The 40,400-nt window shown below is 69.4% G+C and carries 33 protein-coding genes, 3 tRNA genes and 3 pseudogenes; 20 read left to right on the top strand and 19 right to left on the bottom strand.

Going from position 1 to position 40,400, the window contains the following annotated elements:
• A pseudogene (locus CQZ88_RS30865) lies at positions 1 to 194 on the bottom strand (long-chain fatty acid--CoA ligase); the annotation flags it as partial.
• Positions 195 to 258: 64 nt separating this feature from the next.
• Positions 259 to 1,929, bottom strand: a complete 1,671-nt coding sequence (locus tag CQZ88_RS11290; protein ID WP_006947690.1) for an MFS transporter — start codon at positions 1,927 to 1,929, stop codon at positions 259 to 261.
• A 505-nt stretch (positions 1,930 to 2,434) separates the two neighbouring features.
• Here CQZ88_RS11290 and CQZ88_RS30860 point away from each other — a divergent pair.
• The 4 genes from CQZ88_RS30860 (at position 2,435) to CQZ88_RS29870 (ending at position 4,152) form a co-directional block, all read left to right on the top strand.
• Entirely contained in the window at positions 2,435 to 2,746 is a 312-nt protein-coding gene (locus CQZ88_RS30860; protein ID WP_006947688.1) for a hypothetical protein, read from the top strand.
• Positions 2,683 to 3,042 (top strand): hypothetical protein, encoded by a 360-nt coding sequence (locus CQZ88_RS30855; protein ID WP_232334195.1) that lies wholly within the window; start codon positions 2,683 to 2,685, stop codon positions 3,040 to 3,042. The genes CQZ88_RS30860 and CQZ88_RS30855 overlap by 64 nt, the downstream gene beginning before the upstream one ends.
• 61 nt (positions 3,043 to 3,103) lie before the next feature.
• Entirely contained in the window at positions 3,104 to 3,316 is a 213-nt protein-coding gene (locus tag CQZ88_RS11280) for a hypothetical protein (protein ID WP_029544285.1), read from the top strand.
• Between the two features lie 41 nt (positions 3,317 to 3,357).
• Positions 3,358 to 4,152 carry a hypothetical protein gene (locus CQZ88_RS29870; protein ID WP_006947685.1) on the top strand — a complete coding sequence of 265 codons (795 nt, stop codon included), beginning with the start codon at positions 3,358 to 3,360 and terminating at the stop codon, positions 4,150 to 4,152.
• 522 nt (positions 4,153 to 4,674) lie between these two features.
• Here the strand turns inward: CQZ88_RS29870 and CQZ88_RS11270 are convergent.
• Positions 4,675 to 5,484, bottom strand: a complete 810-nt coding sequence (locus CQZ88_RS11270; protein ID WP_006947676.1) for a hypothetical protein — start codon at positions 5,482 to 5,484, stop codon at positions 4,675 to 4,677.
• Between the two features lie 309 nt (positions 5,485 to 5,793).
• On the opposite strand from CQZ88_RS11270, the gene CQZ88_RS30850 reads away from it, so the two are divergent.
• Positions 5,794 to 5,919 carry a hypothetical protein gene (locus tag CQZ88_RS30850; RefSeq protein WP_258008553.1) on the top strand — a complete coding sequence of 42 codons (126 nt, stop codon included), beginning with the start codon at positions 5,794 to 5,796 and terminating at the stop codon, positions 5,917 to 5,919.
• Between the two features lie 542 nt (positions 5,920 to 6,461).
• Positions 6,462 to 7,892: a DUF1254 domain-containing protein gene (locus tag CQZ88_RS11265; RefSeq protein WP_006947674.1), complete on the top strand. Its 1,431-nt coding sequence runs from the start codon at positions 6,462 to 6,464 to the stop codon at positions 7,890 to 7,892.
• A gap of 56 nt (positions 7,893 to 7,948) precedes the next feature.
• Here CQZ88_RS11265 and CQZ88_RS11260 read toward each other — a convergent pair.
• From CQZ88_RS11260 to CQZ88_RS11245, 4 genes and pseudogenes are all read right to left on the bottom strand, one after another.
• A pseudogene (locus CQZ88_RS11260) lies at positions 7,949 to 9,608 on the bottom strand (SulP family inorganic anion transporter).
• 253 nt (positions 9,609 to 9,861) lie between these two features.
• Positions 9,862 to 9,936, bottom strand: a tRNA-Val gene (locus CQZ88_RS11255).
• A 34-nt stretch (positions 9,937 to 9,970) separates the two neighbouring features.
• Positions 9,971 to 10,435: a peroxiredoxin gene (locus CQZ88_RS11250; RefSeq protein ID WP_102799757.1), complete on the bottom strand. Its 465-nt coding sequence runs from the start codon at positions 10,433 to 10,435 to the stop codon at positions 9,971 to 9,973.
• Positions 10,436 to 10,481: 46 nt separating this feature from the next.
• Complete coding sequence (locus tag CQZ88_RS11245; protein ID WP_006947669.1) at positions 10,482 to 10,904, bottom strand: DUF3052 domain-containing protein; 423 nt, start codon at positions 10,902 to 10,904, stop codon at positions 10,482 to 10,484.
• 356 nt (positions 10,905 to 11,260) lie between these two features.
• Between CQZ88_RS11245 and aceE the strand changes: the two genes are divergently transcribed.
• From aceE to CQZ88_RS11215, 6 genes are all read left to right on the top strand, one after another.
• A complete protein-coding gene (gene aceE / locus CQZ88_RS11240) occupies positions 11,261 to 14,113 on the top strand; it encodes a pyruvate dehydrogenase (acetyl-transferring), homodimeric type (protein ID WP_006947668.1) in 2,853 nt (950 codons plus the stop codon).
• A 42-nt stretch (positions 14,114 to 14,155) separates the two neighbouring features.
• On the top strand, positions 14,156 to 15,469 hold the full coding sequence (locus tag CQZ88_RS11235; protein WP_006947663.1) for a CdaR family transcriptional regulator: 1,314 nt from the start codon (positions 14,156 to 14,158) through the stop codon (positions 15,467 to 15,469).
• A gap of 128 nt (positions 15,470 to 15,597) precedes the next feature.
• Entirely contained in the window at positions 15,598 to 16,515 is a 918-nt protein-coding gene (locus tag CQZ88_RS11230) for an ACP S-malonyltransferase (protein ID WP_081637088.1), read from the top strand.
• Between the two features lie 115 nt (positions 16,516 to 16,630).
• Positions 16,631 to 16,909, top strand: a complete 279-nt coding sequence (acpM, locus tag CQZ88_RS11225; RefSeq protein WP_006947659.1) for a meromycolate extension acyl carrier protein AcpM — start codon at positions 16,631 to 16,633, stop codon at positions 16,907 to 16,909.
• 8 nt (positions 16,910 to 16,917) lie between these two features.
• On the top strand, positions 16,918 to 18,165 hold the full coding sequence (locus tag CQZ88_RS11220; RefSeq protein ID WP_006947657.1) for a KasA/KasB family beta-ketoacyl-ACP synthase: 1,248 nt from the start codon (positions 16,918 to 16,920) through the stop codon (positions 18,163 to 18,165).
• Between the two features lie 99 nt (positions 18,166 to 18,264).
• Positions 18,265 to 19,698, top strand: a complete 1,434-nt coding sequence (locus CQZ88_RS11215) for an acyl-CoA carboxylase subunit beta (RefSeq protein ID WP_006947656.1) — start codon at positions 18,265 to 18,267, stop codon at positions 19,696 to 19,698.
• A 70-nt stretch (positions 19,699 to 19,768) separates the two neighbouring features.
• Here CQZ88_RS11215 and CQZ88_RS11210 read toward each other — a convergent pair whose 3' ends face one another.
• The 3 genes from CQZ88_RS11210 to CQZ88_RS11200 form a co-directional block, all read right to left on the bottom strand.
• Positions 19,769 to 20,275, bottom strand: coding sequence for a DUF3145 domain-containing protein (locus tag CQZ88_RS11210; RefSeq protein ID WP_006947655.1), 507 nt, complete (start codon positions 20,273 to 20,275; stop codon positions 19,769 to 19,771).
• Positions 20,276 to 20,378: 103 nt separating this feature from the next.
• Complete coding sequence (locus CQZ88_RS11205) at positions 20,379 to 21,209, bottom strand: serine hydrolase (RefSeq protein ID WP_006947654.1); 831 nt, start codon at positions 21,207 to 21,209, stop codon at positions 20,379 to 20,381.
• A gap of 37 nt (positions 21,210 to 21,246) precedes the next feature.
• On the bottom strand, positions 21,247 to 22,374 hold the full coding sequence (locus CQZ88_RS11200) for an NDMA-dependent alcohol dehydrogenase (RefSeq protein ID WP_029544303.1): 1,128 nt from the start codon (positions 22,372 to 22,374) through the stop codon (positions 21,247 to 21,249).
• Between the two features lie 818 nt (positions 22,375 to 23,192).
• On the opposite strand from CQZ88_RS11200, the gene CQZ88_RS11190 reads away from it, so the two are divergent.
• Positions 23,193 to 24,797: an MBL fold metallo-hydrolase RNA specificity domain-containing protein gene (locus CQZ88_RS11190; protein ID WP_102799756.1), complete on the top strand. Its 1,605-nt coding sequence runs from the start codon at positions 23,193 to 23,195 to the stop codon at positions 24,795 to 24,797.
• A 324-nt stretch (positions 24,798 to 25,121) separates the two neighbouring features.
• Here the strand turns inward: CQZ88_RS11190 and CQZ88_RS11185 are convergent, their stop codons facing one another.
• The gene (locus CQZ88_RS11185; protein WP_102799755.1) at positions 25,122 to 25,961 is read right to left on the bottom strand and encodes a class I SAM-dependent methyltransferase; all 840 of its coding nucleotides are present in this window, start codon (positions 25,959 to 25,961) and stop codon (positions 25,122 to 25,124) included.
• Between the two features lie 204 nt (positions 25,962 to 26,165).
• On the opposite strand from CQZ88_RS11185, the gene CQZ88_RS11180 reads away from it, so the two are divergent.
• Complete coding sequence (locus CQZ88_RS11180) at positions 26,166 to 26,816, top strand: sigma-70 family RNA polymerase sigma factor (RefSeq protein WP_006947643.1); 651 nt, start codon at positions 26,166 to 26,168, stop codon at positions 26,814 to 26,816.
• Between the two features lie 55 nt (positions 26,817 to 26,871).
• Here CQZ88_RS11180 and CQZ88_RS11175 read toward each other — a convergent pair whose 3' ends face one another.
• Positions 26,872 to 27,336 carry an ArsI/CadI family heavy metal resistance metalloenzyme gene (locus CQZ88_RS11175; protein WP_006947642.1) on the bottom strand — a complete coding sequence of 155 codons (465 nt, stop codon included), beginning with the start codon at positions 27,334 to 27,336 and terminating at the stop codon, positions 26,872 to 26,874.
• A 191-nt stretch (positions 27,337 to 27,527) separates the two neighbouring features.
• On the opposite strand from CQZ88_RS11175, the gene CQZ88_RS11170 reads away from it, so the two are divergent.
• Positions 27,528 to 28,268, top strand: a complete 741-nt coding sequence (locus tag CQZ88_RS11170) for a PIG-L deacetylase family protein (RefSeq protein WP_006947641.1) — start codon at positions 27,528 to 27,530, stop codon at positions 28,266 to 28,268.
• A gap of 418 nt (positions 28,269 to 28,686) precedes the next feature.
• On the opposite strand, the gene CQZ88_RS11165 is transcribed toward CQZ88_RS11170, so the two are convergent.
• Positions 28,687 to 30,087: an ATP-binding protein gene (locus CQZ88_RS11165; protein WP_006947640.1), complete on the bottom strand. Its 1,401-nt coding sequence runs from the start codon at positions 30,085 to 30,087 to the stop codon at positions 28,687 to 28,689.
• Positions 30,084 to 30,764, bottom strand: coding sequence for a response regulator transcription factor (locus CQZ88_RS11160; protein WP_006947639.1), 681 nt, complete (start codon positions 30,762 to 30,764; stop codon positions 30,084 to 30,086). The genes CQZ88_RS11165 and CQZ88_RS11160 overlap by 4 nt, the downstream gene beginning before the upstream one ends.
• A 411-nt stretch (positions 30,765 to 31,175) precedes the next feature.
• On the opposite strand from CQZ88_RS11160, the gene CQZ88_RS11150 reads away from it, so the two are divergent.
• The 4 genes from CQZ88_RS11150 to CQZ88_RS11135 all read left to right on the top strand — a co-directional run bounded on the left by CQZ88_RS11150 (position 31,176) and on the right by CQZ88_RS11135 (position 36,055).
• A complete protein-coding gene (locus CQZ88_RS11150; RefSeq protein ID WP_102799754.1) occupies positions 31,176 to 31,475 on the top strand; it encodes a hypothetical protein in 300 nt (99 codons plus the stop codon).
• A gap of 1 nt (position 31,476) precedes the next feature.
• Positions 31,477 to 32,439 (top strand): FAD:protein FMN transferase, encoded by a 963-nt coding sequence (locus tag CQZ88_RS11145; RefSeq protein ID WP_231385912.1) that lies wholly within the window; start codon positions 31,477 to 31,479, stop codon positions 32,437 to 32,439.
• Positions 32,436 to 33,935: a 2Fe-2S iron-sulfur cluster-binding protein gene (locus CQZ88_RS11140; RefSeq protein ID WP_102799753.1), complete on the top strand. Its 1,500-nt coding sequence runs from the start codon at positions 32,436 to 32,438 to the stop codon at positions 33,933 to 33,935. Before CQZ88_RS11145 ends, CQZ88_RS11140 begins: the two co-directional genes overlap by 4 nt.
• A 329-nt stretch (positions 33,936 to 34,264) precedes the next feature.
• Positions 34,265 to 36,055: a glycoside hydrolase family 15 protein gene (locus CQZ88_RS11135; RefSeq protein ID WP_029544323.1), complete on the top strand. Its 1,791-nt coding sequence runs from the start codon at positions 34,265 to 34,267 to the stop codon at positions 36,053 to 36,055.
• A 253-nt stretch (positions 36,056 to 36,308) separates the two neighbouring features.
• Here the strand turns inward: CQZ88_RS11135 and CQZ88_RS11130 are convergent.
• Positions 36,309 to 36,382, bottom strand: a tRNA-Ile gene (locus tag CQZ88_RS11130).
• A 225-nt stretch (positions 36,383 to 36,607) separates the two neighbouring features.
• Positions 36,608 to 36,680 (bottom strand) — tRNA-Asn (locus CQZ88_RS11125).
• A 147-nt stretch (positions 36,681 to 36,827) separates the two neighbouring features.
• On the opposite strand from CQZ88_RS11125, the gene CQZ88_RS11120 reads away from it, so the two are divergent.
• On the top strand, positions 36,828 to 37,073 hold the full coding sequence (locus tag CQZ88_RS11120) for a hypothetical protein (protein ID WP_010594277.1): 246 nt from the start codon (positions 36,828 to 36,830) through the stop codon (positions 37,071 to 37,073).
• A gap of 16 nt (positions 37,074 to 37,089) precedes the next feature.
• On the opposite strand, the gene dnaG is transcribed toward CQZ88_RS11120, so the two are convergent.
• The 3 genes and pseudogenes from dnaG to CQZ88_RS30845 all read right to left on the bottom strand — a co-directional run.
• A complete protein-coding gene (gene dnaG / locus CQZ88_RS11115) occupies positions 37,090 to 39,012 on the bottom strand; it encodes a DNA primase (protein WP_006947623.1) in 1,923 nt (640 codons plus the stop codon).
• Between the two features lie 17 nt (positions 39,013 to 39,029).
• On the bottom strand, positions 39,030 to 40,301 hold the full coding sequence (locus CQZ88_RS11110) for a deoxyguanosinetriphosphate triphosphohydrolase (RefSeq protein ID WP_006947621.1): 1,272 nt from the start codon (positions 40,299 to 40,301) through the stop codon (positions 39,030 to 39,032).
• Between the two features lie 11 nt (positions 40,302 to 40,312).
• Positions 40,313 to 40,400: pseudogene (locus tag CQZ88_RS30845) on the bottom strand (YdcF family protein); the annotation flags it as partial.

Raw genomic sequence — 40,400 nt, 5'->3', positions numbered from 1 at the left:
GCGGCGAGCGTGTCGACCCGCTCGCCCACCTGCCTCCAGGTCACGCTCTCCCAGCCGTCACCCTTCGGATACCGGAAGGCCTCGGCCTCGGGAGTCGCCGCAACCCGGTCGACGAACAGCCGGGCCACCGACGGCGCCCGGTTGTCGAGCTTCGAAGAGTCCACCGGTTCGTCCGCCACCCGCAGCGCAGCCATGCGCCGAGTGTAGGACTGTCCCGGTCTCCGACGTGGGCGGTTGCGCAAACGAGGGCGCCCCCGGTCACCGACGCCGGGCAGGTACCCGCGGGAGTCGTAGCGCGACAACGTAGCCGACGGTCGACATGACCGCCATGGCGCCGACGGCGAAGGTCAGGGCCCGGTTCCTGGCGTCGGCGTTGATCCGCACGAGCTCGTCGGCAGCGGGACCCCCGACGCCCCGTGCCGCGAGGTTGGCACCGACCTGGTCGTCGCTCAGCGCGGTGACCTGGACCTGCTGGTCTACCGTCTGCTGGACGAGCTGCTTCTCCGCGGCGTTCAGCACGGCGCTGTCGTCCACCCCCGACTGGAACGAGGAGACCAGCGCCGTCGTCAGGAACGCACCGGCCAGTGCCACTCCGAGTGAGCTCCCGAGGTAGTTGATGCTCCGCGACAGGCCCGTCACGTCGCTCACCTCCTCCGCCGGCGGCGTCGACTGGATCAGGTCGGTCAGCGTCATCGTCATGCCCTGGCCGACACCGAGGAGGAAGAGCCCCGGCGCGAGCGCCAGGCCCGTCGCGGTCTGCCCCGTCTCGCGCGGGTCGAACATGGCGGCGACCGCGACGCAGCCCGCGATCATGAACAGGAACGACCACAGCTGGGCGGTCCGATGAGTCATTCGGCGGCCGGCGACGAGCCGGGCCGCCGCCGAGGCGGCGACGATCAGCCCCAGCGTCACGGGCAGCATGGCAAGGCCGCTCCACAGCGCGTCGAAACCCAGCGTCGTCTGCAGGAAGACCGGCACCAGGAACAGGACACCCGCGGTCACCAGCGCCTGCATCGCCAGGGTCTCCGAGCCGGCCCGCGTCGTCCGATTTCGCAGCACCGCGATCCGCACCAGCGGATCTCGACCGTTCGTGACGAGGTGGCGCTCCCACGCGGCGAACGCGACCAGGACCACCAGCCCGGCGCCGCCCAGTACGAGCACGGGCGACACCCCGCCCCGTTCGAGCACCGTGTACCCGAGCACCTCGAAGTCCTGCCGGGCCCGGACCAGGCCGTACCTGCCGGCCAGCAGCGTCCCGACGACGAGGAGCCCGAATCCGGTCGCGGACAGCACCGCTCCCAGGACGTCGAACCGGCGATCCTCCGCCGGAACGCTGCGTCGCCCCGGTTCGGCGACCCGGCGCATGAGGAGCAGCACGACAACCGTCACCACGGTTCCCATGAGGAACGACACCCGCCAGCTCAGGAAACTGGTGATCACGCCACCGACGATGGGGCCTGCCGCCGCGGCGACCCCGCCGACCGTCCCGATCGTCGACAACGCCCTCGTCCGCGTGGCGCCGGTCAGGGCGTCGGTGAGCAGGGCAAGCATGGCCGGGATCATGAGTGCCACGCCGATCCCCTGGAGCAGGGACCAGCCGACCAACATGAAGACGATACTCGGGCCGACGGCAGTGATGAGCGTGCCGAGCCCGAAGATCTGCGCGCCCAGGACGAAGGTTCGTCGGTAGCCGAGACGGCCTCCGAGCTTGCTGCTCGTGATCAGGAACGCGGCGATGACGAGGGAGTACAGCGAGATCGCCGACTGTACGGCGGTCAGAGTGGTCTGCAGATCCGCGACTATGGCCGACATGGCCACGTTCATGGCGGTCGAGTTGTAGACCATCAGGAAGTTCTGGACCGCAAGGGGGAGGAACAGGGCTCCGGCGACGCCCGGTCCCGGTGTGCCGGTCCTTCCGCCGCCGTTCACGTCGGCATGGGCGACGACCCTGATGCCGCCGCGCCCGCGCGGACACCGACTGCTGCCGCGGCCGCGGCGGACACAACGGAAAGGGCGATGCCCGGAAAAGCGGGTGCCACCCCGGCGGACGACGTTGCGGTACCACGAAGTCGCACGACGAGCCTCGATTCTGCCCGTGGCCGGTGGCATCACGACCGGCCCGTGAGTTCGACGGTACGACCTCCGGACGGCCCGACGGCGAGAATCGGCGACGTGCCTGGTTCCGCCGTTCGACCACGATCTCGCGACTCCGTTCAGTCTGGGCCACAACAGGTCCGAAGGGTCGAGCCGGGAGTGGTCGGTCAGGCGGTGTGCTGATCGGAGACACCCGGCCGGCGCTGCCGGCTCCCCGAGCGGCCATCGGCGGTACGTATCCGCGAAGGTGGAGGATAGAAGTCCCACAGACGCGTCACATCTCATCGATGCCCACTCCCGTCTGCGAAAGCGCAGACCTGTCTCAGGCAGATGGAACGTGATGGACGAGGTAAGCGGTGCGATCCGATTCCCGGCCGCGTTCACCGCGATCGAGAACCATTTCACATGGAAGCTCCAGACCGACGACGGCCGGACCGGCTTCGTCCGGATGGCCGAGGACTACGCGCGGCGACACCACACCCGGCTCGATCTGCCGGCGTTGCGCGCGTTCGCCGATCTGCGTAACGCCCGCAACGCCCACTCGCGTCTTTCGGACTCGACGATCCGCTCCGCTCGGTCCTCGAGGAGATCCGCCGGCACCACTACTCGCAGTTTCCCATCTGCGACGACCGCACCTACCGCGGTCTGCTGACCACCAACTGCATCGCACGCTGGCTCGCACACCGCCTGGCCACCGACGAGATCGTCGAAGGCGAGACCGTGGGCGCGGCACCGGAGTTCGTCGAGCCCCACGATCGAGCCATCCATCTGTCCCCCAAGACGACCGTGCCGCAGGCCCTCAAGAAACTCTCCCCACCCGCCGACGGCGGACTCCCGCCGACCGCCTTGATCATCACGCACAGCGGCAAGCCCCACGAGAGCCCACTGTCCCTCGTCGTCGCGGACGACCTGCCGGTCCTGGTCGCCGCGATGAGCGCGGGAACATAACTGGGCACATTGCCGATACTCCTGTCGACGGCGGCAACTCGATTCCGACCGGGAGGTCCCCGTGAGACCCGGCGAAGTGCGGCTCGGCCAAGGAGTCTGGTGGGCCGAGGAATATTGGCGGGTGATGGGCGTCTACGACGACGGCAGACTGCTGCGCCTGGCGAGACCGACGCACTTCGAGGACGGCAGCTTCTCGTTCACCGAAAACGTGGTCAACGACGTACCCGTCGAGTTCGTCTCGCCCCCCGACTCGCGTGGACCCGGCTGGACATAGCAGGCGACGACAGCGCCACTCCGGGTCACGAAGAGGGAATCGTGAGAATCACTCTGCCCAACGGCATCGTCATCGAGGACGACGACCCATCCGCTGCCGCGGCCGCTGCCCTCGCGGGCCTCGCACCCGTCGTTGACGATGCCGGCCCCGCCCCGAATGACGTCCCGGACGAAGAATCCGCCGGTTGCTCGGAGGACGCGGCACTCGAAGCCCTGCACATCGTGCGTGCTCGACCGAAGCCGGTGACCGCCACGTACCTCGCCAGGAGATCGGGCATCACCCCGGAGGACGCCCTGGAACGACTCGCGATGCTTGTCGTGATGGGCCGGGTCGAGCAACTGTCCGACGGCATCTACCGCCCGATCGACAACGTCAACGACGTCGACGAGAGCGAGCCTCGGGACACCGCGGCGATGAATGCCGGCACCCCGGCCGAGGAGTCCGAGACGGTGCCCTCCGCGGAACCCGACCCCTTCGATACGATCATGACTTTCAGGCGTGAGGTGCAAGCCCTGCTACCGACCCGACGTGACCGCGAGACCTACGACCTGTTCGTCTCCCGACGCAAGCGTTTGTCGAGTGCACGTGCCGCTGCGCTGCTCGAGCCGTCCCATCGTCGGGCGATACAGGCTCGGCTCGACGACGACCGCGACCGGCAAACCTTCGAGTTGTTCGTCGAGAACGACGCCTTCCAGTCGGAGGGCACGGTCGCCGGTTCGCCCTTCATCACCCGCCGCGAGGCCGAGGACCGGCTGCAAAGACTGGTCGCGCGCGGAGTCATCGGACGCAAACCAACCGGCTACGGGACCTACCACCGCTACTACACCATCGACTGACTTTCTCCGAGTAGGCGAACAGTGCTGGACTGCACCCTTCGGGCGCTCATAGACGGTCGGAAACAACGCCACCAGCAGCTTCTGCGACATCCTCTGGTTGTCGAGGATCTGCGCCGACCGGTCCGCCGATGAGCCCATAGCTCCCGATCACCGCGGCGAGGAATTCACTGTGCAGGTCCTGGCTCGCCGAGAACGGCTGCATGGTGCCGCCTGCGCCTGCTGCAGGGTCTCGGACTCCTCGAGCCGGTCCCGAATGTAGGTGACGACGTTGCGCACGCTCGAGTCGGGGTGGTCACCGGAGCAGGCACTGCGGGACCGGCGCATACCCGAGGGGGCGACGAACGAGCGGCACTCGTTACCCGCCGGAACGATTCGAGGATCGGGTCGGGCGGTCGGCGCAGCGCCGGACGGCTGCCGGGCCGTGTAGTCCGTACGCTGTGCCGTCCATCCGGCCTCACTGCGGAGCGGCTGAGAGGGCGGGGAAGACCACGCGGTAGACCGACGGAACGGCACCTCCGGGCGTCAGTCGCCGGTCCCTCCGAACTCGGGAGGGGTGTCGCGGTAGGTAAAAGGTTCCAACGTCACCATTGCGCCGGTGCCTTCGTCACCGTCGACGAGTTGGGCCGCCGTGGCTCGAAATTCCACGCCGACGGTCCTCACGTACCCGTCCGCCTCCCACTGCCCGACCCTCCACCGCAAGTAGTCCCGCAGATCGTCCAAGCTCGCGAAGAACGTCACCGACTTGGGTGCGAGAACCACGCCGTCCTGCCGCCACGACTCTTCCAGGCCGTAGTAGCCGCGGGTGTGGCCGGCCCAGACCTCGTCGAGGGACACAATCAATTCACTGGGATCGCGTATCGGAACAGGACGCCATCCGTCCTTCGCGGGCTTGCCCTCGAGCACACGATCGGGTGCGCCACTGAGCGTCACGAGGGCCTGCATCTCGGCATCCGGCAGTTCGCGGAACGCCGCGGGGCCGTTGACTGCATTCGAGCTCTCCAGGGGCGTCCCCGCTTTTCGCTCGTGCACCGGGAACGCCGGCGTCAGCCAGTGGATGGGCTGCAAGTAGATTCTGCGAACGCCGGGCTCCCCAGTCAGCTTGGTGACCGTGCAGAACCCGACCACGGACTTCGAATCGGTCTGATAGGCCGCCACCACGTCCCCGGCCGTCACTTCTTCGGCGAGATGCTTGGACACCTCACCCGACAGCGTCGAGTAGTCCCCGCCCCACTCGACAGGTGCACCTCGACTGAACACGCCCCGTAGCCAGTCACCGTAATACCCGGACGGCCCGCCTTCCGCGGCGTTGCACTTGTAGAGCCAGAACCCCATCTCTACCTCTCCCGGTGACCGCAACAGACCGAAGCTGGGCCTTCCCAGTCCGGGGTAACCTCGCGAACTCCGCCTACCCGTTTCTGTGCCTTTCAAAAGCGGCGGGTCCTCGATTGGGAGAATCGGCCGCCGGTGGCTGGTGCCGCCCGCACAATCGCAACCATGGAGCTGGACGGTAATGACCTCGGAAGGCTGCGCCGAGTCGCGGACCCACTCAGTGTCCGGACGTCAGAAGCAGGTGATTTCACGCCCTGGCTTGCCGAGAACATCGACCTCCCGGCTGAGTAGCTCGAGAGGCCGTTGACGGTCGTGTCCACACAGGTCGCTGTCGGCGAATTCTGCTTCGACGTCCAGGCGGAGGACGACAACGGCCGCACCGTCGTCATCGAGAACCAACTCGAGCGAACCGATCACGGGCACCTGGGCAGAGCCTGATGTACGCAGCCGGCTTCGACGCCGCGGCCATCGTTTGGGTATCGACACGGTCGGTGAAGATCACCGAAGCGCGCTCGACTGGCTCAACGAACGCACTGACAGCTCGGTCGGCTGTTCGACGACGACCTCGAGGCGGTCGCGAGCGCCCTCTCGGAGGCGCGAGCTCGGGCGAATGTGGGCAAAGCCCTTCCGGCGGTGAGGTACCGGACCCTGAACAGGCTGCTGGGCAGCGTGGGTTGCAGCAGCTGCTCGACGGCACCTATGACATCCCCGGCGTCGTGCGTACGCGCTACGGGGATACCCGTCACCATCCCCCAGGTCGGCCTCACCCAGGTGAGTGCGCTCCTTCCACCCAGGGCGGCGGTTCATGAATGCCACAACCAGCGACCTCGAGACCGTGACGGGTGTACCACGCCGTCCCGTGTTCCCTCGTCGATCCGGCACACAGTGAGGGCAGAGACGGCGCATCCTGAGTGGGTGGCGCGAGCCGTCGGGTCGGCGGCGGAGAATCTCGGCAAGGGCTATCGACACAGGAGGACGCGATGACCTCACCTGCGAACAGCACCCCGATTCCGCCCGGCATCGAGATGCCGGACGAGGTCCGCACCCGGTTGGGCACGCTGCGGTCCTTCGACGGAGTCCCGGACGACGAGACGACCCGGACACTGTTCGACAACCTGGACTTCCAGCGGGCGGTGCAGGCGTACCTGCTGGCGCAGCATCCGGTGTCGTGGGCGGCGTGGCGCCGGGGGCTGCTGCGCTGGGGCCCGGCGAACACCACGATGGCGCTCTGGGAGGACCTGTGCCACCCGTGCACCGTCGGACCGGCGATGCACACGACCGTTGTGTACTTCTACATGTGGATCGACCTCCACGACGGACCCCTCGTCCTGGACGCCCCGCCCGACGTGTACGGCCTGATCGACGACTCGTGGGGGCGCTGGGTCGTCGACATCGGCGCCACCGGACCCGACAAGGGCCAGGGTGGCAAGTACCTGTTCCTGCCGCCTGCATACGACGGCGAGGTCCCGGACGGCTACTTCGTGGTGCGGTCCCGTAGCTACGGGATGTGCCTCGTCTCGCGCGGTTTCCGCGACGAGCACGGCGACCCGCATCCGGCCGCCGACATGATCAAGGCGAAGACCCGGGCTTACCCGCTGGCTCAGGCCGACGACCCGCCGCCGATGCGATTCGTGAACGTCTCCTTCGAGCCGTGGGTCACCATCCCGGCCGCCGACTACCAGTACTGGGAGCTGCTCAACGAGGTGGTGCAGTCCGAGCTGCCGGAGTCATCCGACCCGGTCACGCTGGGGATGTTCGCCGCCGTCGGCATCCAGCACGGCAAACCGTTCGACCCCGACGAGCGGATGCGGGCAATCCTGACCGAGGCAGCCGCGGTCGGCGACGCGACCGCCCGCGCGCTCCTCTACCGGGTCCGCCAGCCCGAGGCACGCTACTACCCGGACGGCGCCTGGCGGGTCTTCCTCTTCGCCGGTTACCAGTTCCAGGACAATGGCGCCGCGATGCTCGACACCGCCGCCGCGCTCGGCTTCATAGGGAGCGGATCGAGTCCGGCGTACCTGACGGAGATGGTCGGCGCCGGATCGCAGTATGTCACGGCGTTCGTCGACGCCACCGACGCGCACTTCGACGGCGGCAGGACCTACCGGCTGCACGTCCCGCCGAACGTGCCGGTCAACACCTTCTGGTCGATCGTCGTCTACGACACCCAGACCCGGTCGATGCTGCAGACCGACCAGGAATGGCCCACCGTTGCCAGCGACCGCGACATGATCTCGAACGCGGACGGCTCCGTCGACGTCCACTTCGGTCCCGAACGGCCGGAGGGCAGCCGCAACTGGATCCAGACCCTGCCCGGCAAGAGCTGGTTCGCGATAGTCCGGCTCTACGGTCCGCTGGAACCGTGGTTCGACAAGACATGGAGACTGCCCGACATCGAACCGCTCGCGTAGCGACCGGGAATGGTCCGCCCTGACGGCCGGTGCCTCTCCACCGGCCGTCAGGGAGGTCACGCCGACTTCTGGTCGGTGTCCGGCGGGTGGTCGAGCTTGCGACGGGCCGCGGTGACGGCCGCGTCGACGGTCGAGTGTGCGTCTGTAACGACACTGGCGATGCCGGTCGCGCTGAGCAGGTCGCGCACCTGGCCGATCTCGCCGGCGAAGAGCAGCCGAATGTGGTGGTGCTCGAGGTCGGCATACAGCCGGTCCAGCATCTCGACGGCGGTGATGTCGATTCCCGGCACAGCTGCGGTGTCGAGGACGACGGCCCGCGTGTCGTCATGGACATGGCCGCGTACGGCCGCTGCCACGTTGTCGGCGTTGGCGTAGATCAAGCCGGACTCGGGCCGCAGCACCACGATTCCGGGCTCAGTGAGCGCGTCGGGATGGCGCTGCAGGTCGACCCAGCGGCTCTTGTCCGGTGTGCGGCCCAGCTCGGCGACGTGGGGCCGCGAGGCCCGGAACAGCAGGAGCAGGACCGACACCGCGACACCGAGGAAGAGCCCGGAAGGATGTCGAAGACCAGCACACCCACCATGGCGCTCGCCGCGGCGAGGAAGTCCGCGTACGCCGCGACGCCGTAGATCCGCCGCAGGCTCGGGGTCGCCAGGCGCGCGTACTTGCGCAGCGTCCGGAAGTCGACGAGCTTCGTGACGGCCGCGATCACCACGGCGGCGAGGGTGGCCTCCGGCAGGTTCGCGAACAGACCGGTCAGGAACAGCAGCGTCATCACCGTCAGCGCCGCCACGACGATGCCAGAGATCTGCGACACCGCCCCGGCCGAGACGTTGACCGCGGTCTTCGACAGGGACCCGTTGACGATCATCCCGGAGGACAGTCCCGCGCCGATGTTCGCTGTGCCCACCCCGAGCAGCTCCTGGTTCGGATCGATCTCGTAGTGTTCCTTGGCGGCGTAGTTCTTGGCTGCTCCGACGCCCTCGGCGAACGCCACCAGCAGGATCCCTGCCGCCGACGCGAGCAGCGTGACGTAGTCGGATCCAGGGAGGCCGGGGAGCCCGAGTGGAGGTAGCCCGCCTTCGATCCGCCCGACGATCTCCACTCCCTTGGCGTCGAGGCCGAGGACCGAGACGGCGACGATTCCCAGGACGACCGCGACCAGCGGTGCGGGCAGCCGGGGCGACACCCTGTGCAGGACCAGTACGACCGCAAGGGAGCCGGCGCCGACGGCCAACGTCCAGCCGTTCGTCCCACCCAGCGACGTGACCAGGTGCCAGGCTTTTTCGAAGAAGTCCCCTCTCCCCTCGGGACTCCGAAGAGCTTCGGGAGCTGGCCGACGATGATCGTCAGCGCCAAGCCGACGATGAACCCCTTCAGCACCGGCTCGGAGATGAAGGAAGCCAGAAACCCCAGACGCAACAGCCCCGCGAGAATCCCGAGCGCACCGACCAGCAGCGCCAGACCGGCCGTCAGCGCTGCCGAATCGGCGTCACCGGAAATGCCGGCAACAGCAGCACCCGAAAGCGCCGCGGTGGCCGCCATCGGCCCCACCACCAGGTGCCGGGAGCTGCCGAACAGCGCGTAGAGGAGCAGCGCCGCGGGCGCGGCATACAGGCCGATCACCGGGGACACCCCGGCGATCGTGGCGTACGCGAGGGCCTCGGGCACCAGAACCGCCCACACCGTCAGGCCGGCCAGCAGGTCACGTCCCATCTGGTTGGCTCGATAGCCCTCGAACGACGTGAGCAGCGGCACCTTCACAACACGAGCACAGCAAACCCGGCCCGGCCACGACAGAGCCCAAAGGCCCCGGGTGACGCCGCACGATCCCCGGCACACCGCGGCCCCGGCCTGGCCGTGTCCGCGGGCGTCAACGTGAAGGCCCTGCAGTGGATGTCGGGTGGGCAGAATCCCCCTCGAGCGGTGAAGGACCGGCCGCTGACCAGGTCTTTCACCGCCACTCCCCTGGTGGGCGCGGAGGGTTTCGAACCCCCGACCGCTGGTGTGTAAAACCAGAGCTCTACCACTGAGCTACACGCCCGCAAATCCGACGGCTCGCGCCGCCGGACTGTGCCTCAGGACTTTAGCGCGGCCAGCGCTCGCACCCAAGCGCCCTGGTCACGGGGTTCGCCGGGCTGATTCTCCTCGGCGAACCGGATGATGCCGTCCTTGTCCACGACGAACGTGCCGCGGTTGGCGAAACCGAACTTGTCGTTGAACACGCCGTAGGCCTGGGCGACGGCGCCGTGGGGCCAGAAATCGGACAGCAGCGGGAAGGTGTAGCCCTGCTCGGCGGCCCAGATCTTGTGCGTGGGCGAGGCCCCCACCGAGACGGCGATGATCGCGGGGTCGTCGTTCTCGTACGTCGGCAGGTCGTCCCGCACGGCGCACAGCTCGCCCTGGCAGACCCCGGTGAACGCCAGCGGGTAGAACACGAGCAGCACGTTCTTGTGCCCGCGGAAGCTCGACAGGGTCACTTCCTGGTTGTTCTGATCCTTGAGTGTGAAATCGGGCGCCTCGGCACCCACCTCGATCGCCATCGCGTCGGTCGTCCTTACTTCGGTGGAGGTGAACTGAGCGGTGCGCTCAGCGCTTGGTGCGGGCGGCCTTCGGCTGCACCAGCCGGCTGCCCACCCAGTCGCCGAGGTTGGCGGTCGAGGTCTGGGTCAGGCCGGCGGTCGTGGCCGATTCGGCGATCTCGCTGGGCTCGACGTGATCCGCGCGGCCAGTCTTCGGGGTCAGCACCCAGACGACGCCCTCGTCTGCGAGCGGGCCGATCGCATCCATGAGCGCATCGACGAGGTCCCCGTCGCTGTCGCGCCACCAGAGGAGCACCACGTCGACGACCTCGTCGGAGTCCTCGTCGAGCAGGTCCGATCCGATGGTGTCCTCGACGGCGGCCCGCAGGTCGTCGTCCGTGTCCTCATCCCAACCGAGTTCCTGAACCACCTGGTCGTGGGTGATACCGAGCTTCTGAACGTAGTTCTGGGCGTCCGCCGCGGCGACCACGGTGGTGTCCTCCTTCGGTTGGGCCGCGGGCCTGCCGCGTACCGGATGTCACGAGCGATTTTTCAAAGCGAACATCCTCGGGGGGCTCAACGCAAGCCGAATCGCAAGGAAAGTCACAACATTCTTCCGGGGACGTTACCGCGAGGAGCTCCGCACCGCCGATTCTGCCGCGCGGAGTCGAACGGTCCGGATACCCGCCTCGCGGCCGCTTCACACCCGGGGGGATGCCTCCCACCGCGCGATGGGGGAAGATGAGCAGTGCATCTCGTTCAGATGTCGATGAGTCGGCTCCCACAAGAGCCGGCCTACGGAGCGGGCGCCACACCTGCGCGCCCCACCACGATGAGGAGCAGACGTTGACAGACCTGATCCACGAGCCCGATTCCTCGACGAGCGCCGCCACACAAGGCGCCTCGGAAGCGGGATCCTCGCCGAACACCACCGGGGCCTCCGACGGCCGCGTGCGGGTCATCCGCGAGGGCGTGGCCTCCTACCTGCCGGACATAGACCCGGCCGAGACCACGGAGTGGCTCGAGTCCTTCGACGGGCTGCTCGAGTCCGCCGGTCCTGCGCGTGCCCGGTACCTGATGCTGCGCCTGCTCGAGCGTGCCGGCGAGCGCCACGTCTCGATCCCGGCACTGACCTCGACCGACTACGTGAACACCATCCCGACCGAGAACGAGCCGTGGTTCCCCGGCGACGAGGAGGTCGAGCGTCGCTACCGTGCCTTCATCCGGTGGAACGCCGCGATCATGGTGCACCGCGCGCAGCGCCCCGGCATCGGCGTCGGCGGCCACATCTCCACCTACGCCTCCTCCGCGGCGCTGTACGAGGTGGGCTTCAACCACTTCTTCCGCGGCAAGGACCACCCCGGCGGCGGCGACCAGATCTTCATCCAGGGTCACGCCTCTCCCGGCGTCTATGCCCGCGCCTACCTCGAGGGCCGCATCCCGGCCGAGCAGCTCGACGGGTTCCGCCAGGAGGCCAGCCACGCCGACCAGGGCGGCGGCCTGCCGTCCTACCCGCATCCGCGGTTGCTGCCCGACTTCTGGGAGTTCCCGACGGTGTCGATGGGCCTCGGCCCGATGAACGCGATCTACCAGGCGCGGTTCAACCACTACCTGAACGACCGCGGCCTGAAGGACACCTCCGACCAGCACGTGTGGGCGTTCCTCGGCGACGGCGAGATGGACGAGCCGGAGTCGCGGGGTCTCGCGCACGTCGCGGCGACCGAGGGTCTGGACAACCTCACGTTCGTGGTCAACTGCAACCTGCAGCGCCTCGACGGTCCGGTCCGCGGCAACGGCAAGATCATCCAGGAACTGGAATCGTTCTTCCGCGGCGCCGGCTGGAACGTCATCAAGGTGGTGTGGGGTCGTGAGTGGGACGCCCTGCTGCACGCCGACAAGGACGGTGCGCTGGTCAACCTGATGAACGCGACGCCGGACGGCGACTACCAGACCTACAAGGCCAACGACGGCGCCTTCGTCCGCGAGCACTTCTTCGGCCGCGACCCGCGCACCAAGGAACTGGTCAAGAACCTCAGCGACCAGGAGATCTGGAACCTCAAGCGCGGCGGCCACGACTACCGCAAGATCTACGCGGCGTACGCGGCGGCGATGGCGCACAAGGGCCAGCCGACGGTGATCCTCGCGCACACGATCAAGGGGTACACCCTCGGCAAGCACTTCGAGGGCCGCAACGCCACGCACCAGATGAAGAAGCTCACGCTCGAGGACCTCAAGTACTTCCGCGACCTGCAGCGCATCCCGATCTCGGACGCCGAGCTCGAGGCGAACCCGAAGATGCCGCCGTACTACCACCCGGGCAACAACTCCCCGGAGATCCAGTACATGCTCGAGCGGCGGCGCGCGCTCGGCGGGTTCCTGCCCGAGCGCCGCACCGCCAAGGCCCCGCTGACGCTGCCCGACGACAAGGCCTACGAGGTGATCCGCAAGGGCTCCGGCAAGCAGCAGGTGGCCACCACCATGGCGCTGGTGCGCATCATGAAGGAGCTGCTGCGCGACAAGGAGATCGGTCCGCGCATCGTGCCGATCATCCCGGACGAGGCCCGCACCTTCGGTATGGACTCGTGGTTCCCGTCGCTGAAGATCTACAACCGCAACGGCCAGCTGTACACGTCGGTCGACGCGGAACTGATGCTCGCCTACAAGGAGAGCGTCGTCGGGCAGATCCTGCACGAGGGCATCAACGAGGCCGGTTCCACCGCGTCGTTCACCGCCGTCGGCACCTCGTACGCCACGCACGGGTTGCCGATGATCCCGCTGTACATCTTCTACTCGATGTTCGGCTTCCAGCGCACCGGCGACGGGCTGTGGGCGGCGGCCGACCAGATGGCCCGCGGTTTCGTGCTCGGCGCGACGGCCGGCCGCACCACCCTCACCGGTGAGGGCCTGCAGCACGCCGACGGGCACTCGTTGCTGCTGGCGTCCACCAACCCGGCGGTGGTGTCGTACGATCCTGCGTTCTCCTACGAGCTCGCGCACATCGTCAAGGACGGTCTGCGCCGCATGTACGGCGGCACGGAGGGTGTCGACGGGTTCGGCGGCGAGAACATCTTCTACTACATCACCCTCTACAACGAGCCGTACGTGCAGCCGGCCGAGCCGGAGAACCTCGACGTCGAGGGCCTGCTCAAGGGCATCTACCTGTACCGGCGCGGCGAGGGCTCCGGGCCGAAGGCGCAGATCCTCGCCTCCGGTGTGCTCATGCCCGAGGCGCTGCGGGCGCAGGAGATGCTCGCCGACGAATGGGGCGTGGCCGCGGACGTGTGGTCGGTGACCTCGTGGGGCGAGCTGCGCCGTGACGGCGTCGAGTGCGAGCGGCAGGCGCTGCTCGACCCGGGTGCCGACGCTCCGACGCCGTACGTGGCCAAGGTCCTCGCCGACGCCGCCGGTCCGTTCGTGGCGGTCTCGGACTGGATGCGCGCGGTACCGGACCAGATCCGGCAGTGGGTGCCGGGCGACTACACGACGCTCGGCGCCGACGGGTTCGGGTTCTCCGACACCCGCCCGGCCGCGCGCCGGTTCTTCAACATCGACGCGGAGTCGACGGTGGTCGCGGTGCTCGCCGCCCTCGGCCGGGACGGCGCGATCGATCGCTCGCAGGCGGTCGAGGCGGCCCGGCGGTACCGCATCGACGACGTGGCGGCGGCTCCGGAGCAGACCTCGGATCCCGGCGTGGCCTGATCCGACCCGCTCCGCCGCGGGCGACGGGCGTAGTTTCGTCCCATGGTCGCAGAACCCGCAGAGCCGCGTCCGAGGCGGGCACCGGGCGTCCCTACCGGGCGTCCGGTGCCGCCGGCGCGGCCGGAGCGTGATCCCCTGCCCGACGCGCTCCTGCGCCGGGTCAAGCAGTTCTCCGGGCGGCTGTCCACCGAGGCCGTCCACGCCATGCAGGAGCAGTTGCCGTTCTTCGCGGATCTCGACGCGTCGCAGCGGTCCAACGTGCAGCTGATCATCCAGACGGCGGTCGTCGACTTCCTCGAATGGGTGCGCAACCCCGACAGTGATCTGCGGTTCAGCCTGGACGCGTTCCAGGTGATCCCGCAGGATCTGGCACGCCGGCTGACGCTGCGCCAGACCGTGGACATGGTCCGCGCCGCCATGGAGTTCTTCGAGCAGTGGCTGCCCGCGCTGGCGCGCAACGAGCAACAGCTCGTCGCACTGACCGAGGCGACGCTGCGCTACGGCCGGGAACTGGGCTTCGCCGCAGCCTCGGTCTACGCCAGCGCGGCCGAGTCCCGCGGCGCCTGGGACACCCGCCTCGAGGCGCTGGTCGTCGACGCGGTGGTCCGCGGCGACACCGGTTCGGACATGCTCTCGCGCGCCGCGACGCTGAACTGGGATGCGACGGCGCCGGCCACCGTGATCATCGGCACTCCCCCGCCGAACGAGGGTGTGTCGGTCGTGACGACCGTGCACTCGATCGCGCAGCAGCACGGCCGCGCCGCGCTGGCAGTGGTGCAGGGCGAGCGGCTCGTGATGGTGGTCAGCGGGGAGCTGCACGGCAGCATCGAGGCGATGACGTTCCGCTCCGAGCTGATGCGCAGCTTTTCCGACGACCCGGTGGTGATCGGTCCCACCACGCCCACCCTCGCGTCGGCGCACGCGTCCGCGGTCGAGGCGATGGCCGGCATGGAGGCGGTGGCCGGGTGGCGGGGAGCGCCGCGGCCGGTGCACGCGGCGGAACTGCTGCCGGAGCGGGCGCTGCTCGGCGACGCGGGGGCGATCGCCGCGCTCGAGGACGACGTGGTGGCTCCGCTCACCGAGGCGGGTCCCGCGCTGGCCGACACCCTCGACGCATACCTCGACTGTGGGGGTGCTGTCGAGACCTGTGCCCGACAGCTGTTTGTTCATCCAAATACCGTCCGGTACCGGCTCAAGCGGATCACAGAAGTCACCGGCCGCGACCCCACGAATCCCCGTGATGCTTACGTGTTGCGGATAGCCGCCACCGTGGGAAGGCTGGCTCGAAGTCATAACGAATTACGAACTCCAGTCCCACCAGTCTCCCGTTTCACACTGCGCGAACCGGGCACGTAACGGGAGGCGGCGTTCCGTCGATGGTGGACGCCGACGTGCTGTTTTGTGGGAACCCTACAAAACAGCAAGCGAGAGTTCATCCCTACCGACATCTCGCAAGGCCCTGTCCAGGGTGTTCTCTGATCATCGTGATTTCGCTGCTCGCCCCCGGTCAGGGCTCCCAGACACCCGGCATGCTCGCCTCCTGGTTGGAGCAGCCCGGCGCCCGCGATCGCATCCAACTGTGGTCGAAGGCCTCGGGCCTCGACCTCGAACGCCTCGGCACCACCGCGACGGCCGAGGAGATCACCGACACGGCGGTGACCCAGCCGCTGGTCGTCGCGACGGCGCTGCTGGCCTACGAGGAACTCGAGGCCCGCAACCTCGTCCCGGACGACACGATCGTCGCCGGCCATTCGGTCGGCGAGCTCGCGGCCGCGGCAATCGCCGGGGTCATCAGCGCGGACGAGGCGGTCATGCTCGCCGCCATCCGCGGTGCCGAGATGGCCCGGGCGTGCGCGATCGAGCCGACCGGGATGTCGGCCGTGCTCGGCGGCAACGAAGAGGACGTGCTCGCCCGGCTGGCCGAACTCGACCTGACGCCGGCCAACATCAACGCGGCCGGCCAGATCGTCGCCGCCGGTCGCCTCACGGCACTCGAGGAGCTCGCGGCGAACGCTCCGGAGAAGGCCCGGATCCGGCCCCTGCCGGTCGCCGGCGCCTTCCACACCGTATTCATGGCCCCGGCCCAGGAAGCCGTCGCCGAGGCCGCGGCGAAGATCGTGCCCAGCGATCCGACCCGCACGCTGCTGTCCAACTCCGACGGGGCACCTGTCACATCCGGAGCGGACGCACTGACCAAGCTTGCCGCGCAGGTCACCCGACCGGTGCGCTGGGACCTGTGCACCGCGACCCTGCGCGCGGCCGAGGTCTCGGCGGTCGTGGAGCTTCCCCCGGCCGGCACCCTGGTCGGCATCGCCAAGCGGGAGATGCGCGGCACGCCGACCACGGCACTCAAGACCCCTGAGGAGATCTCAGCGCTGGCCGAATCGCTCCGCGTCGGCTAGTTTGCTGCGCGCGCGTCGCGCAGTACGGGACCTGCCCTCGACGGGCACCCGGAATCCGGGCGGAATCCGCCACCCGGTCCGATCAGCAAGACGAAACGAAGAAGGGAGCCACAACGTGGCCGCCACCCAGGAAGAAATCATCGCCGGTCTCGCGGAGATCATCGAAGAGGTCACCGGCATCGAGCCCTCCGAGGTGACCGTCGAGAAGTCCTTCGTCGACGACCTCGACATCGACTCCCTGTCCATGGTCGAGATCGCCGTGCAGACCGAGGACAAGTACGGCGTGAAGATCCCCGACGAGGACCTCGCCGGCCTCCGCACCGTCGGTGACGCCGTCGCCTACATCCAGAAGCTCGAGGCCGAGGGCGTCCAGGCCACGAACGACAACGAGTGAGCTCAACCGTGACTTCCGCCTCTCCCCGCACCGGGACATTCCCCAACGTCGTCGTCACCAGCCTCGCGGCCACGACATCGATCGCTGGTGACGTGGATGCCACGTGGAAGGGCCTGCTCGCCGGTGAGAGCGGCATCGATACGCTGACCGGCTTCGTCGACGAGTTCGACCTGCCGGTTCGCATCGGCGGCAAGCTCAAGACCAGCCCCGACGAAACCCTCTCGCGCGTCGAGATCCGCCGGATGAGCTTCGTCGAGCGGCTCGCGCTGGGCCTCGGCCGCACCGTGTGGGAGAACGCGGGCAGCCCGGAGGTCGACCGCGAGCGCCTCGGTGTCGTCATCGGCACCGGTCTCGGTGGCGGCGAAGCGCTCATCGACGCCGTCGACAAGCTGCGCAACGACGGCTACCGCAAGGTGTCCCCGTTCGCCGTGCAGATGGTCATGCCGAACGGCCCGTCGGCGACGGTGGGCCTCGAGCTCGGTGCGAAGGCCGGCGTGCTGACGCCGGTGTCCGCCTGCTCGTCCGGCAACGAGGCCATCGCCCACGCCTACCGGATGATCGCGATGGGCGATGCCGACATCGTCGTCGCCGGTGGCGTCGAGGGTCAGCTCGACGCGGTCGCCACCGCCAGCTTCGCCATGATGCGGGCGCTGAGCACCCGCAACGACGACCCGAGCAGGGCGTCGCGTCCGTTCGACAAGGACCGCGACGGCTTCGTCTTCGGCGAGGCCGGCGCGCTGATGGTGCTCGAGACCGAGGAGCACGCCAAGGCGCGCGGCGCCACCATCCACGCCCGCCTGCTCGGTGCGGGCATCACCTCGGACGGATTCCACATCGTGGCACCCGATCCCGAGGGGACGGGCGCGGCGCGTGCCATGACGAAGGCCATCAATGGCGCCGGCCTGTCGCCGTCCGACATCGGCTTCGTCAACGCGCATGCCACGGCCACACCCATCGGCGACATCGCCGAGGCGAAGGCGATCAATTCCGCGGTCGGCAACCATGCCGCGGTGTATGCACCGAAGGGAGCCCTGGGGCATTCGATCGGTGCGGTCGGCGCGCTCGAAGCGGTCCTGACGGTCCTGAGCCTGCGGGACGGGGTCATCCCGCCCACGCTCAACGTGGACAACCAGGATCCAGAGATCGATCTCGACGTCGTGAAGGGCGAAGCCCGTTACGGCCGGATCGATTTCGCGCTGAACAACTCGTTCGGTTTCGGTGGGCACAACGTTGCGCTCGCGTTCGGCCGGGCCTGACCCGACCGGACTTCGCTCGCCGTCGGGGTGGGGGTCTCGTCACGGGACCCCCACCCCCGGCGCCCATCCCCCGCTCTTGCCTTGCCCGAGGAGAACGCGATGACCGTCCTGGAACCTGCTCAGACGCGCGACGCCGCCGTCGACCCCCGCGATCCGCTCCGGAGGCTCGAGCGACTGTTCGACGCGGGCACCCTGAGCCTGCTGCACCCCCGGGACAAGTCCGGCATGCTCGCCGCGATCGGTTCCATCGACGGCGTCCGGACCGTCGCGTACTGCTCGGACGCCACCGTGATGGGTGGCGCCATGGGCGTGGACGGCTGCAAGCACATCGTCGACGCCATCGACACGGCCCTCGAACAGGACGTCCCGATCGTCGGGCTGTGGCACTCGGGCGGCGCTCGGCTCGCGGAGGGCGTCGACTCCCTCCATGCCGTCGGCCTGATCTTCGAGGCCATGGTCCGCGCTTCCGGCCGGATCCCCCAGATCTCCGTGGTTCTCGGCTTCGCGGCGGGCGGCGCCGCCTACGGCCCCGCACTCACCGACATCGTCATCATGGCGCCCGAGGCCCGCATCTTCGTCACCGGCCCCGACGTGGTGCGCAGCGTCACCGGCGAGCAGGTCGACATGGAATCCCTCGGTGGGCCGGACACCCACACCAAGAAGTCCGGCGTCGCCCACATCGCCGCCCACGACGAGGACGACGCCCTGCACCGGGCCCGTCGCCTCGTGTCGATGCTCGCCGAGCAGGGCGAGTTCGACCTCGACGCCGCCCGTCGCGGCGACACCGACCTGCGGGCGCTGCTGCCCGAATCCCCCCGCCGCGCCTACGATGTCCGCCCGATCGTGCACGAGCTGCTCGACAACGTCGAGGGCGAGTCCACCTTCGAGGAACTGCAGGCCGGATGGGCCCGGAGCGTCGTCACCGGCTTCGGCCGGCTCGGCGGACGCACGGTCGGCGTCATCGCGAACAATCCGCTGCGTCTCGGCGGCTGCCTGGACTCCGTCAGCGCGGAGAAGTCCGCGCGTTTCGTGCGCCTGTGCAACGCCTTCGGCGTTCCCCTCGTCGTCATCGTCGACGTGCCCGGCTACCTGCCCGGCGTGAGCCAGGAGTGGGAAGGCGTGGTCCGTCGCGGAGCCAAGCTGCTGCACGCATTCGCCGAGTGCGAGGTGCCCCGCGTGACGCTGGTGACCCGGAAGATCTACGGCGGCGCCTACATCGCGATGAACTCGCGCGCACTGGGCGCGACCGCCGTGTTCGCCTGGCCGGACGCCGAGGTCGCCGTGATGGGCGCCAAGGCGGCGGTGGGCATCCTGCACAAGCGGGCCCTGGCCGCGGCGCCGGAGGAGGAGCGGGAGGCACTGCACGACCGTCTCGCCGCCGAGCACGAGGCCATCGCCGGCGGCGTGGGCCGGGCGATGTCGATCGGCGTCGTCGACGAACTGATCGATCCGGCGACGACCCGCAGCACCCTCGCCCAGGCGCTGGCCGCGGCTCCCGCGCGCCGCGGCCGCCACAAGAACATCCCGCTGTAGGCGGCTGCGCCGCCGGTGCGTCTTTCGGGTTGCCCCAGCAGCCCAAAGGACGCACCGGCCGCGCAGCGGCCTACCCCACGTTCCGGCGCAACCAGGTCACCTCGGCGCCCTCGCCGCCGCTGCGGTAGGGCTCGAGCGCCTCGTCCCAGGCCGTTCCCAGCACCCGGGTCAGTTCCTCCTCGATGTTGCCGCCGGCGAGCAGCGCCCGCAGCCGCATCTCTCCGACCACGACGTCCCCGTTCGCGCTCGTGTTGCCGCGCCACAGCCCCAGTCCCGGCACATGGCTGTAGCGCTCGCCGTCGACGCCGTCGCTGGGGTCCTCGGTGATCTCGAAGCGGATCATCGGCCACACCCGGAGGGCGTCGACGAGGCGTGCGGCGGTCCCCACGGGACCCGCCCAGTTCACAGTCGTGCGCAGTTGTCCGACGTCGACCGGTTGACCGATCCAGGTGAGATCCGGACGGCAATCGAGGGTGGCGGCCAGTGCCCATTCGATATGCGGGCAGACCGCAGCAGGCGACGAGTGGATGTAGACCACCCCGGTCGTCGCATCCGCGAACTGGTTCGACGCGCGCACTACACACCTCCACTTCGACGAGGGACGTCTTCCCCAACGGCCTGACATCGAAGCGGTCGCGCATGGCGACAGGGGACAGTCTGCCTGTGTTACTCCTGTTTCGCTAGGGAACGGATGAGGAATTTGAGAATTCGGTGAGTACGTCGTCCGCGAGGGCCGGCCACCGCGGCTTGGCCCAGTCGCCGAAAGCCCTGTCGGTCAGCGCGACACACGCGATCTCCGCGCGGGGATCGACCCACAGGAATGTACCGGATTGGCCGAAGTGCCCGTACGTTTCGGGCGAATTGGCCGAACCGGTCCAGTGCGGGTTCTTCCGGCCGCGGATCTCGAACCCGAGCCCCCAGTCGTTGGGCTTGTGCATGCCGTATCCGGGCACGATCCCGTCGAGCCCCGGGAACTGCACCCGGGTGGCCTCCGCGAGAGTCTGCGCGGACACCAGGCGGGGCGCGAGCAGCTCCGCGGCGAAGTGCGTCAGGTCGGCGAGCGACGACTGTCCCCCGTGCCCGGCGGGTCCCGGCAGCGACGATTCCCGCATGCCGAGCGGCTCGAAGACGGCCTGGGTGAGGTATTCGGGGAACGGGATGCCGGTCTCACCCGCGACGAGCTCCGCGAGGATCTCGAAGCCCGCGCTCGAGTAGATCCGTTTGCGCCCGGGCTCGGCCTGCGCCCGGCGTTCGTCGAAGGCGAGTCCCGACGCGTGTGCCAGCAGATGGCGGACGGTGGATCCCTCCGGACCGGCGGGCTGATCGAGCTCGACCGCACCCTCCTCCACGGCGACGAGGACCGCGTAGGCGACGAGCGGCTTGGTGACCGACGCGAGACGGTAGAGCCGCAACTGGTCGCCGTGCCCGGCGACGACACCGCCGCCGCGGGTGAGAACCGCGGCGGCGGCGTGGTCGACGGGCCAGTCGGAGATCGCGTCGAGGCTGTTCACGTACCCAGCCTAGAAGACGGCGCAGGCTACCGCGCGATCACCGATCGGCGTCGGTGTACTTGATGACGCCGCGGATGTTCTTCCCGTCGAGCATGTCCTGGTAGCCGTCGTTGATCTGTTCGAGGGTGTAGGTGCGGGTGACCATGTCCGCGAGGTTGAGCTGTCCGGACTTGTACATCGCCAGCAGGTTGGGGATGTCGACCCGCGCGTTGCAGCCGCCGAAGATGTTGCCCTGCAGATCCTTCTGCAGCATCGCGAACAGGAACGCGTTCAGCTTCACGTCCATGTCCGTCATGTGCCCCATCGCGGTGACCACGCAGCGGCCGTTCTTCGCCGTCAGCTGCAGGGCCTCCTCGACGTATTCGCCGCGCATCTCGCCCACGGTGATGATCGTCTTGTCCGCCATGCGGCCCCAGGTGGTCTCCATGATCGGCATGAGCGCCTCGGCCATCGACGCGTAGGCGTGCGTCGCGCCGAACTTCAGGGCCTGCTCCCGCTTCCACGGCACGGGGTCGATCGCGAAGATCTGCCGCGCCCCGGATGCGACGGCGCCCTGCAGCGCGCTCATCCCCACACCCCCGATGCCGATGACGGCGACAGCCTCACCGGGCTTGACGTCTGCGACGTGGGTGGCCGACCCCCAGCCGGTGGGCACGCCGCAGCCGACGAGGGCGGCCAGCTCGAACGGGATGTCCTTGTCGATCTTGACGACCTGGGTCTGGTTGACCGTCATGTAGGGCGCGAAGGTACCCAGCAGGCACATCGGGATCACGTTCTGGCCGCGTGCCTGGATCCGGTAGGTGCCGTCGGAGATGGCCATGCCGCTGAGCAGGCCGGCGCCGAGGTCGCACAGGTTCGAGTGGCCGGTGGCGCACGACGGGCAGCGGCCACAGGCCGGAATGAAGGACAGGACGACGTGATCGCCCACTTCGAGGCCCACGACTCCCTCGCCGACCTTGGTGATGACACCGGACCCCTCGTGGCCACCCATCGCCGGGAAGGACGGCATGGGCGTCGCTCCCGTGACGATGTGGTGGTCCGAGTGGCACATGCCCGCCGCCTCCATGCGGATCTGCACCTCACCCGCGACCGGGTCGCCGATCTCGATTTCCTCCACCGACCACGGCTCGTTGAGACCCCACAGGATCGCGCCCTTGGTCTTCATCTGCATCGCCCTCCGTCACAGTGCGTGTGTACGCATGTGACCATAGCCACAAGACGGCGAAATTGGAACAGGTTCTATGTGTGGCGCGCTGCCGGGTCCCCGCCCGGTCCCGGGTGGGGACTCCGCATGGACACGGCAGCCGAAAGCCGGACCGCCCCCCAGGGCTCTGCCCACCGTCACCGAACCCTCCCCGCCGGCCGGGGCAAACCGGACCGACCGCGCGAACAGGACTCGGACCAGGGTGAATCGCAGGGTGAAGCTCGGGAACCGCGTAACCCTCGGCCGTCCGGCAGCGGTGTAGACGGCATGAACGTGATCGCGTCGCTGCTCGTCGCGTGGGTGGCCGTTGCTGCGGTGGTTGCCACGATCGTCGGGGCAGCGATCGCCCTCAGAGCCGAGCACCGGTCACCGCGGCCCGCCCCGCGGCGGACGAACGGGCCACGGCGGTCACCGCACCGTGCGGCACGCGGCGAGCGACTCCGCACCGGCGTGTGCGCGAACTCGCGGGACTGACGCGACGAACACCCCCGCCCCGTCTGCTCGAGGCGGGGGCGTCCGGTATGCGGTGACGCCGAGCGTCGGGGTGCCCGGCGCCACCACGATGTCCATCGACCGGCCGCCGGCGGACGTAACGGCCGACGAGGGTGATAGCCGGGGTGATATTCACGGCCCGGGGTGACGCCGTGGGTGAAGACCTCCGGGCCCGACCGGCGCCGCCGAGTCCGCGAGATTTCCAAGCAGGGCTGCCCGACCCGGATGTTCGGATAGCTTGGCTGTCGTACCTGCAATTTCGGCGGGCGATTCCGTAGGAGCTGCGCGTGAGGCAACATCCGACTCTCGTCTTCCACGGTGCCGCGAAGACGGTGACCGGCTCGTGCATGGAGGTCGCCCTCGGCGACACACGGATCCTGGTGGACTGTGGCCTGTTCCAGGGCTCACGCAGCCTCGAGGAGCTGAACCACGGCGACTTCGCGTTCGCGCCGCACGAGATCGACGCCGTGATCCTCACCCATGCCCACATCGATCATTGCGGCCTGTTGCCCAAGCTGGTGGCGCAGGGTTTCGACGGACCGATCTTCTGCACCGGCCAGAGCGCCGACCTGCTGGAATTCATGCTCGCCGATGCCGGGCGCATCCAGGAATTCGAGGCCGAGCGGCGAAACCGGCGGCGCGATCGCACGCGCGAGAAGCGGTTCGTCCCGCTCTACACCGAGGAGGATGCGCTCGCCGCGTGGGGGCAGACCCGTGCGGTCGCACTCGAGGAGTGGTTCGAGCCCGCCGCGGGCTTTCGTGCGCGACTGTGGAACGCGGGGCACATCCTGGGTGCCGCATCGGCGGAGATCGAGGCGGGGGGCGTGCGCCTGCTCTTTTCCGGCGACCTCGGCCCCGCGCAGAAGGCGTTCCACCCCGATCCCGAGGGCCCATCCGGATCGGACCATGTCGTCTGCGAATCCACCTACGGCAATCGGACTCGGGTGCGGATGACGATCGACCAGCGACGCGACCTGCTCGAAGAGGAGATCCACCGGGCCGTCGGGCACGGCGGTAATCTCGTCATCCCCGCCTTTGCGCTGGAACGGACGCAGGAGCTGCTGCTCGACATCGCACACCTCGCCGACGAGAACCGCATCCCCGCGGTGCCGGTGTTCGTCGACTCACCGCTCGCCAACCGCGCCACCTCGGTGTTCGCCGAGCATGCGGGCGAGCTCGAGGACCTCGAGGGGAAGGACATCTTCCGCCATCCCGCGATCCACTACGTCGACGACGCTGCCGTCTCCAAGCGGATCAACGACATGTCGGGCGCGATCATCATCGCCGCCTCGGGCATGTGCGAGGCGGGACGCATCCGTCATCACCTGAAGCACAATCTCCACCGCCGGGATTCGACGATCCTGTTCGTCGGTTTCCAGGCGCAGGGCTCGCTGGGCCGCGTGATCCTCGACGGCGCGAAGCGCGTCCGCATCTCGGGTCAGGACATCGACGTGCGAGCGCAGATCCGCCGGATCGACAGCTACTCCGCCCATGCCGATCAGACCGAACTGCTGGACTGGATCAAGGCGCGCAGCCCCGTGTCGGGCAGCCTGTTCCTCGCGCACGGCGAACCGGAGGCAGTCGCTGCGCTGGCCGAACTGGTGCGGGAGGTCGACCCTTCGCTGTCGATCATCACCCCGGCGATGGGGGAAGGCTACCTGTTGGCGCCCGGCACCCCGGCCACGCGAATACACCCCGCCCGCGCGGATATGCCACGCCTGACCGGCCGCGATTGGCAGAACGACTACGCCGAACTTGCGGTGAGCCTCAAACAGCAGCTCGCGCGCATCGCGGATGCCGGCTCGCGCCGGAAGGCCATCGCCGAGATCCACGAGATCCTGGACAGCTACACGGACGTCCGCGACGCGGGGCGGCGGACGAAACGGGGTTGAACCGAGCCCGAAGCGAGAGCCACATCGCCGACGGTCGCCCGAATTGCACCGATCAGGACCTTATGCCCTACCCGAATGGGCCGTTCTACTTCACATCGCCCCGCAGGCCGAATACGCTCGGATCCGGCCGCTATCCCCCCTGCACAGTGGCCCTGCCCCGCCGGCGACGACGCGCGAAGCCGGCGGGGCTTCGCTTTCTCCCTTCGGCACCCCTGCTGTTTTCTCCTCTTCGGCACCCCTGCTGCTTCTCCCCTTCGGCACTACTGCCGCGGCCGCACGAGGTCGGCGTGGCGCTGCGGTGAACGCCCGCACCGACCGGGCCGGCTACCTCTTGCGGGCGGTGAGCAGCAGGTACTCGGCGTCGTACGCGGTCCGGCCGGGCTGCCCGGCTCGGTTCCAGTCGGTGAGGAACTGCAGGAACTTCCGGTCGAGATCTGCGGTCCGGTCGGGGTCCACGGCGTTGAACCGGTACACCGCGATCGTCGGACCGTAGTTGTGCTTCCAGTACTCGCGAAACTCGGTCGGATCCGCGCTGTGGTCCATCACCACGATTCGGCGATCCATGCTCAGGTCGGTGATCCGATCGCCGAACAACTCCCGGACGTGCTGCTCGTCGCCCCACAGCGGGGGCGGCGAAGCGCCGGGCGGCGGTGGCGGCGCATACGGGGCCATGAGCCGGAACAGCTGACCGATGAAGCCCTCCGGCGTCCAGTTGATCATCGCGATCGTCCCGCCCGGCCGGCACACGCGGAGCAGCTCGTCGGCGACGGCCTGGTGGTGGGGTGCGAACATCGCCCCCACGCTCGAGAGCACGACGTCGAAGCTGCCGTCGGGGAACGGCAGGGCCTCGGCGTCCGCTTCCACCCACTCGAGGTCCACGCCCCGCTCGGCCGCGGCTGTGCGGCCCGCGACGAACAACTCCGGCGTCAGGTCGGCGGCGGTGACGATCGCGCCCCGTTCGGCGGCCGGGATGGCAGCGTTGCCGGATCCGGCGCCCACGTCGAGCACCCGCCGGCCCGCCGCCACCCCGGCCGCGGCGACGAGCGTCGGGCCGAACGTCGGGATCAGGTCGGCCGCGACCGCCGGATAGTTCCCGGCCGCCCACAGCGCCCGGTGCTTGGCCTTCAGCGCCCGGTCGGCGTCACGTTCCACGGTGCCGGTCATGGTTACTCCTTCGTCCGGTGTTGCGGGACCGTGCCCCGCACTGGCATCCACACAGACGTCACCGCCACCGCGGGGACGCACACCCGACCCGGACGGGGCGTGCCGGCACCGGCGACTTCGGCAGGGGACCTGCGTCCTTTCGCCGGTACCGTCGTCTGTGAGGGACACCGCCCGTACAGCGCCCCTTCCCCGGAGGACCAGACCATGACCAGGGCATCGACCAGTTCCGCGGCCGGCGCGGACGCCGTGACCACCGAAGCCATGACCACCGAAGCCATGACCACCGAAGCCGTCTGGCGCGAGTTCGGTGCGCAGCTCCGCGCCTTCGTGCACCGGCGGATCGCGGATCCGGACCGCGCCGACGACGTGCTCGGCGAGATCCTGCTGCGCGTCCACAAGAACCTCGGCCGTGTCGAGGACCGCGAGCACCTGATCCGGTGGGTGTATCGGATCGCCCGCAGCGCGATCATCGACGACTACCGCCGGGCCGCCCGGGATCGGGACCGGCTCGCGCCGCTCACCGGCGATGCACCCGACCAGGCCGGGCAGGAATGGGACGACGACGCGGCGACCACGCTGCGGGAGCTGGCCACCTGCCTGCGCCCGCTGCTCGAGGGGCTCTCCCCCGAGCAGCGCCGAGCCGTCGAGCTGACCGACCTCGAAGGACTGACCCAGGCCGACGCCGCCGCCCTCGAAGGCGTATCCCTGTCCGGAATGAAGTCCCGCGTCCAACGCGGCCGGCGGAAGCTGGCCGAGCTGCTCGGACGGTGCTGCGCGCTGACCCTCGATGCCCACGGGATGCCGATGGACTACACCGCCCCGACCGACTGCCGCTGCGCCGGCAGCCCCCGCTGATCCGGCGCGCCCCGGTGTGCCGTCGCAGGACGGCCCACCGGGGCGACGAGTGCTGTCAGCCGCAGCAGGCACCCGCGACCGGGCTGTCCTCACTCGCGCACGCAACCGCACACGCCGAGCCCGTCAGCCCGTCCGGGTTGGCGGGGTTGTCGTCGGTGACGGCGTAGTACTCCCACCACCCGTTGGGCACGTCCGGCGCGTCGACGAACACCTTGTCCTGCACGGCATGGCAGCACAGATCCTGCTCGGCCACCGTGGCGGTCAGACCGGCGGCGCGGAACCGGGCCAGCGCTCCGGACACCTCCTCGGAGCCGGCCGCCTCGATCCCCAGGTGGTTCAGGCGTTCGCGCGCACCGGGATTCTCGATCAGCACCAGCTTCAGCGGGGGATCCTCGATCGCGAAGTTGGCGTACCCGGGGCGCTGTTTGTGCGGGGACACCCCGAACAGCGCGGTGTAGAACTCGGTCGCCGCGGTGATGTCCTCGACGTTGAGAGCGAGCTGGACTCGGGTAGCAGACATGGTGGTCACTCCTCGAAATCGGGACACCGGCCCGGGAATCCACCGCGGATTCTCGTCACCGTGTGTCCTCCCTACTGACGACTGCCGCCCCCGACGGACGCACCCACCGGCACCCGCGCCCCGAGGATGCGTCCCTCTCGCCGCTGCAACGTCGGAAAGAAGACCCAGCCACTGTCACGAAAGGTGCCGTCATGAACACCACTTTGGCCCCGCTGCCCGAGAACTGGAACCGCGCAATGGCCGTCGTCGCCCATCCCGACGACCTCGAGTACGGCGCCGCCGGCGCCATCGCCCGCTGGACCCGGTCGGGCAAGTCGGTGGCCTACGTCATCGCCACCGACGGCGAGGCCGGCATCGACGGCCGCACTCCCGCCGAGGCGGCACCGCTGCGACGCCGCGAACAACTCGACGCCGCCGCCGTGGTCGGCGTCGAGGACGTGACGTTCCTCGGATACCGCGACGGTGTCGTCGAATACGGACTCGACCTGCGCCGCGCCATAGCCCGCGAGATCCGGCGGTTCCGTCCGGAGGTGTTGATCACCGCCACGTACGAGCCGACCTACGGCCTGAACGGTGGTCGGATCATCAACCAGGCCGACCACCGCGCCGTGGGCGTCGCGGTGCTCGACGCCGCGCGCGACGCCGGCAACCGCTGGATCTTCCCCGAGCTGCTCGACGAGAACCTGCCACCGTGGGACGAGGTCGGCCTCGTGTACCTCATGGGCGCGAACCAGCCTTCGCACGCCGTCGACGTCACCGAGAGCCTCGACGCCGGTATCGAGTCACTGCGCGCCCACCGGTCCTATCTGGACGGACTGGGCCGGGACTTCGATCCCGCGGCATTCCTGCACGAGTTCACCGCGGCGGCCGGAGCGCGCATCGGCGTGCAGCACGCCGTCGCCTTCCAGCAGATCCGGCTCCAGGGAGTGTGACGGTCGAAATCCCGGAGGGTCCGCCGGCACCTGCGCCGCCACCGTCCACGTTTCGTCCGGCCCGAGCGCCCGGTGCCGACTTCCGGGCCGGGAAAACGGCGGGCCGGGCGGGCCCAAATTCGCGACCGAATCGATTATGGGGCAAGCGAATTCAGACTTTTCCCGGCGGACACCGAACCATCCAGCAGGCCGGTAGGACGGGGTGGACGGCAGTGGCGAGAAACGGGCGGCACCGATTCCGATGTCCGGTTTCGATGTGGATGGTGGGAAACCGGTGGGATTTCGAACGCTCTCGCCCATCGCCGCCACGGCGCACTGCTCCGCTGTCACCGACGCTACCGGCACGGTGGTGCGAGGGTGTGCGCACGCGTTCTTCGTCGATGCACCTGGTCCCTGCGGGGTCGGTGGTGCAGTTCTGCTAACGGCACGCGGGCGCACGAAACCGGATATGGGCATCGAGGCCCCCGTTCGGGGTGCGAGGTAGCAGCTCGGCGGTGGCTCCGCTGGCACGGGCAAGTTGCGCGACGATGGCCAGGCCCAGTCCGCTGCCTTCGGTGTCGGTGCGGGCACGCCAGAACCGATCGAAGGCCCGGAGGCAGTCCTGCGGGGACAGGCCGGGGCCCTGGTCCAGGACGTGCAAGTCGACGACATCGGCGGCGGCGACCGGGGCGACGGTGACCTCGATGGTGGATCCGGGGTCGGACACTGCCAGGGCGTTGTCGAGGAGGTTGTCGATGATCTGCTCGGCGGCGCCGGGCACGGCGAACGTGAGCGCGGCCGTGGGTGCTGTCACGGTGAGCCGGACGTCGGATTCGTCGGCGAGCGGTGCCCATTGTTCGACGCGCGTGCGCGCGATCTCGGCCAGGTCGATCTGCTGGGGTGCGGTGCCGGCGTCGTCGGCGCGGCTGAGCACCAGGAGTGCATCGATGATGTGCTGTAGCCGCAGGGCCTCGTCCTGGGCCGAGGCGAGGGTGCTGCGGACAGCATCGGGATCGGACTCGACGAGGTCGGCTGCGCTGTCGAGGCGCAGGCGCAGGGCGGTCAACGGGGTGCGCAACTGGTGGGAGGCATCGCCGGCGAACGCGCGTTGCTGGCGCAGCAGGTACTCGAGCCGGTCGGCCATCCGGTTGAACGAGCGAGCCAGGCTGCGGATCTCCGGCGCCCCGGCGTGCTCGGGGGTGCGTGCCGCCAGGTCGCCTTCGGCGAGTTGTTCGGTGGTGCGGCGCAGCTGCTGCAAACGGCGGGTGACGGGGCCGGCGATGAGGACGGCCACGATTCCGGCCAGGAGCACGGTGATGCCGGCGACGAGCCAGAGCATGCGTAGTTGCCGGTGGACCTGGTCGGTCACCACCTGGGCTGGGTAGGTCAGCCGCACAGCGCCGACGACGCTCTCGCCGCTGAGAACCGGGACCGTCACGTACAGCAGGTCCGTGCCGAGACTGTCCGAACGGCGTTGGCCCGAGGTGATCTGTCCCGACAGTGCCGCACTGATCTCTGGGCGGGACAGATAGGAGGCGCCGGCGCTGGATTGGTCGTCGTCGGAGGTCAGCACGGCGGTGCCGTCGGCGTCGACGATCACCACCCGGGCGCCGCTGGCACGGTGATAGCGCCGGGTGTCGGCGGCCAGTGCCGGATCGATTCCGGTCCTGGCTTCGAGAGTGTCCTCGCTGCGGCCGGCGAGCAAGAACGCGTCCCGCTCGAGGGAGGTGGTGATGCGTTCGCGTTCGACCTGCATCAGGTAGTTGCCGAGCGGGACGTCCTGTACTACCACCACGACGAAGGTGACGGCCATGAACGCGGCCATCAACCGCCATCTCACGGACGATCCCCGAGCCGGAAGCCGACCCCGCGGACTGCTTCGATCCAGCAGGGGTCGCCGAGCTTCTTACGGAGGGCGGCCACATGGGCATCGACGGTCTTGGTGGTGCCGTACCAGTTGGCACCCCACACCTGGTGCAGGATGTCCGAGCGCCGGTACACCGCACCGGGATCCTCGGACAGGTAGCTGAGCAGATCGAATTCCTTCGGCGTCAGGTGGATCTCTCGTTCCTTCAGGTGCACCCGTCGAGTACGGCGGTCGAGGGTCAGGCCCCCGATCGTGCGGATGCCGGTGTGCTCGTGGGCTGTCTCCCCGGGTGCGCCGACCCGCCGTCCGACGGCGCGGATACGGGCGATGAGTTCGCGCATTCCGAACGGTTTGACCACGTAGTCGTCGGCGCCCAATTCCAATGCCAGGACCCGGTCGATTTCCTCCCCGCGGGCGCTGAGCACGATGATCGGAATCGGCGACCGGGCGCGAATGGTGCGACAGACGTCGGTGCCGTCCATGTCCGGTAGCCCCAGATCGAGCAGGACGAACTCCGGGCCCGACTCGGACACCGCCGCGACGGCATCGGCGCCGGTAGCCACCCACCGGGCGTCGAACCCCGCACGGGTCAACCCGTCGCACACCCCGGCGGCGACGGATTCGTCGTCTTCGACCACGAGCACCTGCATGCCCCGAATTATCGGCGCGCACCGAGCCGGGCGTCGATCCGACCACCGCCGGGGGACGAACCCTCGAGTGATCTTGGACGAATCTTGGATCTTTGCGGGACCATCCTTCGCCGATCCGTCCCTACGGTGAAGACATGAGATCGAAAGTGGCGGTGGCTGTTGCCGTGCTATTTGTCCTGGCGATCGGAGCAGCCGCCCTGGCCGTCAACACCCGGATCCTGAGCACCTCCTCGAACAGTGACATCGGACGCGCGAACGAGGTACTCGTCCCCAGCAGTCCCACTTCCGGGGCACCGAGCATCTCCGCCCCGACTCCGGCAACGACCCCCACGTCGACCCGCACGGCGGTACCGACGCGCGAACACGAACCGCCGTCGAGCGAGGATCACGAGGAGCCGGACAGGACCGAGCATGAACCCGACGACTGACCCGCGCCTGTCGGGGCGGTCGCCGGCGCATCGGTCCAAGATCACCGCCTCGATCCTGTCCGGCGGTGCCGTGCTCGCCATCGTGTCCGCCATGGCCGCCAATGCCCCCGATCGCTTCGCCGACTCCGGCGCCGACCCCGGCCAGGTCGGCGGGGCCGCTTCCTCGACCGCTGCTACCGGCGGCGTGTCCGATCGAGCGGACACGGCCGCAGTGCCCGCGCCGGCTCCCGGCCGCAGCGCCGTGACTGCTCCACACGGCGTCTCCCGCGGATCAGGCGGCTGAGATGGCTTCTCCTCCGCATGCCGGCGCGGCCGGCGCCCGAGCCGGCAGCGAGGCGACGACGATGCGGGCCGTCCGGCAGGACCGTCGCCCCGCTATGGGCGGCACCGCGGCGATCACGGTGGTCGGCGGGCCACCGGGTCTCGTCGACGACTGCTTCGCATTGCTGGACGAACTCGAACAGGCGTGGAGCCGGTTCCTCGACACCAGCGACGTCTGGCGGCTGAACTGGGCGCAGGGGCGACCGGTGCAGGTCCGCTCCTGCACCGTCCGCCTGGTGCGCGAACTGATCCGCGCTTGGGCGCTGACCGACGGCGCCTTCGACCCGACCACGCTGCCGCAGCTGGTCGCCGCCGGCTACGCCACCAGCAGCACCGACCCGACCCGGACTACCATGCTGCCCGACACCGCCACCTGGCCGGGATCGATGACCGACATCGACATCGACGGTCCTCTCGTGCGGCTTTCTGTCGGCACCACTCTCGACCCCGGGGGGCTCGGCAAAGGACTGGCCTCCGACATGCTCACCGAGTTCGTCCTCGACCGCGGCGCCGACGGCGTCCTCGTCGAAGTCGGCGGAGACCTCGTCGTCGCCGGAGCCGCGCCCGACGGCGGCGCCTGGACCATCGGCATCGAGGACCCTTTCACCGGTGAGCTGCTGACCGTCGTGCGGTTGACGCGTGGGGCCGTGGCCACCTCGAGCCGCCTGGTGCGCATGTGGACCGGCGCCACCGGTCCTGCCCACCACCTGATCGACCCGGCCACCGGCGTCAGCGCTGTCACCTCGACGGTGACCGCCACCGTCGTCGCCGGCAGCGGCGCACGAGCCGAGGCCTTGACCAAGCTCGCCTTCGTCCGAGAACCCGAGGCCCTGCTGGGGCAGGTCCCGCGTCTCGGCGGTGCCGCCCTGGTGCTGTCCGCCGACCGGCGACAACGGCGTTCCGTGAACTGGAGCGATTTCGAATGAGCGATCTGCACCTGTGGTGGTACGTCACCCGCGCCAGCGCCCTCGTCGCCTGGGTCACCCTGACCGTCGCGGTGCTGTGGGGAGTGCTGCTGTCGACGCGAATCCCGCAGACGGTCGCCAACCCGGCGTGGTTGCAGGATCTGCATCGCTGGCTCGGTGGCACCGCCCTGATCATGACCGGCCTGCACATGTTCTCACTCGTGCTCGACTCGTGGTCCCGGTTCTCCCTCACCGACGTGCTCGTCCCGCTCTCCGCCGGCTACCGGCCCTGGCCGGTAGCCCTGGGCGTCGTGGCGTTCTATCTCCTGCTCGCCGTCTACGGGTCCTCGCTGCTCCGGGCACGCATGTCGCCGCGGTGGTGGAAGCGCCTGCACTACGGCAGCTATGCCGCAGTGGTGCTCGTGTCTTTCCACGCCGGATGGTCCGGCACCGACGTCGGCGCCTGGGGATATCGACTTGTCGCCTTGATCCTGGTGGTCTCGACGATGGTGGCCGTGCTGACGCGTGTTTTGACCGGTGGCGGTCGGCCCCCCGCGTCCCGTCGGACACCGCGGCGGCCGCGGTCGGCACCACAGCCGATGACCGTAGGCGCTACGCATCTGCTGGCCTCCGGCATCGTCGGCATCGACCTGACCGCCCGCGACGGGGGCGAGCTGCCCGTGTGGACACCCGGATCGCATGTGACCGTGCACCTGCCCCACGGCCTCCAGCGCCGTTACTCGCTGTGCGGCGACCCCGCCGACCGCACCCGATACCGGATCGCGGTGCACCGGGCGCCGCACTCCCGGGGTGGCAGTTCCTGGTTGCACGCCAGCGCCCGCCCCGGCACGGTCCTGTACGTCGGCCCGCCGGAGAACCACTTTCCGCTCGAACCCGCACACGACTATCTCTTCCTGGCCGGGGGCATCGGGATCACCCCGATCAAGGCAATGATCGAATCGCTGCCGGCGCACCGCCGATGGCGGCTGATCTACCTCGGTCGCAGCCGAGCCACCATGGCGTTCTGCGAGGAACTCGAGCAGCGATGGCCGCAGAACGTGAGTATCCATGCCCACGACGAAACCGGCAGCCGCCTCGACCTTGCCCCCATCCTCGCCGCTGCCACCGCCGGCGCGGTGTACTGCTGCGGCCCCGCGGCGATGACCGACGAGGTCGTCGCCCGGGTATCGCCCGCACGCCTGCACATCGAACGGTTCACCGCGACACCGGGACAGTCCCCTGGTCCGCGTCGGCCGATCGATGTCACCTGCAGCCGCAGCAATCGTCACGTGCACGTGTCGGAGAGCCAGTCCGTGCTCGAAGCGCTCGAGCACGCTCGTGTACCGGTAATGGCCTCGTGCCGGGAGGGCGTGTGCGGGGCGTGCGAGACTCGGGTATTGGCCGGCGAGGTCGAGCATCTCGACGCGGTGCCGCACACCCCGGGCAAGGATCGGCTCGGGGTCATGTATCCGTGCATCTCCCGCGCCCACAGCCCCACTCTGGTCCTGGATTTGTGACGCGCCCGGCCGGGCGTCACGGTTGCCAAGGTCAGCCGTCGCCATTCCATCCCGGATCCGGTGGCAACGATCGGCCTCACCGGCGCGGGGGGTTGCACGGAGAGTACCGAGCGCCACCCACCCCGGCGATCATCGCAGGCAGCATCTTTCGATGATCGGCTCGCCGGCGTGTACCGCCCCCAGGTCGACCGATCCCGCCCGCCGGTTCTGTCGGGCTCGGCATACTGGACGGGCACAGCGCGCCCCGGTCGGCGGCGCCGCGGCCACGGTCGGGCATCGTGCGCACCGGCAGGGGCCGTGGGCCGGAACATCGGGAAGGTCGACGGGTGATGCAGCAGCGCATCGAGGACTACGCGTTGATCGGTGATCTGCACACCGCCGCGCTGGTGGGCCGGGACGGCTCGATCGACTGGTTGTGCCTGCCCCGGTTCGATTCCCCGGCGTGTTTCGCGGCGCTGCTCGGTGACGACGAGGCCGGACGATGGCTGCTCGCCCCCACCGACGGCGGTCTGTGCACCCGGCGGGCGTACCGCCGCGACACTCTCGTCCTGGACACCGAGTGGGTCACCGCCACCGGGACGGTGCGGGTCACCGACTGCATGCCGGTGCGGGCCGAGGCCGCCGACGTCGTCCGAGTCGTCGAAGGCCTGGCCGGGTCGGTGCGGATGAACACCGAGCTGCGGCTGCGGTTCGACTACGGTCACGTCGTCCCGTGGGTGCGCCGCGTGCCCGGATCCCTGACCGCGGTCGCCGGGCCGGATGCGGCCTGGCTGCGCACCCCGGTGCCGTTGCACGGCCACGACATGAGAACCACCGCGCAGTTCGAGGTCCGCGCCGGCGAGAGCGTCCCGTTCGTGCTGACCTATGCCTTGTCCTACGGGCACACCCCCCGCCCGCTCGACGCCCTGCAGGCGATCGCCGACACCCAGGCGTACTGGACGGAGTGGATCGAGCGGTGCGACTACACCGGTGAGTACCCCGAGGCCGTGCACCGTTCCCTGATCACGCTCGAGGCCTTGACCTACCGGCCGACCGGGGGGATTCTGGCCGCGGCCACCACCTCGCTGCCCGAGCAGATCGGCGGCAGCCGCAACTGGGACTACCGGTACTGCTGGCTGCGGGACGCCACCTTCACCCTGCAGGCCCTTCTCGGCTGCGGATTCGTCGCCGAAGCCCGGGCCTGGCGGAACTGGCTGGTGCGGGCGGTGGCCGGGAATCCGGCGGACCTGCAGATGATGTACCAGCTCGACGGGGCCCGGCGGGTGCCGGAATACGAGGTGCCGTGGCTGTCCGGCTACGAGGCCTCCGTGCCCGTGCGCATCGGCAACGCCGCCGCCGGGCAGTTCCAGCTCGACGTGTGGGGTGAGGTGCTCGACGGTCTGCACCTGGCCCGGCAGAGCGGCCTTCGCGGTGACCCGGCCTGGGACATCGAGGTGGCATTGCTGGACTTTCTCGAAGGGCACTGGCAGGAACCCGACAACGGGCTGTGGGAGGTACGCGGGCCGGCTCGCCCGTTCGTCCATTCCAAGGTGATGGCGTGGGCCGGGGTCGACCGCGGTATCCGGGCGGTCGAACGGTTCGGTCTGCCCGGCCCGGTCGACCGTTGGCGCGTTCTGCGCGAACAGATCCGAACCGAGATCCTGACGAAGGGATTCGATCCCCACCGCGGCACCTTCACCCAGTTCTACGGCAGCCGCGGCGTGGATGCGGCGTCGCTGCTCATTCCCCGCACCGGGTTCCTGCCGTGGGATGATCCCCGCGTGCTGGGCACCGTGGCCACTGTCGAACGTGAGCTCAGCCGGGACGGCTTCCTGCTGCGTTACCGGCCGGAGCTCGAACACGTCGACGGCATCGCCGAGCCGGAAGGAGCGTTCCTGGCCTGCAGCTTCTGGCTCGCGGACGCCCTGCACGGCGCCGGCCGCACTCGCGACGCCCACGCCCTGTTCGAGCGGTTGCTGTCGGTGCGCAACGACGTCGGGCTGCTCGCCGAGGAGTACGACCCCCACGCCCGTCGGCAGCTCGGCAACGTGCCCCAGGCCTTCAGCCACGTGGCGTTGGTCAACACCGCACGCCACCTCGCCGGCCATGCCGTCCATACCCACCGCCCCACCTCGCGGTGACCACCCGAGCAGCCGTCCGGTCCGGGTCGACCACCTGCTGCCCTCGACGCTCTGCGCGAGCGCCGTGTGTCCCCGATCGCCGAGCGGTCGCCGATCTGGGCCTTTCCCTCGTCGACCGGGATGCTGAGCGACTCCAACAGCTTCCGCAAGTCCGGGCGCCGTCTTTACAGCTGCCGTCGGCGACGAAGGCGTCCACACCCATAGGTTTCGGCTATCGAGGCCGGACGTAAACCCTCCTGAACAGGGACGATTGTGGGGCGGGCGGGGCTCGAACCCGCGACCAATGGATTATGAGTCCACGGCTCTAACCGACTGAGCTACCGCCCCGTCCGCGCGCATCCGGAGGTACGCGACGTGTGGCGAATGCTACCGGCTGCGGCGGCCGGCCCGCGTCGCGGGTCACCCCCGTGTCGCCCGGCGCGGGCTGTCGCCGACCCGTCGCGGCGGCACCACACGGCTCCTGTAATTTCCGTCACACTCAGCGTCTTTCGTGGCGGCGCAGACGAGAAAACCCCTCCCACCCGAGATCGGGTGGGAGGGGTTTTCTTGGAGCTCCCCCGGCTGGACTCGAACCAGCAACCGTTCGATTAACAGTCGAATGCTCTGCCAATTGAGCTACAGGGGATTGTCCTGCGGTGCTCCGCCGTTTCCCGCGGTGCGTGAAGAACTGTAGCGCCCCACCCGACGCGGCACCAAATCGCCTGCCTGTGAGCCCGAGGGCGAGGATCGGGCAGGATGGGTGGGACGTTGACACGGCTGAATGGAGACGACGTTGATCGGACTGTTGGTGGGGGTTGCCGCGGGCTACGTCCTGGGGACACGGGCGGGCCGCGCCCGGTACGAACAGCTCAGCAGGACGGCGAAGGCGGTCGCGGGTAGTCCGGTGACGAAGAAGGCGATCGAGGTGAGCCGGCAGAAGCTGGCCGACTCGCTCAGCCCGGAGCCGAAGCTCGAGCCGATGAAGCCGCTCGACGAGCAGACCACGATCCTCGTCCCCCGCGACCAGTTGCGGCGGTGACGCGGGTGGCGTGAGTTCAGCCGGCCAGGCCGTCGCCGCTGGTGTCGCCGATGGCCTGGTCGAGCAGGCTGCGCCGGTACTGCTCGAGCGCGACGAGGTCCCCGAGCAACGAGTGGAACTCGTCGGATTCGGTGGCCGGGGAGATGCGCTGCAGTTTGGACTTGAGTTCGGCGACCTGCTCCCCCACCCAGACCTCCTGCAGCCGGGCGAGGACCCCGCCGATGTAGCGGGGCATCCGGTCCTCCTCCGCGGGCAGCGGGTCCACCGCGAGTTCCATGACCAGCGAGTGCACCATCGGGTCGGTGGCGGCGCGTCCGACGGCGTCCACCCATTCCGCGCCGCCGAGTCCCGCGCTCGTCCCACCGACCGCGGCCACAGCCTCGCGCACCGCCGCGTAGGCCGGGTCGGTGAACGTCTCGGCGGGCAGCGAATCGAACACGGTGCCGGCGATGCCGGGGTACTGCAGCGCCGCCTTGAGGGCGTCGCGCTGCGGCCACAGCGCCGGATCGTTGGGGCGGGGCCGGCGCAGGACCGTGCCCGCCGCGGCCGTCTCCGCCCGCTGTTGCGGCGCGGCGGTGCGCGGCTTCTCGTCGCCGCCGCGGGCGACGCGCCGGGACTCGTCCTGCACGCGCCGGCGCACGGCCGGAATGTCGTCCCAGCCCACCCAGTGCGACAGCTGCACCGCGTAGCTGTCGCGCAGCGTGCGTTCCTTGATCCGGGCCACCACGGGAACCGTGCGGCGCAGCGCCTCCACCCGCCCCTCGGCGGTGTCGAGGTTGTGTTCGGTGAGGATCGACTTGACGACGAACTCGAACATCGGGGTGCGCCGGGCGACGAGGTCGCGCACCGCCCCGTCGCCGGACTTCTGCCGCAGCTCGCACGGATCCATGCCCTGGGGCGCGATCGCGACGAACGTCTTGGCCGTGGTCTTCTGGTCGCCCTCGAACGCCTTCATCGCCGCGGCCCGGCCCGCTGCGTCGCCGTCGAAGGTGTAGATGATCTCACCGCGGAAGTAGCTGTCGTCCATGAGCAGGCGCCGCAGCATCGCCAGGTGCTCGTCGCCGAATGCGGTACCGCACGCGGCCACAGCGGTTTTCACGCCCGACAGGTGCATCGCCATGACGTCGGTGTAGCCCTCGACGATCACGGCCTGGTGCGCCTTGGCGATCTCCCGCTTGGCCAGGTCCAGGCCGAACAGCACCTGAGACTTCTTGTAGAGCAACGTTTCCGGGGTGTTGACGTACTTCGCCGTGAGCGTGTCGTCGTCGAACAGCCGACGGGCACCGAAACCGATGACGTCGCCGGCGAGATTGCGGATCGGCCACAGCAGCCGCCGGTGGAACCGGTCGATGGGTCCGCGGCGCCCCTGTTTGGACAGCCCGGCGGCCTCGAGCTCGGCGAACTCGAAGCCACGGGTGAGCAGGTGTTTGGTGAGGGCATCCCAGCCGTCGGGGGCGTAACCGCACCCGAACACCTCGGCCGCGGACTCGTCGAAGCTGCGCTCGGTCAGGTAGTCCCGCGCCGCCTGCGCGCCGGGCGTACGCAGCTGCTCGGCGTAGAACTCCTGCGCGGCCGCGTTGGCGGCGACGAGCCGGGCGCGGGTGCCCCGGTCGCGCTGCACCGACGGACCGCCGCCCTCGTAGTTGAGGGTGTAGCCGACCCGGTCGGCGAGCTGCTCGACGGCCTCGACGAAGCTGATGTGCTCGATCTTCTGCAGGAACGAGTACACGTCGCCGCCCTCGCCGCAGCCGAAGCAGTGGAAGTGACCGTGGTTGGGGCGGACGTGGAAGGACGGGGACTTCTCGTCGTGGAAGGGACACAGCCCCTTCATCGAGTCGGCGCCGCCGCGCCTGAGGGCGACGTACTCGCCGACGATGTCCTCGATCCGGACGCGGTCGCGGACGGCCGCGATGTCTCTGTCTGAAATACGCCCGGCCACGACGACGAGTCTAGGCGCTACCCCCAACTCGCCTGAGCGGCGAGGCTGTCGCGGTCGATCCGTTCGAGCCGGGCCTCGGTGCACGAGGCGATCTGGTCGACGATCACCCGCATGCGGGCGGCGTCGTCGACGGCGGCGTCCCACAGCGGCACGAAGAACGGGTCGAGGCCGACCGGCGCCGTGCGCATCAGCCATTCGGCGACGCGGTGGATCCGCTCACGTTGCCGTTCCTGACGCTGTCGGTGAGCAGCGTCGGACATCACGAACTGCAGGGCCATGGTCTTGAGCAGCGCCACCTCGGACGCGACGACGGGCGGAACGACGAGGTCGGCGTCGTAGCGGGTGACGGGCCGGTCGCCGGTGACGGCACGGGTGCCGATGATCGCTGCCGTCGCGAATCGGCCGACGAGCTCGCTCGTGAGGCGCTTGAGTGCCACCGAGCACGCGAGGCTGCCGTCGTAGGTGTCCACGGCCTGGACCACCGGCATCTGCGACAGTCGCTTCGCCGCCTCCACCAGCTCGTTCGGGTCCAGGCCGGAGAACTCGCGCATGCCGAGATCGACGAGCGTGTTCACCGACGCCGGGTCGGTGAGCACACGCAGGTCGATCCGTCCGTCGATGACGCCGTCCTCGACGTCGTGGACGGAGTAGGCGACGTCGTCGGACCAGTCCATGATCTGGGCCTCGAGGCACTTGCGCCGGTCGGGCGCGCCGTCGCGCACCCAGGCGAGGACCTCGGCGTCGTCGTCGTAGGCACCGAACTTCGCGCCGGGCGCCGGGCGGGTCCACGGGTACTTCAGCGTCGCGTCGAGTGTCGCGCGCGTGAGGTTCAGACCGGCGCTCGTGCCGTCGGGGTGGAGGATCTTCGGCTCGAGGCACGTGAGGATCCGCAGATTCTGCGCGTTGCCCTCGAACCCGCCGCAGCTCGCGGCCACCTCGTCGAGGGCGCGTTCCCCGTTGTGGCCGTACGGCGGGTGTCCGATGTCGTGCGCGAGGCCGGCGAGGTCCACCAGGTCGGGGTCGCAGCCGAGGCCCTCGGCGATGCTGCGGCCGATCTGGGCGACCTCGATCGAGTGGGTGAGCCGGGTGCGCGGAGTGTCACCGTCGCGGGGGCCGACCACCTGGGTCTTGTCGGCGAGCCGTCGCAGCGCAGCGCTGTGCTGGACGCGGGCACGGTCCCGCGCGAACGGCGTACGGCTCGCGGTCGCCGGCTCGGCACCGGCGAGCGCCGACACCTTCGGGACCTCGGCGACGCGCCGCTCGAGTTCGTGTTCGCTGTAGCCCGGCATCACGTCCTCCTTCACTGCGCGGCCGTGTAGGGGAAGTCCGCCGAGTCGTGGGTGAGCTGGTACCAGATCAGCGCGCCCGTCTCGCGGGCGATCCCGTGC

This window comes from Rhodococcus sp. ENV425 (genome assembly GCF_002887785.1).
GTDB lineage: Bacteria > Actinomycetota > Actinomycetes > Mycobacteriales > Mycobacteriaceae > Rhodococcus > Rhodococcus aetherivorans.
Note: the sequence above shows the minus strand (reverse complement) of the source record. Positions and strands in the feature narration are given on the sequence as shown.

Excerpts from the sequence above, each read along its gene's own strand:
- CQZ88_RS30860 (WP_006947688.1), top strand. The coding sequence starts at position 2,435 with ATGGACGAGGTAAGCGGTGCGATCCGATTCCCGGCCGCGTTCACCGCG.
- CQZ88_RS11270 (WP_006947676.1), bottom strand. The coding sequence starts at position 5,484 with ATGGGGTTCTGGCTCTACAAGTGCAACGCCGCGGAAGGCGGGCCGTCC.
- CQZ88_RS11265 (WP_006947674.1), top strand. The coding sequence starts at position 6,462 with ATGACCTCACCTGCGAACAGCACCCCGATTCCGCCCGGCATCGAGATG.
- CQZ88_RS11250 (WP_102799757.1), bottom strand. The coding sequence starts at position 10,435 with ATGGCGATCGAGGTGGGTGCCGAGGCGCCCGATTTCACACTCAAGGAT.
- CQZ88_RS11235 (WP_006947663.1), top strand. The coding sequence starts at position 14,156 with ATGGTCGCAGAACCCGCAGAGCCGCGTCCGAGGCGGGCACCGGGCGTC.
- CQZ88_RS11215 (WP_006947656.1), top strand. The coding sequence starts at position 18,265 with ATGACCGTCCTGGAACCTGCTCAGACGCGCGACGCCGCCGTCGACCCC.
- CQZ88_RS11200 (WP_029544303.1), bottom strand. The coding sequence starts at position 22,374 with ATGAAGACCAAGGGCGCGATCCTGTGGGGTCTCAACGAGCCGTGGTCG.
- CQZ88_RS11185 (WP_102799755.1), bottom strand. The coding sequence starts at position 25,961 with ATGACCGGCACCGTGGAACGTGACGCCGACCGGGCGCTGAAGGCCAAG.
- CQZ88_RS11180 (WP_006947643.1), top strand. The coding sequence starts at position 26,166 with ATGACCAGGGCATCGACCAGTTCCGCGGCCGGCGCGGACGCCGTGACC.
- CQZ88_RS11175 (WP_006947642.1), bottom strand. The coding sequence starts at position 27,336 with ATGTCTGCTACCCGAGTCCAGCTCGCTCTCAACGTCGAGGACATCACC.
- CQZ88_RS11170 (WP_006947641.1), top strand. The coding sequence starts at position 27,528 with ATGAACACCACTTTGGCCCCGCTGCCCGAGAACTGGAACCGCGCAATG.
- CQZ88_RS11160 (WP_006947639.1), bottom strand. The coding sequence starts at position 30,764 with ATGCAGGTGCTCGTGGTCGAAGACGACGAATCCGTCGCCGCCGGGGTG.
- CQZ88_RS11150 (WP_102799754.1), top strand. The coding sequence starts at position 31,176 with ATGAACCCGACGACTGACCCGCGCCTGTCGGGGCGGTCGCCGGCGCAT.
- CQZ88_RS11145 (WP_231385912.1), top strand. The coding sequence starts at position 31,477 with ATGGCTTCTCCTCCGCATGCCGGCGCGGCCGGCGCCCGAGCCGGCAGC.
- CQZ88_RS11140 (WP_102799753.1), top strand. The coding sequence starts at position 32,436 with ATGAGCGATCTGCACCTGTGGTGGTACGTCACCCGCGCCAGCGCCCTC.
- CQZ88_RS11135 (WP_029544323.1), top strand. The coding sequence starts at position 34,265 with ATGCAGCAGCGCATCGAGGACTACGCGTTGATCGGTGATCTGCACACC.
- CQZ88_RS11110 (WP_006947621.1), bottom strand. The coding sequence starts at position 40,301 with ATGCCGGGCTACAGCGAACACGAACTCGAGCGGCGCGTCGCCGAGGTC.